This is a genomic window from Pedobacter nototheniae, from assembly GCF_004335085.1.
Lineage (GTDB): Bacteria > Bacteroidota > Bacteroidia > Sphingobacteriales > Sphingobacteriaceae > Pedobacter > Pedobacter nototheniae.
In genome coordinates, this window is record NZ_RQRS01000032.1 from 1 (window position 1) to 57,671 (window position 57,671).

General features: G+C 35.2%; 45 protein-coding genes (1 of these 45 running past the window's edge). 25 read left to right on the top strand and 20 right to left on the bottom strand.

The window, feature by feature from the left end:
• Positions 1-297: 297 nt before the first annotated feature.
• Positions 298-2,067 (top strand): S8 family peptidase, encoded by a 1,770-nt coding sequence (locus tag EHC72_RS20820; RefSeq protein WP_131539653.1) that lies wholly within the window; start codon positions 298-300, stop codon positions 2,065-2,067.
• Between the two features lie 46 nt (positions 2,068-2,113).
• Here EHC72_RS20820 and EHC72_RS20825 read toward each other — a convergent pair whose 3' ends face one another.
• Together EHC72_RS20825 and EHC72_RS20830 are read right to left on the bottom strand one after the other, a co-directional pair.
• A complete protein-coding gene (locus EHC72_RS20825) occupies positions 2,114-2,893 on the bottom strand; it encodes a polysaccharide deacetylase family protein (RefSeq protein ID WP_131539654.1) in 780 nt (259 codons plus the stop codon).
• On the bottom strand, positions 2,890-3,822 hold the full coding sequence (locus EHC72_RS20830; RefSeq protein ID WP_131539655.1) for a glycosyltransferase family 2 protein: 933 nt from the start codon (positions 3,820-3,822) through the stop codon (positions 2,890-2,892). Before EHC72_RS20830 ends, EHC72_RS20825 begins: the two co-directional genes overlap by 4 nt.
• 210 nt (positions 3,823-4,032) lie before the next feature.
• On the opposite strand from EHC72_RS20830, the gene EHC72_RS20835 reads away from it, so the two are divergent.
• A complete protein-coding gene (locus EHC72_RS20835; RefSeq protein WP_131539656.1) occupies positions 4,033-4,464 on the top strand; it encodes an energy transducer TonB in 432 nt (143 codons plus the stop codon).
• A 33-nt stretch (positions 4,465-4,497) separates the two neighbouring features.
• Here EHC72_RS20835 and EHC72_RS20840 read toward each other — a convergent pair whose 3' ends face one another.
• Genes EHC72_RS20840 through EHC72_RS20855 form a run of 4 tightly spaced genes read right to left on the bottom strand, consistent with a single transcriptional unit; the run spans position 4,498 to position 10,949 of the window.
• Positions 4,498-6,096 carry a SusD/RagB family nutrient-binding outer membrane lipoprotein gene (locus tag EHC72_RS20840; protein ID WP_131539657.1) on the bottom strand — a complete coding sequence of 533 codons (1,599 nt, stop codon included), beginning with the start codon at positions 6,094-6,096 and terminating at the stop codon, positions 4,498-4,500.
• 9 nt (positions 6,097-6,105) lie between these two features.
• Positions 6,106-9,207, bottom strand: a complete 3,102-nt coding sequence (locus EHC72_RS20845; protein WP_165585905.1) for a SusC/RagA family TonB-linked outer membrane protein — start codon at positions 9,205-9,207, stop codon at positions 6,106-6,108.
• 34 nt (positions 9,208-9,241) lie between these two features.
• Positions 9,242-10,255, bottom strand: a complete 1,014-nt coding sequence (locus EHC72_RS20850) for a FecR family protein (RefSeq protein ID WP_131539659.1) — start codon at positions 10,253-10,255, stop codon at positions 9,242-9,244.
• 52 nt (positions 10,256-10,307) lie between these two features.
• Positions 10,308-10,949, bottom strand: a complete 642-nt coding sequence (locus EHC72_RS20855; RefSeq protein ID WP_131539660.1) for an RNA polymerase sigma-70 factor — start codon at positions 10,947-10,949, stop codon at positions 10,308-10,310.
• A gap of 269 nt (positions 10,950-11,218) precedes the next feature.
• Between EHC72_RS20855 and EHC72_RS20860 the strand changes: the two genes are divergently transcribed.
• The 5 genes from EHC72_RS20860 (at position 11,219) to EHC72_RS20880 (ending at position 19,237) form a co-directional block, all read left to right on the top strand.
• Positions 11,219-12,103 (top strand): ROK family protein, encoded by an 885-nt coding sequence (locus EHC72_RS20860; protein ID WP_131539661.1) that lies wholly within the window; start codon positions 11,219-11,221, stop codon positions 12,101-12,103.
• Positions 12,104-12,246: 143 nt separating this feature from the next.
• Positions 12,247-15,351 (top strand): SusC/RagA family TonB-linked outer membrane protein, encoded by a 3,105-nt coding sequence (locus EHC72_RS20865; RefSeq protein WP_131539662.1) that lies wholly within the window; start codon positions 12,247-12,249, stop codon positions 15,349-15,351.
• A gap of 32 nt (positions 15,352-15,383) precedes the next feature.
• Entirely contained in the window at positions 15,384-17,021 is a 1,638-nt protein-coding gene (locus EHC72_RS20870) for a RagB/SusD family nutrient uptake outer membrane protein (RefSeq protein ID WP_131539663.1), read from the top strand.
• 113 nt (positions 17,022-17,134) lie between these two features.
• Positions 17,135-17,557 (top strand): hypothetical protein, encoded by a 423-nt coding sequence (locus tag EHC72_RS20875; RefSeq protein ID WP_131539664.1) that lies wholly within the window; start codon positions 17,135-17,137, stop codon positions 17,555-17,557.
• Positions 17,558-17,662: 105 nt separating this feature from the next.
• Positions 17,663-19,237, top strand: a complete 1,575-nt coding sequence (locus tag EHC72_RS20880) for a LamG-like jellyroll fold domain-containing protein (protein ID WP_131539665.1) — start codon at positions 17,663-17,665, stop codon at positions 19,235-19,237.
• An 89-nt stretch (positions 19,238-19,326) separates the two neighbouring features.
• Here the strand turns inward: EHC72_RS20880 and EHC72_RS20885 are convergent, their stop codons facing one another.
• From EHC72_RS20885 to EHC72_RS20895, 3 genes are read right to left on the bottom strand one after another with little or no spacing between them, the layout of a single operon-like run.
• Positions 19,327-20,886: an FAD-dependent monooxygenase gene (locus EHC72_RS20885; RefSeq protein ID WP_131539666.1), complete on the bottom strand. Its 1,560-nt coding sequence runs from the start codon at positions 20,884-20,886 to the stop codon at positions 19,327-19,329.
• 41 nt (positions 20,887-20,927) lie between these two features.
• The gene (locus EHC72_RS20890; protein WP_131539667.1) at positions 20,928-21,743 is read right to left on the bottom strand and encodes an AraC family transcriptional regulator; all 816 of its coding nucleotides are present in this window, start codon (positions 21,741-21,743) and stop codon (positions 20,928-20,930) included.
• A gap of 52 nt (positions 21,744-21,795) precedes the next feature.
• On the bottom strand, positions 21,796-22,464 hold the full coding sequence (locus tag EHC72_RS20895) for a Crp/Fnr family transcriptional regulator (RefSeq protein WP_131539668.1): 669 nt from the start codon (positions 22,462-22,464) through the stop codon (positions 21,796-21,798).
• Positions 22,465-22,751: 287 nt separating this feature from the next.
• Between EHC72_RS20895 and EHC72_RS20900 the strand changes: the two genes are divergently transcribed.
• Positions 22,752-23,579 (top strand): PAS domain S-box protein, encoded by an 828-nt coding sequence (locus EHC72_RS20900; RefSeq protein WP_131539669.1) that lies wholly within the window; start codon positions 22,752-22,754, stop codon positions 23,577-23,579.
• A gap of 118 nt (positions 23,580-23,697) precedes the next feature.
• On the opposite strand, the gene EHC72_RS20905 is transcribed toward EHC72_RS20900, so the two are convergent.
• On the bottom strand, positions 23,698-25,992 hold the full coding sequence (locus tag EHC72_RS20905; protein ID WP_131539670.1) for a TonB-dependent receptor: 2,295 nt from the start codon (positions 25,990-25,992) through the stop codon (positions 23,698-23,700).
• A gap of 362 nt (positions 25,993-26,354) precedes the next feature.
• Here EHC72_RS20905 and EHC72_RS20910 point away from each other — a divergent pair, with 362 nt between their 5' ends.
• The 5 genes from EHC72_RS20910 to EHC72_RS20930 all read left to right on the top strand — a co-directional run bounded on the left by EHC72_RS20910 (position 26,355) and on the right by EHC72_RS20930 (position 34,679).
• On the top strand, positions 26,355-27,440 hold the full coding sequence (locus EHC72_RS20910; protein WP_131539671.1) for an alkaline phosphatase family protein: 1,086 nt from the start codon (positions 26,355-26,357) through the stop codon (positions 27,438-27,440).
• A gap of 159 nt (positions 27,441-27,599) precedes the next feature.
• A complete protein-coding gene (locus EHC72_RS20915; protein ID WP_131539672.1) occupies positions 27,600-30,737 on the top strand; it encodes a SusC/RagA family TonB-linked outer membrane protein in 3,138 nt (1,045 codons plus the stop codon).
• An 11-nt stretch (positions 30,738-30,748) separates the two neighbouring features.
• The gene (locus EHC72_RS20920) at positions 30,749-32,257 is read left to right on the top strand and encodes a SusD/RagB family nutrient-binding outer membrane lipoprotein (RefSeq protein WP_131539673.1); all 1,509 of its coding nucleotides are present in this window, start codon (positions 30,749-30,751) and stop codon (positions 32,255-32,257) included.
• Position 32,258: 1 nt separating this feature from the next.
• Positions 32,259-33,215 carry a metallophosphoesterase family protein gene (locus EHC72_RS20925; RefSeq protein WP_131539674.1) on the top strand — a complete coding sequence of 319 codons (957 nt, stop codon included), beginning with the start codon at positions 32,259-32,261 and terminating at the stop codon, positions 33,213-33,215.
• A gap of 90 nt (positions 33,216-33,305) precedes the next feature.
• Entirely contained in the window at positions 33,306-34,679 is a 1,374-nt protein-coding gene (locus EHC72_RS20930; protein WP_211660342.1) for a DUF5690 family protein, read from the top strand.
• A gap of 28 nt (positions 34,680-34,707) precedes the next feature.
• On the opposite strand, the gene EHC72_RS20935 is transcribed toward EHC72_RS20930, so the two are convergent.
• From EHC72_RS20935 to EHC72_RS20955, 5 genes are all read right to left on the bottom strand, one after another.
• Positions 34,708-35,409 (bottom strand): DUF3667 domain-containing protein, encoded by a 702-nt coding sequence (locus EHC72_RS20935; RefSeq protein ID WP_131539675.1) that lies wholly within the window; start codon positions 35,407-35,409, stop codon positions 34,708-34,710.
• Positions 35,410-35,694: 285 nt separating this feature from the next.
• Positions 35,695-36,378: a hypothetical protein gene (locus tag EHC72_RS20940; RefSeq protein WP_246029473.1), complete on the bottom strand. Its 684-nt coding sequence runs from the start codon at positions 36,376-36,378 to the stop codon at positions 35,695-35,697.
• Positions 36,379-36,410: 32 nt separating this feature from the next.
• Positions 36,411-37,031, bottom strand: coding sequence for a dihydrofolate reductase family protein (locus tag EHC72_RS20945; RefSeq protein ID WP_131539677.1), 621 nt, complete (start codon positions 37,029-37,031; stop codon positions 36,411-36,413).
• 227 nt (positions 37,032-37,258) lie between these two features.
• A complete protein-coding gene (locus EHC72_RS20950; protein WP_131539678.1) occupies positions 37,259-37,699 on the bottom strand; it encodes a hypothetical protein in 441 nt (146 codons plus the stop codon).
• A 459-nt stretch (positions 37,700-38,158) separates the two neighbouring features.
• Positions 38,159-38,812 carry a tetratricopeptide repeat protein gene (locus EHC72_RS20955; protein WP_131539679.1) on the bottom strand — a complete coding sequence of 218 codons (654 nt, stop codon included), beginning with the start codon at positions 38,810-38,812 and terminating at the stop codon, positions 38,159-38,161.
• Positions 38,813-39,373: 561 nt separating this feature from the next.
• Between EHC72_RS20955 and EHC72_RS22820 the strand changes: the two genes are divergently transcribed.
• Positions 39,374-39,769 carry a hypothetical protein gene (locus EHC72_RS22820; RefSeq protein ID WP_165585906.1) on the top strand — a complete coding sequence of 132 codons (396 nt, stop codon included), beginning with the start codon at positions 39,374-39,376 and terminating at the stop codon, positions 39,767-39,769.
• Positions 39,770-39,787: 18 nt separating this feature from the next.
• Here EHC72_RS22820 and EHC72_RS20960 read toward each other — a convergent pair whose 3' ends face one another.
• From EHC72_RS20960 to EHC72_RS20975, 4 genes are all read right to left on the bottom strand, one after another.
• Complete coding sequence (locus tag EHC72_RS20960) at positions 39,788-40,822, bottom strand: S41 family peptidase (RefSeq protein WP_131539680.1); 1,035 nt, start codon at positions 40,820-40,822, stop codon at positions 39,788-39,790.
• Between the two features lie 3 nt (positions 40,823-40,825).
• Positions 40,826-41,263, bottom strand: coding sequence for a MarR family winged helix-turn-helix transcriptional regulator (locus EHC72_RS20965; RefSeq protein WP_131539681.1), 438 nt, complete (start codon positions 41,261-41,263; stop codon positions 40,826-40,828).
• A gap of 891 nt (positions 41,264-42,154) precedes the next feature.
• Entirely contained in the window at positions 42,155-42,802 is a 648-nt protein-coding gene (locus tag EHC72_RS20970; protein WP_246029474.1) for a class I SAM-dependent methyltransferase, read from the bottom strand.
• Between the two features lie 152 nt (positions 42,803-42,954).
• Positions 42,955-43,953: a transposase gene (locus EHC72_RS20975; RefSeq protein WP_131539682.1), complete on the bottom strand. Its 999-nt coding sequence runs from the start codon at positions 43,951-43,953 to the stop codon at positions 42,955-42,957.
• An 806-nt stretch (positions 43,954-44,759) separates the two neighbouring features.
• Here EHC72_RS20975 and EHC72_RS20980 point away from each other — a divergent pair.
• The 8 genes from EHC72_RS20980 to EHC72_RS21015 all read left to right on the top strand — a co-directional run bounded on the left by EHC72_RS20980 (position 44,760) and on the right by EHC72_RS21015 (position 53,683).
• Entirely contained in the window at positions 44,760-45,026 is a 267-nt protein-coding gene (locus EHC72_RS20980; protein WP_131539683.1) for a hypothetical protein, read from the top strand.
• 43 nt (positions 45,027-45,069) lie between these two features.
• The gene (locus EHC72_RS20985) at positions 45,070-46,629 is read left to right on the top strand and encodes a PKD domain-containing protein (RefSeq protein WP_131539684.1); all 1,560 of its coding nucleotides are present in this window, start codon (positions 45,070-45,072) and stop codon (positions 46,627-46,629) included.
• Between the two features lie 24 nt (positions 46,630-46,653).
• Entirely contained in the window at positions 46,654-50,238 is a 3,585-nt protein-coding gene (locus EHC72_RS20990) for a DUF6443 domain-containing protein (RefSeq protein WP_131539685.1), read from the top strand.
• A gap of 26 nt (positions 50,239-50,264) precedes the next feature.
• Entirely contained in the window at positions 50,265-50,927 is a 663-nt protein-coding gene (locus EHC72_RS20995; RefSeq protein ID WP_131539686.1) for a hypothetical protein, read from the top strand.
• A gap of 153 nt (positions 50,928-51,080) precedes the next feature.
• Entirely contained in the window at positions 51,081-51,671 is a 591-nt protein-coding gene (locus tag EHC72_RS21000) for a hypothetical protein (protein ID WP_131539687.1), read from the top strand.
• Between the two features lie 187 nt (positions 51,672-51,858).
• Positions 51,859-52,464: an Imm26 family immunity protein gene (locus EHC72_RS21005; RefSeq protein WP_165585907.1), complete on the top strand. Its 606-nt coding sequence runs from the start codon at positions 51,859-51,861 to the stop codon at positions 52,462-52,464.
• A gap of 116 nt (positions 52,465-52,580) precedes the next feature.
• Positions 52,581-52,982 carry a hypothetical protein gene (locus EHC72_RS22960; RefSeq protein WP_211660343.1) on the top strand — a complete coding sequence of 134 codons (402 nt, stop codon included), beginning with the start codon at positions 52,581-52,583 and terminating at the stop codon, positions 52,980-52,982.
• Positions 52,983-53,110: 128 nt separating this feature from the next.
• Positions 53,111-53,683, top strand: a complete 573-nt coding sequence (locus EHC72_RS21015; RefSeq protein ID WP_131539690.1) for a hypothetical protein — start codon at positions 53,111-53,113, stop codon at positions 53,681-53,683.
• Between the two features lie 471 nt (positions 53,684-54,154).
• Here the strand turns inward: EHC72_RS21015 and EHC72_RS21020 are convergent, their stop codons facing one another.
• Positions 54,155-54,529 (bottom strand): helix-turn-helix domain-containing protein, encoded by a 375-nt coding sequence (locus tag EHC72_RS21020; protein ID WP_131539691.1) that lies wholly within the window; start codon positions 54,527-54,529, stop codon positions 54,155-54,157.
• Between the two features lie 125 nt (positions 54,530-54,654).
• On the opposite strand from EHC72_RS21020, the gene EHC72_RS21025 reads away from it, so the two are divergent.
• The 3 genes from EHC72_RS21025 to EHC72_RS21035 all read left to right on the top strand — a co-directional run.
• Entirely contained in the window at positions 54,655-55,530 is an 876-nt protein-coding gene (locus tag EHC72_RS21025) for a HEPN domain-containing protein (protein WP_131539692.1), read from the top strand.
• A 1-nt stretch (position 55,531) separates the two neighbouring features.
• Positions 55,532-56,827: a hypothetical protein gene (locus tag EHC72_RS21030; RefSeq protein ID WP_131539693.1), complete on the top strand. Its 1,296-nt coding sequence runs from the start codon at positions 55,532-55,534 to the stop codon at positions 56,825-56,827.
• 599 nt (positions 56,828-57,426) lie between these two features.
• Positions 57,427-57,671, top strand: the beginning of a protein-coding gene (locus EHC72_RS21035) for a recombinase family protein (RefSeq protein WP_131539694.1). Its footprint extends 1,384 nt past the window's final position; the window shows 245 of its 1,629 coding nt (coding positions 1-245); it begins with the start codon at positions 57,427-57,429; its stop codon lies beyond the right edge, outside the window.

The window sequence follows — 57,671 nt, forward strand, 5'->3', positions numbered from 1 at the left end:
AGTTTGCCCTATCTTTTCTCATCTCCCGCTGCTACCAATGCCCTTCAGCTTAAACCTGACCGGAATGTAAATCCTTTTTGGTTAAGATCCCTCAATTTTACCAAAGCTTATCCAAAAAGATTGCAATAAAGGGCAGGACTGCAGCCCCCATTAAATACTGCACATCCATTTCCTGAATATCTTTAAAATACTTTTCAAATAAATTCTCCAAAAGATTTCACTAAAGTTAAAAAATCATAAATCTATATCGCTGATTGTAATAAAACCGTATAATTGTAGTATTACGTAAATATCATTATGATGAATTTTAACATAAAGAAATTGATGTTTTTCATTCTTTTTCTTTGCTTACAAACGCTTTCTTTTTCGCAGAGTAAAAAAGTACAATTACCAGCAAATTGGCATAACCTTGATTTAATAGAAAATGGTTTTTACGGCATTAGTACTGAAAAAGCTTATCGGGAAATTTTGAAGGATAAGAAGCCTAAGCAAAAAATTGTTGTTGCTGTGATTGATGGTGGGGTTGATATTAGTCATGAGGATTTAAAAGATGTTTTATGGACAAATCCAAAAGAAATTGCAGATAATGGAATAGATGACGATGGTAATGGTTATGTTGATGATGTGCATGGATGGAATTTTATCGGTTCTAAGAGCGGAAATCTGCAATATGATAATTTAGAGTTAGTTCGTCTGTTAAGAATTTATACTCCGAAATACCAATCTACAACTAATTTGACACCTTTGGATAGTACACAAAAGGAGGAATTTAGGTTATATAAAAAAATGGTTGGTGATTTTGGTAGAAAGTATGAGGATGCGAGTAATACGTTTTCTGTACTTATTGCTATTAATAAGGTTTTGGATTCTGTAGCAAAGATTAACAATAAGAAAATTCCTTCTTTAGAAGATATTGATAAGTATAAAGCGGATGATGAAACCGAAGAACAGGTAAAAAAAATTATTAGAAAGGGTGCGCAAGAAGATGGAAGTTTCGAGAAGTTTTATAAAAATATTAAGGATGGCTACGAGCAGTATGATGCAATGCTTAAGTATAATCTCAATCCTAAATACGATAAAAGAGCTGAATTAGTAGGTGATGATTATTTAAATTCTAACCAGAGAAACTATGGGAATAGCGATGTAAAAGGCCCAGATGCAATGCATGGAACACATGTTTCTGGTATAATAGGTGCCAACAGGCTTAATAGTTTAGGGGTAATGGGAGTAGCTAATAATGTGAGCATTATGGCTATAAGAGTAGTGCCTACAGGCGATGAAAGAGATAAAGATGTTGCCAATGGGATAAGATATGCTGTAGATAATGGTGCCAAGGTTATTAATATGAGTTTTGGTAAGAGTTATAAATGGGATAAAAAAGTAGTAGACGAGGCTGTTAAATATGCCGAAACTAAAGGTGTTTTGTTAGTTCATGCGGCTGGTAATGATAATCAAAATAACGACATTGATGAAAATTATCCCAACAAGTACTTTGATAGTAAGGAAGCAGAAGATTATAAGGCAACACATAAAATAAAGGTGAAACCTGATTTTACGCCCCCAAAAAATATTTCAAGAAATGGGATAGGAATGCCTCAATCTGCGGATAGAAAGAATGCGGAGAGACCTTTGTCTTTAGATTCTCTTAAGTTTAATTTACCACATGCAAATAACTGGATTGAAGTTGGTGCAAGTGCTTATAAGGATGATGATAATTTAAAAGCAGACTTTTCAAATTATGGCAAGTATACTGTTGATGTTTTTGCGCCTGGTTTCTTAATAAAATCGACTGTTCCTGATTCAAAGTATGAAGAATTGGATGGTACTAGTATGGCTTCGCCTGTAGTGGCTGGTCTTGCAGCACTAATTTTGAGCTATTATCCTGAGTTTACCCCTGCTGAGGTTAGAGATATTATTATGAAATCTGTTTCAAAGGTTAATCACAAGATTAAGTATAAGAATGAAAAGGGAGATAATGTTAGAGTTCTTTTTTCAGATATTTGCGTAAGCGGCGGAATTGTAAACGCATATAATGCTTTAAAACTGGCCGAAACATATAAGAAATAGGGGATACTACCTGGGAAATAACTTTTATAGATTTACCTATTTAAATTTATAATTTATTGGATTTAATAAAATATTGAAAGGTTCCGAATGGATATTTTTTTGATTTCATCCAAGAGATTAGATTATCCATTCTTTCGATCATTTTTATACCCGTATTTTTTCTTACGTAACCTGGAAATCCAAAACGTTCAAAATCATTAAGATCAGTAAATTCCCATGGGTGGAAATAAATATTTAGGTATTTATCCTTTTTGTAAGTCCAGCTGGAGAGGAATTTATAAATAGCTAGAGGTAAATTATGGAATGATAACCAGAATAGTGGAAAACGAATTAACGGACTTACCGATGCTGGAATTTGAAGTACGTTTTCTTTTTTAAAATACGTTCTGGAAATATTAAAATTATTATATCTACTAGGTAAATAAGTTGGGTTAATAGAAGTATTGTAGGTATAGCCAGCCTTAAAAATCTCTTGTTCATCAACAGGCATCATTCTCGCCATGCGATAACCTGTAATTTCTTTGCCTGAAAGTTGTTCGAGTTTTAATTTTGATTGTAAAAGATGCTCGGGCTTAAAATCTGAATGATAATAGCCATGTGAAGCAAGTTCATGGCCACTTGAGGTAATTCTTTCAATTAAATCAGGGATATTTTCTGCAAAGGTTACGGTACAAAAAAAAGTGGCTTTTACATCATGCTTCTTTAACAAATTTAATATTGAAATAGTACCTGCTCTGGAAATCGCGATCTGATCTTCAAAGGAAATATCTTTTCCATATTCGAAGGGCATGTCAAATTCTTCAATGTCAAAACTTAAAAGAATCATTTATTTGGAATATTGGTTGAACGAATAATATAATTAGGACGGTTTTTAGTTTGCATAAACATTTTGCCAACATAAATTCCAATAATACCTAAAATGATGAGTTGTAGCCCACCGAAGAAAACTATTGTCATGATTACTGAGGCCCAGCCAGAAACTTCTACTTTATTAATGAAGGCATAAAGAACGTATGGCACATATAAAACAGATGCTAACGAAAGTATAAAGCCCAAATAAACGGCTGTATAAAGTGGTTTTATGCTAAAGGAAGTTACGCCATGCAATGCAAGTCTTACCATTTTTTTTACGGTGTATTTGCTTTTTCCGGCAAAACGTGCAGCAGGATTATACTTAATAGCATATTGTTTAAATCCTAGCCATTTAACAAGTCCTCTTAGAAATGGTTCATTCTCATGAAAATTTCTAAAAACATTAACAACCTTTTGATCTAAAAGTCGAAAATCAGCAGAACCTGGTTCAAGTTCAATATCTGAAAGACTATTTAATACTTTATAGAATAAGTTTGATGTACTTCTTTTGCGTTTCGATAGAGATTTATCTTCCTCACGAACGGTATAAACAACCTCATTACCTTCTTCCCATTTCTTTAACATTTCTGGAATCAAATCTGGTGGATGTTGCATATCGCAATCCATAGAAATTACGCAATCACCAAAAGCGTGATCCATTCCTGCTTTTACAGCGAGTTGATGTCCAAAGTTTTTAGAAAATTCAAGGAAAAATACATTGTTTGAAGCAGCAGCAAATTCTTTGATTTTATCGAGCGTATGATCTGCACTTCCATCATCAACCAAAATAATTTCGTGGTCGTAATTAATTGTTGAAAATACGTTTTTAATACTTTCTACTATAACAAAAATATTATCAGCCTCGTTGTAAGCGGGAATAACTATTGAAACTAATTTTTTCATTTATGTGCAATCAAATGGCAATTTAAATTACACATAAAAACTATAATTTGCTTTTTTAACAAAAAAAGTAGCTGCTTTTATTAATTTAAATTGACTAATGGGAGTCATTTTTATTTGATGCTGCAAGATATGAATTTTAAAGAATAGTTATTAAATAAGTTACATTTGAGCATGAAATGAATATCTTTAAATAAAGCAGTTTAATTCATTATGAAATCTTTAATTCTCTTATTATCTCTTATTTGTTTAAAGACACCTAAAATTGATTTTAAAGTTCAACAGGATTCTTGTACAAAACATTATGATGAAACAATACATAGCTTTGTTTATAGTTATGTTGATCAAATGCCTGAGTTTCCAGGCGGACCAAGTAAATTTTATTCCTATTTGTTTAAAAACCTTAAGTTTAGTCCTGATACTACAAAATCTTGGCAAAGTAGGGTTCCTACTACCTTTTTTATAGATACTTTAGGCAACATCATAAATATTAGTATTGATAATAAAGTGCCTAAAGATTATACAAGTCTTGATTTGGGTTTTATAGAAGTACTCAAAAAATGTCCAAAATGGAAGCCAGCAAAATGCAATGGAAAAAAGGTTGTTTTTAGATATAGAATTAATCCTATTATAGAACCGAATTAAATCGAATAGGATTATTATAGGTATTATGTTGAACTATTTATCCCACCAAACTCTCGAAGTTAATACATCGCCTCCGGTTAATCTACCAATGGCATCTTTATAGTTATTGGTATTGTTTAAAATTTCTGTCGATAAATAAATCATCCTCCGTGGGATGGTTGCGTTGGTAACATTGCCTGTATAATTTACGGGTACAAGTTCAGGATATCCACTTCGTTTCCAATTTAACCAGGCCTCGATAAAGTTAAAGTTTGTACCTGTTGTAATCCAATATTGTGTGTTAATGGCTTTAAAAGAATTCTGTATGTTGCTTTCATCCAATGGGTTTTGGGCAACATAATTTGATATAACTGTAGGGTCGATTTTTGCCTGTTGATCCAACAACGATAATGATTGCAGAGATGCAGTTAAGCCATTGCTATAGTGATTGTTAGCTGTTCCGGTTACATTCCATCCTCTAATTTTGGCTTCAGCAAGTAAAAACTCTGTTTCAGAATATGTCATAATAAAAATAGGACCTCCCAATTTTAAGTACACAGATGTTCTAGGTCTAGAATAATTGCCCAATGGTGCAAAATTGCTTCCACTTCCCGTACCTCCTGGATAATCTGGCGCATTATTAATATCTGTAGCTCCACCTTGTAAATCATAACCATTAGGCATTCCTATTTGAACAGCAGGATCATTATTTCCTTTTAAATTTTGATTTGAATTTTGGGCTAAACCACTCGGCGGAATCTCACCAATTACACCTAGTCGCGGATCATTTGTGTTTCTTAACTGATCAATCAAAGTTTTACTCCACCGTACTTCTAAATAGTCAGAATAAGTTCTTAAAGCTAAAGAAGTACCATTTTGACTATTAAATGAAGATGCATCTGTTATCAATATTGCGCTATCATTAATGCTTGAGAAGGTTTTTCCTGCGGCTTTTTCTACCCATATTTTAGCTTTATCAGGATTAATTTTCGTTAACCTCATCGCAACGCGAACCATAAGGGAATAGCCAAACTTTTTCCATTTTTCAATATTTCCTTTATAAAATAGATCAGCAGTTGGCTTAGGTTTTAAGGGGTCGAGGTTGTTTATTGCATTTTCAAGATCATGAAGCATGGAATCATAAATATCTTCTTGCCTATCATAAACTGGATATTTAATTCCTTGCATGGCTTTGGCAGCTTGAGAATAGGGCACATCTCCATAAGTATCGGTTATCCTTTGCAAAATTAATACAAACATAATATCACCAATATTAATTAAGTTGGTATTCTCTTGTGGGTTTTTGAGGTTGGCAAGCCGTTGCATTTCTCTTATTGTGGAAACTTCGGCATAACCTTCATCAAAAATTCTTCCCTGATAATCGGTAAAGCTGGCAATATTTATATATTTATCGCCATTGTTATAATAGTAATAGGTAGATGCAAGTAGTTGCATCATAGTACTTTGATAAACTAATTGATAATAGCCAATGTTAGCGTATTTTAATTGAGCAGAAGAAAGTAGTTCATTAGGGTCATAATTTTCTGCAGTTACTTTTGTGGGATCGGTATTAATATCATCTAACTGTTGTTTGGAACAGCCTGAATAAAATAGGCAGAGAAAAACGGTTGCATAAAGAATTGCTTTTTTCATGATGCCTGCTTATTTAAATTTTAAGTTTAAGTTTAAGCCAAACGTTCTGGTTGCGGGTAAGGAGGCCCCTTCAATGCCAGAATATGCAAGTATAGGCGAAAATTCAGATTCTGGATCTATATTTTTTGTATATTTTAATAGCGTAAATAAATTTCGACTTACAAAATCTATACTGATGCTTTTAAATGGAGTTTTTTTTAAAAAGCTTTCTTTGAAAACATATCCAAAGGTGGCTTGTCTTAATTTTATAAAACTTCCATTTAGCACTGATAAGGCAGAAATATTACTTGCCAGCTCTGGGTAGTAATTATAAGCGGGTACAAGTGTTGTGTTTTTTAATCCGTTTTCATATACGCCACTTGCAATAATTCCATTCTCTCTGCCAGGTAAAGTGGCTTGGTTTAAGCCGTTAACATATGAATAGTTTTCCGTGGCTGATAAAATTTTATTGCCAAATCTATAATCGATCAGAAAAGAAATATTGAATTGGCCAAATGTAAAACTATTGTTTATTCCGCCATAAATTGATGGAATAGTACTTCCCATGGGCACTAAATCACCACGTTTCGGGATTCCATCTGACCCAATAATTATATTTCCAGCGGCGTCTCTTTTATAGTCATAAGCCATAATTTGCGTAATGGGTTTGCCTACCACTAAGGCCGTATTTGCATTTAATGGTCTATAAGTTCCTGTTAAAGTATAATTATTACTACCATCAATAGATAGGAGTTTATTTTTTACCTGAGTGAAGTTAAAACTAACCTGCCACTTTTTATTTTTCCTTAAAATTGGGGTATACTCTATTGCAAGCTCGGTACCTACGTTTCTGGTTTTACCTAAATTAACATAAGCTGATGTAAAACCTGCTGTTACAGATTGTTTGGCATTTATAATTTCGTTATTGGTAACCCGATGGAAAAATGTAAAGTCGAAATCAAGTCTACCTTCAAAGAACTTTAAATTTAAGCCTGCTTCAAATTCATTCAAAGTGAAGGGTTTTAAGTTATAATTGGGCAAATCGCGAGAAAAATCACCTACAGGAATACCATTAATGCTGTTATCAGATACATAATATATTTGTGTTGTGTAGGGAACGGTTGGTTCTCCGCTGGTTTTTGCGTAATCTAATCTCAATTTGCCAAAACTTAAATTTCTAATATTAATTAGATCAGAAAATATAAAGCTTCCAGAAATTCCTGGTACAAATATGCCTCTGCTATTAGAAGGGAGCGTTGAATAAATATCATACCGCCCAGTTAATGATAAGTTTAAAAGCTGGTAAAAAGATAAATCGGCTGTATAATAGGCAGATTCAGTAACTATTTTTGAGATGGTATTGGTATTTGTTTTGGTAATTAAATTATCCGGCGTATATAGGTAAGGGATAATAAATTGCGATCCTTTTATTTTTTTTGCGTTTCCATTTCTTTCTCTATAATTTGCACCTAAAGAAATATCAAGAACCAAATCTTTAGAGATATTTCGGTTAATTGAAAGCAAAAAATCACTATTAAATTCTGATGTTCTTAGTTGATCAAAAGCATTTATTCCTCCTTGTCTATTAATCGAAAAGGCCGTTCCGGTTGGTAAAATACTAACTACCTCATCGTTACTTACATCATAGCCAAACCTACCTTGAATAGATGCCCAACTGTTAAAATTATATTTTGCCGAGGCCGAAGAAATATAACGGTTACGTTTGGCGTAATCCGTTTGTTTATTCATTAAAAAATAAGGATTGGTTTTATATTCATCAGCATTCCAACGTACTTCATTACCAGTTATTGGATCATAACCAGGGGCTAAAAGTGCTTGATCCAAACTTGTTGCCAATGCTGCAATTCCATAATTTGCATTAAGCGGACCATCGCTTAAATAGCTCTTATTTTTGTTGTTTTCGTAAATATAATTCGCATTGAAACTTATTGTAAGTTTTTTGGTTAAATCAAAAGAAGCATAAATATTGAAAGTTTTTCTATTTAGATGTCCATTTTTTAAAATAGAGCTATTATCAAGGTTCGAAGCAGAAAGGCGATAAATATTTCGATTACTCCCACCGACTAATGAAATCGTGTTGGTAAAGGCTGGAGCGGTTCTATAAAAGTTTTCAATATTATTTTTTGCTGGTAAATAAGGCTTGTAAGAACCATCAATTTGTGGTGTGAGTGCGCCATCCATTTTTTCTCCCCAACTTAAAATTCCAGTAGAAGATGCATTATATGTGTTGATTGGGCGCTTGTTTTGTGCGCCCTGACCATAAATATATTGAAAATCTGTGTTATTAACAGGGGTTTCAAAAGATAGATTTGTATTATACTCTATAGCTGGTCCAGCATTTTCTTTTCCGCTTTTTAAATTAATTAGAATGACACCATTTGCCGCCCTAGCTCCATACAGTGCAGATGCTGCCGAACCTTTAAGAATGGTTATGGTTTCAATATCGTCTGGATTTATGTTACTTATTCCATCCCCATAATCTGCGCCGCCATACTCATTTGCACTTCCACGCAGGGTATTATCAATTGGGACACCATTTACTACAAAAAGGGGAGAAGCGGCTGTCATACTTGCTACACCCCTAAGCAATATTCGTGCGGAGGATGATGGACCACCGCTAACACCACTAATATTTAAGCCGGCAACCCTTCCTTGCAGTGCCATAATCATGTTGGATTCTCTCGCTTTGCTTATGGAACTGCCTTTGATTGAAGTTACGGCATAACCTAATTTTCTATTATCTTTTTCTATTCCTAATGCTGTAATTACAACCTCATTTAATATCCTGGCACTATCTGGATGATTAGATTTTATTTCAATAGCTTTAATTACAATAAGATTATTAGGTAATAAAGCGTATTCGTAGCTTGTATTTTTTAATATTTGTTGCAATACCTGAGTAACTTCAACATCAGCTACATTAATGGTAATTTTCTTTTGAGGTATTTTAGATTCACTAAAAACGAAATGATAAATGGTTTGATTTTGAATGGATTCGATTACATTTTCAAAATCTACAGATTGAAGATTTAGCGTAACTTTTGTTTGCGAGTAACTATTTATTGAAATTAAGAAAGGTATAAAAAGAAATAATTTCTTTAACAGCTTCATAAAATAAAGTGTACATAACCTGGATTGAATTTGGTTAATTATAAAGGTAAACAATTTTACCTTGTACATTATAATTAAAATGCTCAATCATTTTAAGTGCCTTTAAAGCATCGGTAATGCTTTCTTCTTTAAATTTGCCAGTAAATTTGAATGATTTTAATGCCTCATCTTTAAAAACAACTTTTACGCCATACCATCTTTCAAAAAGTTTTGAAATTGAAACGAAGTCATTGTTTTTAAAAATTAATTCGTGATTTAACCACGATGTCTCAATTATTGAATTTAGATCATTAGCTGAGAAATAAGTTAATTTACTTAAGCTTGCCTTATTATCTTTATTCGTAAATACAAACTTTTCATTTGGCATTAAAATAAATGGGGTGTCTTTATGGTCATTAATGCTAATTTCAACACGACCTCTAATTAATGTTGTTTCAGTAAAATTGTCGTTCTTGTAAGCTTTAACATTAAATGCGGTGCCTAAAACTTTAACTTGTATTTTATCTGTATGAATTATAAAAGGGTGTTTTGCATCTTTTTTTACATCAAAAAAAGCTTCACCTGATAAATAAACTTCACGTTTACCGCCTTTAAAACTTGCAGGATACTTAAGTTGGGTTACCGAGTTTAATGTAACGAAAGTGCCATCAGCCAAAGTGATATTTTTCTTTTCCGCTAAAGTATTAATGGATTGTAATCTATCAGCACTAATGAAATCTTTATAAATAAAAAATCCACTGATTGCAACCACGAAAACTGCTGCAATTTGAAACCAGACTTTAAAGTTTTGCTTGGGTTTAATTGACCGAACATTAGAAATATTTTCAGCTCCTTGTGGTACGATGATTTTAGATTTAATACGATTGAAAACTAAATCAATCCGTTCATCGGGTGTTTCGTCTTTTTGAAAATAGGTATTTAACGATTTATATTCTTGTTGATAGTTTTGGTTGGAAGCAAGAAGTAATTCCAGCTCATTAGATTCTTCTGACGAAATTTCGCCAGCCAGTTGTTTGCCAAGCAATTCTGTAAATCTTTGATCTGTCATTTATATCTTTACCCTATTTTATATATATAGTACCTGTTTTATTTAAAATTGCCTACAAAATATTAAAAAAAGATATCATACCCAGTATAATAACTAAACTTATAAGCTTCTCGGTCACTTCACCTACAACATTATTCTGAGCACCGGGTTTTAAAATTACCCTAAGCTTGGCTATTGCTCTAAATAATTGAGTTTGTACCGTTCTCGGGCTTATTTCTAAAATATCCGCAACTTCTTTATACTTCATGCCATTTTCTTTAATCAATCTGAAAATAATTTTAGCTTGTGGCGGTAGAGTTTCTATTGCATGGTCTAATTTTTTATGTAGCTCTTTTTGTTCAAAAATAATTTCCGGATTAAAATGATTTACGGGATCATGCTCTCCAGTATCTCCTAAATCGATAAACGTAACACTTGAATTTTTTTTTAAGTGTTTCAGTGATTGATTTCTGATGGCAACAAAGAAGTAACTTTCAGGATTTAAAATGTGCGTACCAGCCTTTCGGTTTTCCCAGCATTTAACAAATACTTCAGCAACAATATCTTCTGCAATTTCTTTATTATTTACGTAATAAGTTGATAATTTAAGCAAGCCAGCATACAAATAACGATACAGTACCTCAAATGACTTTACATCATCATTGAGGCAAATCTTTGTCCATAATAAGAGAAGATCTGGCTTCGTTGCTTTCAATTTCGGTTAGATTGCTTGACCAAATGTAAGCTAATAATTAAAAATAATTACAAAAAATGTATTTGCTTGTAGGCAGTTTTCTACAAAAATGGATTCTTACTAATAAAGACATCATAAATTTTACTACCAGCTGAAATTATAGGTGTTAAAACCAATATAAACCCATTCTAAATATGAGCAAACGAGTGTGCAATGCTTTTCTGTTTTCTATAACTTTTTACGTAAAAGGATTTACTAACTCTTAACTCATAAACAAACTACCGTTAAAAATGATAACAAATGAATACGTACTTGGCGTAGATATAGGCGGATCGCACATTACCGCGGCCGTATTGAATATGGTGGATAGATCTATACTTCAAAACTCTTACACAAGAAAATGGATAGATTCTCACGGAAAGCCTGAGCTTATAATACAAAACTGGAGTAAGGCTATTGTGCTTGCTTATAAAAAGGTGGGTTTAAAAGTAGATAAGATTGGGATTGCCATGCCAGGACCTTTTGATTATGAAGAGGGAATATCTTACATAGCTGGTAACGATAAGTACGAAGCATTTTACGGTTTAAACGTTAAAAATATGCTTGCGGATGAGCTTAAAATTAAACCATCGAATATTCTGATGAAAAATGATGCTTCTTGTTTTTTAGCCGGAGAAGTGTTCGCGGGTGCTGCAAAAGGCTATAAAAATGTAATTGGTATAACATTGGGAACTGGCTTGGGTTCTGCAACACATAAAAACGGAGATGCAGAAGATTCAAATCTTTGGTGTTCGCCATTTTTGGGAGGTATTGTTGAAGATTACCTTTCTACCCGATGGTTTTTGAAACGCTATTATGAATTATCAGGACTTAACATTTTAGATGTAAAGGAAATGACAGAATTATACATTTATAACCCAACGGTAAGGAAAATATTTGCTGAGTTTGCTGGTAACCTAGCAACTTTTTTAAAAACATTTCAACAAAGTACTGAAGCAGATGCAATTGTAATTGGAGGAAATATAGCGAATGCTTCTGAGCGATTTTTGCCATCGGTAATTAAACAATTTAAAACGTCCAACATAGAAATTCCAATAGTTATCTCAACACTTAAGGAGCATGCGGCTATTGCTGGTGCGGCAAGTTGCTGGGAAAGTAGACTAGTAAAAAGTTAAGTTCTGGCTTTGAGAAAAAATATTTTACGTAAAACGATTTTCTTGTAGGCAATTCATTTTAAATAATGCTCTCTACTAATAAGGCAAAGATCAAATTGCTTAACAATTAACCAAATAATAACCAAAGTTTAATCCTAATGAGTATGAAAAAATCATTACAATTGACGTGTTTATTGCTTTATGCATCCACAAGTTTATATGCGGCTGAAACTGTCAATAACCTAAAACTATCATCATCCTTCACTGCCTTTTACCAAGACCCAATAAAAGGAACGGTAAAAGATGCAAAAGGAGGAACAGTACCGGGAGTAAGTATAACTATAAAAGGTACTACTACAGGAGCAACTCAAACTAATACATCGGGCCAATACTCTATCCAGGCTAAAACGGGTGATGTTTTAGTATTTTCTTTTGTAGGTTATCAAACAAAAGAAATTACAGTAGGTACGCAAAGCGTAATAAATGTTACACTGGATGACGATTCTAAAAATCTTGAAACAGTTGTAGTAACCGCTTTAGGTATTAAAAGATCAGAGAAATCCGTTACCTATTCAACGCAACAAGTAAAAGGAGATGAGTTAACAAGAGTAAAAAGTACAAACCTTGCAAATTCATTAAATGGTAAAGTTGCGGGTTTAACAATCTCTTCGAGTTCATCAGGTGTTGGGGGTTCTGCTAAAGTAATTTTAAGAGGTTCAAAATCTTTGGTTGGAAATAATCAGGCACTCTATGTTATTGATGGAGTACCTATGAATAATACAGCAACTAACCAGCCCACAAGTGCTTATGGCGGAAGTAACTCTTATGATGGTGGTGACCCAATTTCTAACTTAAATCCGGATGATATTGAAAATATATCTATCCTAAAAGGTGCTTCAGCAGCAGCACTTTATGGTAGTCAGGGTGCAAATGGTGTAATTATTGTAACAACAAAAAGTGGAAAAGAAGGTAAAACTGAAATTAACTTTTCATCAAGTGCTTCATTTGATGAGGCTGCCTTTAAACCAAAATTCCAAAATTCTTATGGAGTTTCAGATCAATACAAAAGCTGGGGCGCTGCAACATCGGCAGTAGGTGATAACTTAAAAAGCTTTTTTCAAACTGGAACAAATTATACTAATTCCATCAGTTTATCCGCTGGATCTAAAGTTGCACAAACTTATGTTTCTTACGCAAATACAACCGCTAGAGGTATACAGCCAAATAATAATCTAACAAGAAATAATTTAAACTTTAAAGAAGTAGGTCATTTCTTTAATAATAAGTTAACAGCTGATGCCAGTGTTAATTATGTAACTCAAAAAATTGAGAACTCTCCATTAGCAGGTTTCTATTTTAACCCACTTTCTGGTTTATATTTATTTCCAAGAGGGGTAGATATTAATCCATATAAAAATGGGTATCAATCTGTTAATCCTTTAACCTTATTGAACGAGCAAAACTGGATTACAACCAACCGTGCAAATGGTGTGTTGACATTTAGCGAGGATACGCAACAAAATCCATGGTGGATTATTAACAATAATCCTAATACTTTAGATAGAAACAGAGTATTATTAAATGGAAATTTAAAATATGAAGTAAATTCTTGGTTTAATATCCAGGCAAGAGGAAGCATTGACAGAATTAATGATATTTATGATCAGAAATTATATGCAGGTACTTCACAATATCTGGCTAAAACAAATGGAGGTTACAATTATTCAAATAGCGTAAATACTCAGAAGTACGCAGATTTACTTGCAAATTTTAATGGATCAATTAGCGATAAATTTAAAATTACAGGTGTAGTTGGAGCAAGTATAAGAGATACCAAAACCAAGGGATTAAAATATGCTTCATCTGGAGATATAGGTTTACTTTATCCTAACGTATTTACGCTTCAAAACACAATTACTGATCCATCTTCAACAGGTGATTTACCAGAGGAACATACTCAATTCCAATCATTGTTTGCGAGTGCAAACCTTGCCTATAATGACGCGTTGTACTTAGATATAACCGCTAGAAATGATTGGGCATCTCCATTGGCCTTCACAAAAAGTGGAGTATCTTATTTTTATCCATCTGTAGGTGCAAACGCTATATTAAGTCAGTTATTTAAATTGCCACAATCTATCAGTTTTGCAAAAATACGTGCATCATATGCCGAGGTTGGTAACGCTCCACTAGCTTATCAAAGCAGACAGCCATTGGCTACCATAGGTGCCGGTGGTTTAACTCCACTTGGTTCAATTTCTCCATACTCAGATTTAGCACCAGAAAGAACAAAATCAATAGAGATTGGTACTGAATGGAGGTTTTTTGGAAATAAATTAGGCTTGGATTTTACATATTATAAAACCAATACACACAACCAAACATTGTTAATTGCAGCACCTGAGGCCTCTTTCTACGGTACAGCTTATTTAAATGCTGGTAATATCCAAAATCAAGGTATTGAGTTTGTAGCAAACTATAACAATGTACTTAATGGCGATAACCTTAAATGGAATACCTCGGTAAATTTTGCATTAAACAGAAATAAGGTTATTGAATTATCTCCAACAGTTTCTAAAGCAGTTTTAACAGGTTCTTCTGGCGCTAACTACCAATCTATTGCTAGCGTAGGTGGCTCTTTTGGCGATATTTATGGCAAAAATCTGCAACGCGATAGCCAAGGCAGAATTATGATTGATGCAGATGGAAAGCCAATTGTTCAAGGTGGTGATTTTACGTTTTTGGGAAATCCGAATCCTAAATGGCAGTTAGGTTGGAATAACAATGTAACCTACAAACAATTTAACTTATCATTCTTAATTGATGGAAAATTTGGTGGAAAAGTAATGTCAGTAACTGAGCAAATGCTTGATTCTTATGGTGTTTCTAAAGCCAGCGGTGATGCACGTTTAGCTGGCGGTGTTAGCGTAAACGGTGTTGGTCCTACAGGAAATGCTGTTACAACAGTTGCAGCAGCTAAATGGTACCAAACAATTGGTGGCAGAGAGGGCGTATCTGGCGAGTATATGTATAGCGCTACAACAGTTCGATTAAGAGAAGTTGCCTTAGGTTATACCTTCGATATTAAAGATAGTTTTTTTAGATCGCTAAAGCTTTCACTAACGGGTAGAAATCTTATCTACTTCTACAAAAAAGCCCCTTACGATCCTGAATTAACCATGTCTACGGGTAATGGTCTTTCTGGTGTGGATATATTTATGCCACCTGCAACCCGTAGTTATGGAATCAGCTTAAACGCTAACTTTTAATCTAGTTTTTAATTACAATTAAAATAATAATCATGAAACATATTAATAAGTATAATTTCATATCAAAATATATCATTCCATGCACCCTTATTCTTTTTGCCACCTCATGTAAAAAGAATTTCGAAGAATATAATACTAGCAATTTAGCTGTAGATATTAACATGGAAACTACATTTAAACACATTCAAATGGGTGTTTATAATTTCTCTGGTGGTGGAGATCCAAATTCATACCAGTTACAGCAAAATTTAAATTCTGATTGCTATTCAGGTTACTTCATGAGTCAAATTAATTTTGCAAGTGGTAATAATAACCTAAACTATGCTTTGGTATCTGGCTGGAATACAGAACCCTTTAAAGTGGGTTATTTGGATATTATGCGTTATATCAATATCCTTAAACAACAATCTGTTGATACAAAATACCCAGGACTTTGGGCAATTGCACAAATCTTAAAAGTAGAAGCTATGCACCGTGTTACTGATATTTATGGCCCTATTCCTTATAGTAAAGTAGGCCCTTTAACAGATGGAGCAACGGGTGTACCTTACGACAGTCAGAAAGATGTATACAATAATTTCTTTACAGATTTGGACGCTGCTACAGCATCGCTTAAGGCTTTTATTGCCAGTGGTAAATCTTTGCCTTTCGATTTTTCTAAAATGGATTTGGTATACGGAAGTAATGCAGGTACAGAGTTTGAAAACTGGCTTAGATTTGCAAATTCATTGCGTTTAAGATTAGCCATGAGGATTGTAAAAGTGGATCCTGGAACAGCGAAATTGCAAGGACAAAAAGCTTTAGATCCAGCTAGTGGGGGTATAATTACCGATAATACACAAATAGTTAAAGTAAGTGTGCCAAATGGTAACTTCAGCAATCCGTTGGTTTTTATTACTCAAAACTGGGCAAATATTTGTATTGGAGCTTCTATTCAAACCTACATGAGCGGTTATAATGATCCTCGCATTGGAAAATATATGGATAAATCAACTGATGCAGCTTCAAATGGTCAATACAAAGGTATTCGCATAGGGTCAGATGTAGGTGCCTTTAAATATGAAAAATATTCTACGTTAAATTTTAAAGATGGAAGTCCATCATATACTTTAAAAACAGCACCTGTTTTAATGACTGCTGCTGAAGTATATTTTTTACGCTCGGAGGCTGCATTAAGAGATTGGAGCAATGCTGGTGGAACCGCACAGGCACTTTACGAGCAAGGGGTACAAACTTCGTTTGCGCAATGGGGCGTAAGTGCAGCTACTTATTTGGCTGATGCTACAAGTACACCTGCAGCATATGTAGACCCATTAAATGCCGTAAATAATGCAGCAGTGCCATCTACTATTACTATTAAATGGGATGAAAGTGCAGTAAACGAACAGAAATTAGAACGTATTATTACGCAAAAATGGATTGCTAACTTCCCTGAGGGACAAGAAGCCTGGAGCGAATTTCGCAGAACAGGTTATCCGAAATTATTGCCTGTAGTTAAAAATAATAGTGCGGGTTCGATTTCTACCACTGTTCAGATAAGAAGATTACCATTTTCTCAAAATGAATATAGTACCAATCGTACCGAAGTGCAAAAAGCTGTTTCAATGTTATCAGGACCAGATAATGGAGGAACAAGATTATGGTGGGATTTAGATAAAGCAAACTTTTAAACATTACAGAAACGGGATTAATCAGCGATTAATCCCGTTTCTTTTTATACAGCAAGAACCACAGGACTGAGTAAGAATTTTTTTAAATAAATAAACCTTTAATTACAAAAACTATGAAAAAACTAATCTTGTTTACCGCAATTGCTTTAATAGGGATTAAGGCCAATTCAAATCCATTGAAAGAGGATAAAGTATTTCCTTCCTCTTCAAAAAGTTCTCCATCAATCGCATTAAAGAAATTTAGAAGTGCCGCAACTTATTTGGATAACAGTTCAAATGCATGGGCAACTATTGTTTTGACAAATACTTCGGGTGGTAATTCTTACACATTTACAGTACCACCTCAAACAAAAATCAGATCAAATGTTATTGATGATGGCACTTACAATATTCATATATCAGGTTCAGGCCCGAATAGTTTGGGCGTATTCCGATGCGATAATCAGTTGTATGGCTATTCTGTGCCAACGCCATACAATTATACGGGTTACAGCACGGCATCCAGTGGACAACTAATAATTGTACTGGTACCATAAATAGTAATTATAACTTAATTCATATAAACAATATTAGAAGTTCAATACTAACGTGAATTTCTACGCTTTCTACCCTACAATAATTTCTAACCAAAATTTCAACTTATGAAAAAACTAATCATCTTCGGAGGAGTAATTCTATCCGCATTCGTTTTACTGTATGCCTGTAAAAAAACAGCAACGGAAACAACAACGCAAACTGCTAATTTAAAAGGCGCTATGATGGCTACAAGTACGGTAGCACTTCCATTAACTGGGCCATTTGTTACTGGCTATGTAGAAGTAAACGACCATGACATAGCAAATATTGGTACTTACACTTACGGAAATCCGGCGAAACAGTTATTTAGCCTTTCTGTTATCTTCGCTGCCAATATTAATTCAGTTAATAATTTACCTACCTTATCTTTTAACACACAAGTACAGGCCGTTTTAAACTCAACGAAAGTAGCTGATTTACATGCTCTAGGAATAAAAGTAGTTTTAGATGTGCTAGGTAACCATCAAAATGCTGGATGGGGCTGTTTTACAACTTATGATCAGGCAGATGCATTTGCAATACAATGTGCTGCAGCCGTAAAGCAGTATGGTTTGGATGGAATTGATATCGATACAGAGTACTCTAAATGTACAGCAAACGATAATTCTTTAGTGCTTGCCGTTGCTGCCTTAAGAGCGAGATTAGGTGCTGATAAATTAATTACAATTGCTGCTTTTAACGATGCAAATTCTTTTACGGCAACCTATGGCGGGAAAAAAGTCGGCGATATTTTAGATTATGTTTTTGAGCAAAGTTATTTCTCGTCTGATTATGCTGGCAGGCTACAACCCTATATTAGTGCAGGTGTACCGAAAAGCAAATTAGGCATAGGAACTGATTTAGCAAACAACGATCAAGCTGCTGTAGCTAAATATGTTAAAGATAATGGATTAGCAAGTGCAATGGTTTATAATGTAAGTAACGATTCGCAGGTAAAGCTTTCTAATCTTGCTACGGCACTATATCCTCAGGCGCCCGGATCAAATATGTCATTATTATTTGATGGAACTGACGAGTACCTTAATTCAAACAGCTTTAACTTGGCAGGTACAAGCCTAACTTATGAAGGATGGATTAAACCAGCGGCTTTTAAAACTGCATCGCCTTATGTTTCTACCATTATGGGTATAGAAGTTAGTGATTCTAATGTTGCACTGCTTCGCTTGGGTGATGCCTCATTAGATAATAATAAATTGCAATTCGTTTTAAATACAGGAGGATCAACGCCTAAAAAATTAAATTCTGTAACTTCTTTAACAGCTAACACATGGTATCATGTGGCAGCTACTTATGATGGCGCTACTATGAAAATTTATATTAATGGCGTTTTGGATGCAAGTATGAAGGCTACAGGCACAATTGCCGCTAATGGTACATTTCAGGTTTCAAGAAGTTGGGATAGTAACCGCGGATTTAGTGGGCAGCTTGATGAGTTGAGAGTTTGGAAAACTGCATTATCTCAAGCTACTATCCAAGCAAATAAATGTAGTGTTGCAGCAAACAGTACAAATTTGGAAGCTTACTGGAAATTTAATGAAGGTACGGGCACAACCATTGCAGATGCAACTGGGCATGCGCATACTGCTAATCTTCTAAATATGGAAAGTACGGATTGGTCTATAATTGTACCCTGTCCATAATTTTATTAAATATTCTTTTCAACAAAAATATCATCTCTTTGCTAATGCATTGAGGTGATATTTTTATTTGTGGACAATTGAATTTTAACTTAATAGGTACTTGGAACAAACCAGTTTTCTATTGCCTTTCTGAATTCATTATAATCGGGATGTTTGTCATAAGCCAAGGCAATAATTCCATCAGGACGTATTAATGCAGCACTTAAACCCAATTGGTTTTGTGCACTACCAGCAACGTATTTAATTCGATCATTATAATCAATTGCCAAAGTTTTAAGTAAATTATCACTTTCAAAATCCAAGAGTATTGCTTTTCCATCATACATTAGTTCACCAATCATTGTAGCATCTTTAAATTCAAAATTCGGAACGCTAAAGCCAGTTAAAGGATGCTCGCCTTTAATATCTGTTTTGGTCAAAATGCCCCATACTCGACCTGCAAAGTAAGTAGAGCCATCATCAGTATTCATTAAATCTTGCATAATTGTATACATGGCACGGGCAGATGGAGTGGGTTTCATTATTCCAACCTGTGCCCTCGACCAATCCAAAACTTGAGCACCAATAGGATGTCGTTCAGTAAAATAACTATCCAATAAGCTTTCAGGTGCTCCATGTTGAATAATTGCTCCAAGTTTCCATCCTAAATTCATAGCATCGCCTAAACCTAGGTTAAGTCCTTGTCCGCCCAATGGCGAATGAATATGTGCCGCATCGCCAGCTAAAAGAACTCTTTGGTTTCTATAGTTTGTAGCCTGTCGTGCTCTATCTGTCCAACTAGAAGCAATATGCAAAGCTTTAATTGTAACGTCGGTACTCGAAACTCTGCGCAATACCTCTTGTAAGTGTTCTGTTGTAATTGGTTTATGAGAACTGTGAAAAGCTCCGTTATCAAAATCCTGTATCATCAGGTAACCCGGTTGCGATTGCATGTACATACCCGTTGGCGTTACGTTTCTGCCAGGTTTAAGTTTCTCCGGATCAGCAATATCAATCTTTGCTGTATAGCCAGTAAATTCAGGCTCGGTACCAGCAAATTCAAAGCCGCCAAGCTTGCGTACAATACTTCGACTTCCATCGCATCCAATCAGCCATTTCCCATTAAAAGAAAAGTCGCCAGATTGAACAGTTACACCATTCTCTTTTTGTTGGAAATTAGTAATGGCACAACCATATTTAATTGTTACACCCAATTTATCAGCACGTTGACTGAGCACGGTTTCAAGTTCTTCCATTTCTGAGATTAAACTAGAACTCGTAGAGCTTGGCAAACGATATTTCCATTGTGATGTATCAATATTGATGTCGTAAAAAGGAATACCTGCAAAATGCCCAACTTGTTTTTTAGCTTGTGGAGTCTGTCCGGCATTGGAATGCGGACTTTTAATACGCTTATGGATTTCGAGTTCCTTTAACAAATCTCTGCGATAAAGCGCTTCAATAGTAGGAGAAGATAATCCACGAATGCCAAAGGGAAGTTGTTTTAGTGGCGATGTGGAACGGTTTGACTTTTCCAATATCAACACGGCGCAGTTTGCTAAAGCTAATTCACAGGCAAGAAACAAGCCTACAGGGCCTGCGCCAGAAATAATTACATCGTATATAGAGTTGTTTGTTGCTGATTTTTTATTTTCAATTGTAGTTTTCATATTTATAATATTGAACTACAAATTTGAGCACTATTGTGGCTTCAGGCTTGTACAAATGCGACAAAGTTATTGCCAAAAAGTAGTTTGCCTTTTTTTGCTTTGCGTGCAAACGCAGCAGGAGTGGTGTTACTATAGCGTTTAAATTCTCTGCTTAGGTGAGATTGATCTGTATAGCCAAATTCATGTGCAAGGCCAGCAAGGTTAACATCAGGAGTGTGCCATAAATAATTTCTAACTTGTTCGAAGCGCATTAAACCCGAAACATCTTTAATAGTATGACCAGAAGATTGCTTGAATTTTCTTTCCAATGTTCTCACTGTAGCATGCGTGGCTTCCGCTACCCGGCTTACTGGCAACGTGCCTTTAGCCTTGCTCATTGCTGTACCTGCTTTAACCAGCATGCTATTAACGGTAATTTGCGATTGTAAATCCAAAAAATATTGCGTTACCTCTTTTATCGCCTCAGTTATATTACCAGCCTTAATACTTTTATATAATTTGGGTTGGAGTTTAGCAATTGGATGTTCAAATATGTGAACACCATTCTTGTCAGATGGTAGGCCTAGTAAATCGAACACCATCCATGGGTAACATCTGATGCCAATAATCTCTAATGAATTTTCGGTATAAAAATGAGCGGGCGTATTAAGTAACCCCATCATAAATGGGGATGGTAATGCCTGCAAATCTCCACTGGGAAGTAGGCTATAAAGATGATCGAAATGAAAAATAATTTCTGCATAACCATCTGGTACTACCTCAAAATTTGGTTGTTGCTCAGCCTCTCTTTTGTTGTACCAAAAGCATCTAATGGTATCGCGGAGTTCTTTAGGAGGTTCAAATTCTTGGTGAAGCATATTCAAAGATAATATTTGAGCTGCACTTAATATTATCTCAGTAAACTAGAAATTAAGCAAAAACTAGTTCCGATACTTCTGCCAATACTTCTTTTAAGCTTAAGGCTACTTGCATTTCTTTCTTTTTGATCCTACTTAATGTTTCTAACCGAATGGATAAGTAGCTGGCAAGATAGCGTAAGGGGATGTGGCTGGAAACAAATCGTTTATCGGATAATAATTGTCTGTATCGATCAGATGCATTTGGTATTCTTGCCAAAATTGATCTTTGAGAGGCAGCAAAATATTGAAGCGCTAAAAGTTTTCGGCCAATTATATTTGCTTCCCTAAATTGCTCGTACATCCTATCTATTAATGAATAAGGTACACAAACTAGTAAACAATTTTCAAGAGCATGAATGTATTCTGCAGAGTAATGTGCGTTTTCATCAGGATGCTGTGCGGCACCCATAATTTCGTTTTCAAATGCAAACCAAGTAGTAATTTCTTTACCCAGATCTTTTATAAAACCTCTAGCAGTGCCATGAACAATGTAATATAAAAACTTATTATTATCTACCGGTGATAAAATATACTTACTCTTTTTTACTTCAACAACGAGGCAATTTTTCCTGTATTCTTCAATAAGTTTATCTGGTAAGGGATGGTGCTGTTTTAAATAATAAAGCAGAAACGAAATTGCAAATTGATCTTCAGTTGTTGAACCCATATAATTTTGCATATAAAATTTTTATGGCTATGTAAAACGATCAGGCTATTATCAATATGCTAAAGATTAACATATTTGAACTTTTGAAATCATTTTGATAACCAAGGCATAGTTTAGTTAGTTTGCTTGCACCATGGAAATTCAAAAATCAGCTATTTGATATTTACAAAACTGCCCAATTTGTACTCAAAATTGACAAAATTCTTCTTTGACAATTATTAACGAAAACATTTTTAGGAAGAAAATTGATAGCTAGAGATATAAATGTATTTTTAGCTGTCCCTATTCTTCATTATCACATGGTTAAAGAGCCACAAAACGATCTTTTTGATCTAGAACATTTTTTTGAATTATCTCCAGATTTGCTTTGCGTAGCAGGTTACGATGGATATTTTAAAAAGATTAACCCCGCAGTATCCAAAACACTAGGCTATACTAACGAGGAATTGTTTGCAGCACCCATAAATTCATTTGTTCATCCTGCGGATCGGGAACGTACAGCCCAAAAACGCGATGGATTAAGGAAAGGAGAAACGCTTATGCGTTTTGAAAACAGATACCTTACCAAAGATGGTACTGCAGTTTGGCTATCGTGGACATCCATACGAATTGAGCGTGATAAATTGGTTTTTGCCATTGCTAAGGATATAACATATAGAAAGCAGTTTGAAGAATTTGAACGTATATCTGCAATTTTGATGCGGTTAAATACAGAGCAAATTCAACGTTTTAAAATACAGACAGAAAATGGGGCTGAAGAAATAGCCGCAAACCATCAACCGTACAAAACTAAAACAGAACCATCTCACACAGATCAGGCCTGGCTTAATAAATTTGAAGCCATTGTAAGAAAAAATATAGGGAAAATTGATTTAAACCTAAGTTTCCTCAGTGCTGAGTTAGCACTAAGTGAACGCCAGTTATTTAGGCAGGTAAATAGGGTAATGGGCATTACACCTAATAATTTAATTAGAATAATTAGATTACAAATGGCTTGGGAAGCTATTGGATCAGGGAAGTACCGTACCATAACTGAAATCTCAAATATTGCAGGATACAGTTCAAGAGCATATTTTAAAAAACTTTTTGAACAAGTATATGGTATCAATGTGGCCGAACTTATTTAAAAGGTACGTAAGTAAATAAGTTTATTAATTTTATAAGTAAAATAAAAAAGGCTGCTCTAAATTGCAGCCTTAGTTTGAAGCGCTTTTTATAATAAATGCGGGAGAGAGATGATTTAACTTAAAATTTAAAAGAAAAGTTTGCTGCAAAGTTTCTGGTAAATTGTGGGTTTCCAACCAAATCCCAATATTCTACGTTGCTAATGTTATTTAGCTTAAAACCAAATTTCCATTTTTCTCTCTGGTAAGAAATAGCTGCATTAATAACGTGATAGGCAGGAATAGTATAAGTATTGCTGGCATTAAGGTAAGAATCGCCAACGTAATTGCCACCAAAACCCAAGGCAATGCCTTTAATATTTTGAAAGGGTAGTTGGTAATTTAGCCAATAGTTAACAATGCTTTTAGGTGCTTGTGTGGCTAATTTTCCTTCATAAACATCAGCCTTTACAAATTTATTTTCATTAAAACCATAACCTGCTACAATGTTTAAACCAGTAAATGGATTAGCGGTAAGTTCTATTTCTACTCCCTTGCTAACCTGCTTGCCATCTTGAAAGCTAAATTGAGCATTATCTATACGGAGGGCATTATCTATCTTAATATAATAGTAACTGATACTGCCACCAAGTTTACCACCAGGTAAATCAGCTTTTATACCACCCTCCATTTGATTGGCAAAAACTGGTTTTGGTTTAAAAAAACTACCATCTGGCTGCTCAACGGGACCTTGATTTTGGAAGCCATTCATAAAGTTGCCAAATAAAGATACCTGATCTTTTACCACTTGATAAACGATTCCTAGTTTGGGAGAAAGTGATGGTTGTACGAAACCGCCATCATAAGTTTGCTTAAAACGATCAAAACGTAAACTTACCATTGTTGATAAACGATCCGTCCATTTAATTACATCAGATGCATATAAACCAAAAGCATTTCCACCGTAAGCATCATTTGATGTGGGAATAGAATTATCAGCCAAAAGACCAGTAACCCTACTCAAACCAGTTTTTTGAAATGGTTTATTAATGTCTATTTGATCTAGAGGAATCTCTTTATCTGTAAGTGTTTCGTTATTAAATTCATAACTGACTCCAATTAATAGGTTGTGCTGAATTTTGCCAGTATTAAAGGTGCCATTAAAATTTTGCTGAATATTGCCATAGGTTCTTTCTCGTGGACCAAAATGAATAATTTTGGTAGATGCCGTGCTTGCATTAATCCACTCAACATAAGGTTGGTAGCTATGGTTTAGAAATTCATTTACATGTGATACACCTGTAGTTGATACCCAATTTTTACTGATTTGATATTTAGCCTGTCCGAAGTATTTTGTTGCCTCAGCATCACTCAGCAAATCATTTTGAAAAAAAGATTTCTTAAATCCCAACGGAATATCCTTCGTAGATTTAAAAGGAACTTCATCCCCAAAAAGTAAAGTGTAAGCTAAACGGTTTGCGGTACTATTAAAGTATTCGAAATCAAAAAGGAACGAAAGTCGATCACTTGCCTGATAAGAAATGCTAGGCGTAAACATATACCTTTTATTTTTACCATACTCGTTTGAACTGTTTTGCTGATGTTTTACCGCGTTGAATCTTAATAATACAGTTTTCTCCTTATTTAGAGGTGTATTTAAATCTATTGAAGCTCTGCTCAAGTCAAAGCTTCCCATGCTATAATCTATCTCCCCTCCAAAACCTGTGTAGGGTTTTTTCGTTACCAAATTTATGGCGCCACCAAAAGTAGATACTTGTGAACCAAATAGCGTACCCGATGGACCTTTTATCAGTTCTATCCGTTCTAGGTTTGCTATTTCAGTGCCTGATCTATATACTGAGGTAGACATCCCATTTCTGGCATAATCAAAATTGGTAAATCCTCTAAATAATACCGCAAAACTTCCGGTTACGTACTCTGTTGGTGCAACACCTGGCGCAGCCCTAAAAACCTCCTTTATGTCGGTCATTATTTGCTCTTTTATTAATGCCTTGCCCACTACATTATAAACCTGAGGATTTTCCAGGTTTTTTAATGGCATTCTAGCCACATAGTCTGTTTCTTTGCTTGCTAGCCTGCTATTGCTGTTAACTACTACCTCTTGCAATTGTCTGTTGTCTTCAGTTAGGGTAAAATTAACAACATTGGTTTCGCCTGCTATAACAGTTATTATACTTTTTTGAGTAGCAAGTCCGGTAAAGCTTGCCGTTAAGGTGTAAGTGCCAGCGGCAACCTTATTTATGGTGTAACGACCATCTTCGTCTACCACTCCATTTTTATTTGTCCCGCTCAGAACAATATTTACAAATTTAGCAGGTTTACCATCCGATGTGGTTACCGTGCCCTTAATCGTTCCTGTTTGCGCAAAGGCAGGCAGGAATGCGATCGATAATAATAAAGTAAGTAGTTTTAACATAGTATAGATTTTATTTAGACTTAATATAAATAAGCGCAAATATATAAACATTTAACTATCATCATATAAACAATTTATTACTTGTATCATGTTAAATTAGAGTTGGTTTGGCAAATTATAACCCCATAGGTGAGAGCAGCAGGAAAATATGGCGACCAAGATATTTATGGTGTCTATAATTCACTATTGTTTAAGTGTTCTGATTTTTAAACAATGAATCTTAACAAAACTTTAATACAAAACGATCATATTTTTTATATACAAAGTTTAGTTTTGCTAAACAATATGAAATCCAAGGAATGTAAATCTATTCAATTTTAAACCTGGTTTAGTGATGCTAAACCAATCAAACTATTAAAAAGATGAAAGTAAAATTATTTCTAATTTTTTTTATCTGCGCCAAAATGTTAAGTGCGCAAGAAACTAAAACAAAAAACATTGTATTCATTTCCATCGATGGTTATCGCTGGCAGGAAATTTTTAAAGGAGCTGATTCTTCTCTGTTAAAAAATAAAAGGTATCGTAAGCAAGATTCGGTTACAGCCTTTAAAAAATTTTGGGGAGCAGATGAAAAGGAACGTCGTGAGAAATTAATGCCATTTTTTTGGAACACTATTGCTAAAAACGGACAATTATACGGTAACCGTGATTTAGGAAATATGGTTAATTTAAGGAACAAATATTGGTTTTCTTATCCGGGTAGAAGCGAGACAATAACGGGTTATTATGACGAGAAAATTAACTCAAACGATTATCCTAATAATCCTAATGAAAATGTATTAGAGTTTATCAATAAGCAAAAAGGATTTACAGGAAAGGTAGTAACATTTGCTGGCTGGGCACCTGTATCAAAAATCGTTAACCGTGATCGAAACCATATGCCTTTAATCAACCCATTTGAAAAGGTTGAGGGTGGTAAGTTAACTGAAGCGCAGGTATTAGCCAACGAATTACAGAACTATATTCCCAATTATTTTGGAACTTCAGTACGTTGGGATATGGGAACCTTTGCAATAGCTAAAACATATATTGCAGCAAACCATCCAAGGTTATGTTATATAGATTTTGTAGATCCTGATGATTTGGGGCATGCAGGGCAATATGATTATTATTTGGATGCCGCTAGCTATTTGGATGCTATGATTGCGAGTTTATGGAAATCTATGCAAGCCGACCCATTTTATAAGGATAATACCACTTTTATTATTTGCCCAGATCATGGCCGAGGGATAGACGCAAAATGGACTGGACACGGTTCTTCTGCTGAACATTCTAATGAAACTTGGCTTGCAGTGATTGGTCCGGATAGCAAAAACCTGGGAGAAGTAAAAACTGCAACTCAAATTTATCAGGATCAAATAGCACAAACGCTAGCTAAACTTTTAGGTTTTACCTTTAAAGCAAATCATCCGGTAGGTAAAGAGATTGAATCTGTTTTAAATAAATAATATTAATGTTAATAATTGATTAACCAGCATTTTAAAGATGCTGGTTTTTTTGCGTTTAAGGGTTCTCGGTGTGTAGGTGGTTTACAAATGCTTAACAGAAGTTTAGTAATGTGTTAATAAACAAAGTTTAGTTTTGCTAAACAAAATCATTAACTAATTATGAAGCGATTAAAAGTTTTGGGTAGAGTACTCATAGCGGTATTCCTCCTTTTTTTTTCAAATAATACATATGCCCAAAGCCGATTAACAGGAAGGGTTACAGATGCTGGAGGCGCTGTTCCTGGTGCAACAGTAACTAATAAGGCAAACGGCAAAAGTACTTCAACAGATCTTAATGGCGGTTTCTTTATAACCGGAAACAACGGCGATATGCTCGAGTTCAAATCCATTGGTTATCAACCTAAGCAGTTTAAAGTTGTAAATAACTTGCCAATAAACGTTACGCTCGAAACAGATAGCAAAACCCTTAGTGATGTTGTAGTAACCGCACTAGGTATTAAAAAAGAAAAAAAGGCAGTTGGTTATGCAATTCAAGAAGTTAAAGGAAATGATCTTGTAAAAGCTAGAGAGCCAAACGGTATCAATTCATTAACGGGTAAGGTAGCAGGATTAACAATTACACCAAGTGCCAATTTATTTGGCGATCCTGGGATTTACTTAAGGGGCCAATCTGGTGTGTTAATCGTTGTTGATGGCGTTCCCGTTAGCTCAGATTCCTGGAACTTAAGTCCTGATGATATAGAAACTTATTCTGTACTAAAAGGAGCAAATGCCGCCGCATTGTACGGAAGTAGAGGACAGCGTGGTGCCATATTAATTACTACAAAAAAAGGAGGTTCTATTGATAAGGGTTTTACAGTTGAGTTTAACTCGAGTACACAATTGCAAACGGGCTATAATGCCATTCCTGATTATCAAACTTCTTACGGTGCCGGAGATAATTTTAAATACGCATTTAAGGATGGTAAAGGCGGTGGTATTAACGATAATGATTATTTCGTTTGGGGGCCACGCTTCGAAGGGCAATTGATTACCCAATATAACAGCCCGATTGATCCCGTTACAAAAGCTTTAGTGCCTATTCCATGGCTTGCAAGAGGTAAGGATAACCTGAAAAATTTTCTTAGAGATGGTCTTTTAAGCACCAATAATGTTGCCATATCTACTAAAAGTGAAGTTGGTGATATGCGTTTATCAATTTCTCAAATGTTTCAAAAAGGTACTGTTCCGAATACTAAGCTAGGAAGTACAAATTTTAACTTCTCTGGCGGACTTAATGCCGGAAAAAAAGTAAGGTTTGAAACCAATATTAATTACAATAGACAAATTACACCAAACTATCCTGATGCCAATTACGGTCCAAATAGTTATGTATACCTAATGAATATTTGGGGAGGAGCAGATTACGATGTTTTGGATTTGAAAAATTATTGGAAACCGGGGCAAGAGGGTATTCAGCAATATAATAGAGAATATACCATTTATAATAACCCTTATTTTACAGCATATGAAAACCTGCACGGATACCAAAAAGATGATCTTTACGGGCATGTTTTAATGAGGTACAACATTACTCAAAAGCTAAACTTCAACTTACGTACCAACGTAAGCACTTGGAATCGTACCCGAACCAAACAAATTCCGGTGTCAGGAAACTTTTATAACGATGGCGTAAACCAAGTAGGAGGCTATCAAGAAGTTTACGATAAGTTTTGGGAAAATAATACCGAAGGATCGTTCAGCTACACAGATCAGTTTAAAGATTTTGGATTTAAATCTTCAGTTTTCGCAAACCTGAGGTCGGTAAAAGTTAGCTCATTAAGTGCAAGCACAAATGGAGGTTTAATTGTTCCTGGCGTTTATGATCTTTCCAATACTGTGTTACCATCGGTACCAGTAAATGATTACGGACAAAGGCAGGTGGCTAGTGCATATGGATTAATAGATTTGGATTATAAAAACTATATCTTTTTAAATTTAACAGGCAGGTACGATAAGTCTACTACTTTGCCAACAAAGCACAATACTTATTTCTATCCATCAGCATCTTTAAGTGCAGTAATTTCACAAATGCTTATCCTGCCTAAAGCAATTTCGTTTTTAAAAATTAGAGGGTCTTATGCCAACGTAGCGTCTGATTTGGTTAATGAAAATGCCCAATACGACATTTACAAGCTTAATTCTACCTACACACCATATTCTACACGATGGAACAACAATACTGGTGTAAGTTATAGTGGTGTATTAACAAATCCAGATATTTTGGCGGCGAGAGTAAAAACCACTGAGGTTGGTTTAGAAGCTAGGTTTTTAAATAACAGAATAGGTTTTGATGCTGCGGCATTCTACAATATCGAAGGACCAGGCATTGTTAATTTAGAGGTAAGCCCAACTTCTGGTGTAACCTCTACACAAAAGAATGCTTTTACATATGTGAGAAAAGGTTTGGAATTAACTGTAGATGGCAGCCCAATAAAATCAACTAATTTCATGTGGAATATTGTGGCAAACTGGTCAACATCTCACCGTTGGTTAAATAAAATTGATGGCGTACTGCAACGCGATGGCTTAATTAAAGTTGGCGATAGAGCAGATGGTTATTTTATTACCGACTTTCAAAGAGATGCCAACGGAAAAATGATTGTTGGTACCAATGGTCTTCCAGCCTTAAACCCTTATAAAAGTTTAGCGGGCTATAGCGATAATGATTTTGTTGCAGGTATTAACAACTCTTTTAAATATAAAAATATTGGATTGAGCTTTCAAGTTGATGGAAGATTTGGTGGAAAAATTGCCAACGCTGTTGATGATTCGCAATGGAACTCAGGTACTGCGCCAGCATCTGATAGCCCTTACCGTTTACTGGATTGGGAAAACAGAGCTAATGCCGCCTGGAAAGGGAGCGTAATGACGGATGGTTTAAAGATTGTTAGCGGCGCTTTAAATACCGATCAAGATGGAAACATCATTTCTGATACTAGGGTGTTTGCACCAAATGACGTTCGGGTTTTATACCAAACGTGGGCCAGAAATTTCAATCGATCCAACTACGAGCTTATGCGCAGCAGAACTTTTGTAAAGTTAAGAGAGGTTGTGCTTACCTATACCTTCCCTAAATCATTTTTAGAACGCTCTAAAATAATTAATGCAGCAAGTGTTTCCGTTGTGGGTAGAAACTTACTTTATTTTACTGGTAAAGGCACTCGTAACATGGATCTTGACCAATTTATTGCTGGAGCAGGATTACAAACTCCATCAGTTAAAAGCTTTGGCTTAAACTTAAACATCACTTTCTAAAATATAGTGTTATGAAAACTAAAATACATTCCATCCTTGTGTTGTGCCTGGTTATTACTATCTCGGCATGTAAAAAAACTGAGGAACTACAAAAAGATCCAGCAGCAATATTGAATGCCGCTCCAAAACTAATTTTTACGGGGCTTTTACTTAACAGTTCACAAGCACCATGGTCTACAGATCAACGCCATAACCAGTTTATGGTAATGAATGAAGCTTATTATGGCAATCAATCTTACAACTGGACTACCGCAGATTACAGCGCATATACGCAATTGAGAAATGTGCAGCAGATGGAAATAGAATCTAAAAAAGTTGGCGATCCTGCTAAGGCTTATCTAGCACTTGCAAAATTCTTTAGGGCTTATTTTTTTGTTTCTACAACAGAAATGTTTGGCGATATACCAATGAGTGATGCATTAAAAGGAGCAAGCAACGGTAACTTTTCTCCAAAATACGATACACAAAAGGATGTTTATGCGCAATCTTTAAAATTATTAGAGGATGCAAACACAGATCTTACCCCGCTTGTTGCAGCGCAAGTAAAGGTAGATGGAGATTTCTTTTACAATGGCGATTTAGCTAAATGGCAAAAATTGGTTAATTCTTTTCGTTTAAGAGTGCTGGTATCCCTAAGTAAGCGTGCCGATGATACACCTGAACTTAATATAAAGGAACAATTTTTAGCCATTGTTTCCAATCCTGCAAAATACCCGCTGATTTTGACCAATGCAGATAATTTTCAATTGGTTTATAATACTTCTAATGTTTCAAATAACTACCCGCTTTGGCCATCAAATGGTGTAGTATTAAAGAACGACCTTAGAAATAACTTGGGTGCAACCTATATGAATATTCTGACAGCAACAAATGATCCCAGAGTATTTGTTGTGGCTTTACCAACAGATTCTGCCAGGTTGAGTGGAGATGCAAATTACGCAACTAAGTTTACTTCTTTTAAGGGAGGTAAAACCGGAGAGCTGCAAACTACATTAAAGGATCAGGCTATTGCGGGTAAATTAAGTATGATCAATTTTGATTATTGGCTTTCTTCGCCTTCAGGTGTGCCATGTGTACAGCTGGGCGCTGCAGAAACTAACTTAAATATTGCAGAAGGAATTAATCGCGGTTGGGCACCAGCTAATGCCGCAAACTATTATGAGCAAGGCATTAGTGAATCAATCAAGTTTTACGGAATTACAAATGCCGCAACAATCTCCGCCTTTTTAACTAAAAATGCTTATGCAGGAAATAATAGTACAGGTTTGAATCAAATTCTGGAGCAGAAATATGTATCGTTTTTTCAAAATTCTGGCCGTCAGGCTTACTATAGCTATAGAAGAACCGGCGTTCCAAAATTTGATATAGGTGCAGCAAATGCCAATAATAACCTTATTCCAACCCGTTGGGCTTACCCAACAAGTGAGTATACCGTTAATACCATAAACCTGAAAGAGGCATTGCAAAGACAGTTTTCTGGTGCAGATACTCAAAACGGTGTAACCTGGGCAATTAAATAATATGGAAGATTTAAAAAGAAGAGGTTTCCTTAAACAAGGTCTAATCCTTGCAGGAGCAGCAAGTTTATCAACAACACCATTAAAATCCATAGCCAATGAAGATCATAGGTATGCATCGGAAAAAATATTAAGTTTTGGTTTGATTACAGATCTCCACCATGATTTAATTAAAGATGGACAGGCTAGGGTAGAGGCTTTTGTAACTGAAATGAACAAAACTAAACCAGATTTTATTATGCAGATGGGCGATTTCTGTACGCCAAAACCTGGTAATAAGACATTAATGCAAGTTTGGGAAAAGTTTAACGGTCCAAAATATCATGTAATTGGTAATCATGATGTGGACGGTGGATTTAATCACCAACAAGTGGTAGAATTTTGGAATGCCGTTGGGTTATATTATTCATTTGATCTTAAAGGGTATCATTTTATAGTGCTAAATGGTAATGAGCGACCAGAAAATGATACTTCAAAAGGTTACCCACGGTCAATTTCAGAAACCCAATACAACTGGTTGGCTGATGATCTTCAAAAAACGAAACTGCCAATCCTAATTTTTTGCCACCAGGGTATAGATAATGATCTCGATGGGATAAAAGAAGGTGCAATGTTGAGACTACTATTTGAGCGGAACAATAAAAAAGTTCGATCAGGAAAAATTTTAGCTGTTTTTAGTGGTCATAACCATGAAGATTATCATAACAATTATAACGGTGTAAATTATATTCAGATTAACAGTGCTGCATATCAATTCGGCAGAAAGGGCAAAAGTTATGAGTTTGCGCACACCAAAGAGCCACTGTGGGCGGTAATTAATCTTCACGCAAATGGCGAGATCACCATTAAAGGAAAAAGCTCAACCTATTTAGATGGAAGTACAGAGTACGCCGGGTCAGATTATAAGGGCTATCCAACAGTACCGATCATTTCCGATAGAGTAATTAAACCAAAAATTTAAAATAAAATTAACATTCAGGCCATACAATATGCATCAGTTTACACCTGTAGCATTATTGATTAATCGCACCGAAAATAAATCTATAAAGGCATGGAGCTATTAAAATTAGGAAAGCAAAAAATAGCTAAATGGCCACCATTGGCGGTTACATTACTAGCATCACTTGCGGCGTTTAGCTGTTATACCAGTATGTATGCTTTTAGAAAAGCCTTTGCCGCCGGAACATTTGAACATCAACATTTTTTGGGTATTGATTATAAAGTTTGGCTCGTAATAGCACAAATGATGGGCTATACCTTAAGTAAGTTTTACGGAATTAAGTTTATTGCTGAGGTATCAGGAAAAAACAGAGCAAAAAATCTCCTTAAACTTATTTTACTTGCATGGTTAGCATTATTGGGTTTTGCTCTGGTACCAGCCCCATATAATATTATTTTTCTTTTTATAAATGGTTTCCCTCTGGGAATGATCTGGGGGCTGGTATTTAGCTACCTGGAAGGGAGAAAAACAACAGAGTTTATGGGAGCAATATTATCCATCAGTTTGATTTTTGCCTCCGGTTTTGTGAAAACTATAGGTAGAACCTTAATGGAAATTTTGCCCATTGGAGAATATTGGATGCCATTTATAACTGGTTTGGTGTTTCTTTTACCTTTTTTATTAAGTGTTTATGGCTTAGAATTAATTCCTGCACCAAGTGAGGAAGATCAAAGATTAAGAACCAAAAGAATTCCGATGAATGCAAGTCAAAGAAAAGCCTTTGTAACCAGTTTCCTTCCCGGAATTATTTTTACTTTAATCGTTTACATGCTCTTAACCATTTTAAGAGATATGAGAGATAACTTTGAGGTTGAAATTTGGGCAAACCTAAACATTCACGATAATCATATCTATACCAAAACAGATACAGTAGTTTCATTGGCTGTATTGGTTATTATGAGCTTATTAATACTGATTAGAAACAACCTAAAAGCTTTCATCGTAATCCATATAATTATTATTAGTGGCTTTTTACTCGCCGCATTGGCTACCATCGGGTTTGATCTACATTTAATTGGTCCCATTGCCTGGATGAGCATCGTTGGCTTAGGTTTATATATGGCATATATCCCTTACAATGCCATTTTTTATGAACGAATGATTGCTAATTTTCACTTCGCCGGTAATATTGGTTTTATCGTTTACCTATCAGATTCTATGGGTTATTTAGGAAGTGCATCAGTATTAATTTATAGAGAATTTGGTACTGCAGATATCAGCTGGGGGCTTTTCTTTAAACATACCGTATATATTGTATCCCTTGTGGGTGGCATTTTTTCAATTGCCTCATTAATCTATTTTAAAAGAAAAACATTTATTTATAATAGATATAACACAACTTTGCCTAAAAAAGCAGATGACGAACTTTTACAAGAAATTAATCCATCTGTTGATGCCAATAAAATAATATTAAAATATGAATAAAGATAAATACAACCTTATCGTAGTGTTATTATTTAATCCCTAATTGATAAAAAATATAGGCCAGTAACAATAAAATTAGTCTAAACGATACCGCTCCAAGCACACAGCAAATTATTGCCTTAACATAATTTATTAACTTTTTTTCGCCGAAAAATTGCCCTATAGACCAGAATATATAAAGGTAGGAGGCAAAAACACCTAGTGGGGCAATAGTTTTAGTTTTAAACAAGATAGAAACTAAAGCAAATAAACTGATAATTAAAAGCCCTTGACCAACCGAATAGCACAATAAAATTGTAATTTCATAAACGTTGTATTTATGCTTTTTAAAAAATAATGTAATCCATAAAGCAATAAAAAAACCAATAATAAGTGAGGTATAACCGATATGATTATTTGTCCAATCACTAATTGCTTGCTTTTCTAAAAATTGATCTAAGTTTCCAACTTTTTGATTTAATGAAAAGAAAATATATTCGATATGGAAAAAGTGGAAAAGAAGTGTAAATATGGTGCCCGAAAATATTAAGAAAATTAAAGGCTTTGTAATTTTACTTCTATCCTCAAAAATAAAACGTCTAACTAATTTCCCTGGTCTTAGAAATAATTCTTTTACGGTAAATAAAAAACCACTTTCAAGGTGTAAAAGGTGTTGTATTTCGTGAATTATATACGATGAATTAATTCGTTTTAATTTTTGATTTTCGTCTTTAGGATCAATCCCATTCATGTAATTATCAGCTTATATTGTTTTATAATCTCTGCCAAACCTCATTATATACAGCTCTTTTTAATAAGTAAGTATATTATAGATTTTACCGCTATAGTTAAAATGGTTTAAGCACTCATTACGAAAGTAGATCTTCAAATTGAGGAGTAGCATGATTGTTAATTTAATGCGCCAAGATATTAATTTTCATTGAAAAAGGAATATGCAATACACATCAATTAATATAGATAAAGGGTAATACCTGTAGTTTAAATTATTTAGGAGGCATTTTTTTTAGTATGCTTTTTATTTATAAAGGTCTGCTTTGTAATATGTATATAGAACGCCACCACCATCTCCCGATTTAGTTTCTTCGTAAGTTTTTAAAGCTATTGTTTTGTCGCTCACCCAAGTTAAATCCTCAATAGACCAATTCTTTGTATAAAACTTAAAAGCAGGTTTTATTCCCTTCAACCCAGTTCCTGTGCTTACCTTAAAAACAAATATTTCTGCTCTATTTTCATAATAGTTACTATAATCGGGTCCATCATAAGATGAACAAACTAGCAGTTTATTGCATGTTGGCGAAAGTAACATCGCTAATATTCCAGCGTCGTAATTTGATGGAATTAGCATTTTTCTGTTAGTCGTTTTTTCTGAAAGGTACGTTTCGCAAATTTTATCACAATGGCGACTTACATACAGGTTTGATCCACTAATAAAGTTTCCTGAATCTAAAACGCATCCGGTTTTATACTTCTGTTTGTAGGTTTGAAACTCATGCTTAGAAATTTTAGTAAAATGCAGTTTCAAATCACTATACAAAGAGTCACTGTAGAATATTAAAGAATCGCTTATTATTTTTCTTGCTGTTTTATCATTCTTCTCCCACTTTAAGTTGTTAGAAACAGCCTGAACAGGATCTACTTTTGGAATACCAGCTGTCGAAATGTTTTGATTACAAGCAATCAGCAATAATATTAACGTCAATATATAAAATGTCCGTATCACGGTTGTTATTTCTATTTCTTTGTCAGGTTATATCTTAAATGTGTTGTCAAGTCAGATGGTATCACCTCTACAATTTTAACATCATACTTATCTTTATCAATACCATCAAATAATCGAATACCACTACCTAGAAATACGGGAGCAATGTGAATGAAAAATTCATCAACAAGGCCTGCATTTAAAAATTGTTGAATAGTGTTTGCACCACCTTGTATTCTTATGTCCTTTCCCTTTGCCGATTGTTTTGCTTTTTCTAATGCACTTTCTATTCCGTCATTAACAAAATAAAAAGTTGTTGTTCCCTCTTGCACCCAAGGCGCACGCTTTTCGTGTGTTAATACGTAAACATCTGCTTTATATAGGTCATTTGGCCAACTTTCTTCACCTTCCTCAAACATACGTTTTCCCATAATAAATGCGCCCGTTCGTTCAATGGTCTCTCTAATAAATTTTCCATCAGGACCATCTTCTTTACCTCCATCGAATCCTAAATATTCCCAAAAAGCTTTTTGATTAAACATCCAAGAGTGAATTTGCCCCGAAACACCACCCATTGGGTTTTTGGGACTTCTATTATCTCCTGCAAAAAAACCATCAAGAGATATTCCGCTGTCAAAAATTATTCTGCTCATATTTTCCTTTTTATTTGTTGTTAAGTCTTTTTCCTTCAGCTGTATTAGATGTTAGCTTTTTCAGTCCATCTCGCATTATTGATTAAGCTAGATTTTCAAATCCAGAAATGCTTATGCGTTTACTTATTTATGGGTTCAGAGAGCCCTTTTTATCGTTAGTTCGAGATGCCTGCGGAACATCTCGAACAGCTGAATTTTCAAACCCACCCTGTTACTTGTTGGTGTTTTCATTTTTTCAATATGTATGGTGATTTAATGTGGTAGTCTAACGGTCTATCTGATTGCCATTTTAACGGATAAATGTCGTCTTGGCTAACTTTTAGTTTTGTCAAAAGTTCAGGCTCTTCAATATTATACCAATCATCACCAATACTTAAATAAATACTGTCTTTGCTGACAAAGTCGAACGTAGTTGTGTCAACGTAAAAACTTGCTCTGTATTCTTGTCCATTTTTAAATGTAATAGTTCCACCAGTTTTATATTTTCTTCCGTCAAGTGCGATTTTATAGTTTCTCCAATACGTCCCACTACAAGGTCCGACAATAACCCACACATCATCCTTTCCACAGAATGAAATTGGTAAATCTTCTAAGTCTTTCTTCGTAAACGGCATTTGTCTAATTAGTTTCTTTAGTAAAAATTTCAAAGCAGGTGTCTGATAACTCATAGTATCTTTTTGGTGCTTAGCAAGCTGTTTGAGATGTTAGCCTTTTCAGCGCATCTCTTACTATTGATAATGCTGGGTTTCAAATCCAGAAATCCTTATGCGTTTACTTATTTATGGGTTCAGAGAACCCTTTTTATCGTTAGTTCGAGATGCCCTGTGGAACATCTCGAACAGCTGAATTTACTTGCATAAATTACTCACAGTACTAAATTAAGTAAATAACTTCAAATTCTCGAGTTCGCATTCTTGCGGAGGCTTAGCTTAAACCTGTTGTTATCTGACGTCCAGCTGTTCGAGATGTTAGCTTTTCAGCGCATCTCGTACTATTGATAAAGCAGGATTTTCAAATCATGAAGGCCATTTATAGTTTTACCTATTTACGGGTTCAGAGAACCCTTTTTATTGCTAATTCGAGATGCCTGCGGAACATCTCGAACAGCTGGACAGCTGGTCTAACGTTTATTTTTGTTTTAATAATGCTCTAACTCCTGGATTTATAGCATTCCGGTCAATTTTATCAGTTAGTTTCAAATATTTTAAAGCACTATCTTTTTGAGTAAAATGACAATATGCTGATGTGAGTTGCGATAGAATGCGAGGATTGTTTTTATCTAAAGAATAAGCCTTTTTCAAAGCTTGGACAGCTTTATCAAGCGTTTCAGATTTTTGGTTTGAAACAAATAATTGACCATAACTGGAGGCAAGTGATTCGTACACTTTAGGATTGTTAGGTTTAAGTTTTAGAGATTTCTCAAAGTGAGAAATAGAAGCTTGAAATTCATTTTGTCGTCCTAAAAGATTTCCGAAACCCCAATATACATCGGCATTCAAACTATCCAAAAGCCAAGCTTGATTGAAACGTTTCATTGATGTTTCTAAGTCGTTTTTATAAAAATAGTCCCAACCTAATTGAGTGTAGGAAGATGAAGCCGTTTTTCTGTCTTTAAATTTTGAGTCAGCAACTGCGAAAAATTCTTTGTCGGTTTTTAACTGCTGTTCACACTTTGCTATATTACCATACATCGGTAGTAAATTGATGCCTTCTTTGCAATCTTGTGCTGATGAACATCCGATAAAACTTAAGCAAATAAAAGTTAGTAATAATTTGTTCATATTGGTAGGTCGTTTTTTGTTAAATGTTAGGTAATTCCTAAATATATTATGCAACTACCAATTCACAACATTTTAATTGTAGTTCATTGGAGCATTTTATTCAAGTTAATAGTTATGTATTTTGGGTAGTCCTTATTCGTATTTAAATTTTTATAAGCTTTTAAATACGAATAAATTGAGCTGAAGCATGACTGTTAATTTAATATTGCAAGATATTAATTTTCTTGAAAAAAGAATATCCGAAAAAATTATTCAAGCTGTTTGAGATGTTAGCTTTTTCAGCGCATCTCGTACTATTGATAAAGCAGGATTTTCAAACCTCTCCAAAAATCAGTTTCTCTGGTTCGCCAGCTTCGTATAATAAGTATGCTTTCATACCTATAAAGTTAATAGTTTGTTTTTAGTTATCTGCAGTACCGTCGGTTAACCTTAACTAGCTCTTCGAAATGTTAGCTTTTTCAGCGCATCTCGTACCATTGATGAAGCAGGATTTTCCAGCTGTTCGAGATGTTAGCCTTTTCAGCGCATCTCGTACTATTGATAAAGCAGGATTTTCAAATCATGAAGGCCATTTATAGTTTTACCTATTTACGGGTTCAGAGAACCCTTTTTATTTTAATTCGAGATGCCTACGGAACATCTCGAACAGCTGCGAGCTGCAGTATTGTTGCTCCTGCTTTTAGTATTGTTGCTCCTGCTTTTAGTATTGTTGCTCCTGCGTTTGGTATTGTTGCTCCTGCGTTTGGTATTGTTGCTCCTGCGTTTGGTATTGTTGCCAAGCTGTTCGAGATGTTAGCTTTTTCAGCGCATCTCGTACTATTGATAAAGCAGGATTTTCAAATCATGAAGGCCATTTATAGCTTTACCTATTTACTGGTTCAGAGAACCCTTTTTATTTTTAATTTGAGATGCCTGCAGAACATCTCGAACAGCTGGGTTTTGCCAAGCCCTAGTTAGCAATAAGAAAAAATTTGGCTACAATTGTTTTTCTAATTTCAAAATCTTTTCTTTAATCTCATTTTCCGTTAATTCTGTTTTTGTATTTGATTTTAACAGATTTTCAAGTGCTATAATTTGCGCTTTTATTAATGCCTTTTCAGAATTTACTTTTTCATCAACATTAATACCTGTATGCTCCCAATTCGTTTTTGTGACCGCATTTTTTTCAACTGATATTGGGATGAATAACTGATATTTTTTGCCAATAAAAAATACTTTTACAGGATTTGCTGCTCCATAGGTTTTATCTCCAATTACCTTTGCAATTTTATTTTGCTGTAAATTATATGCTAATGCCTCAGCGGCAGAAATGGTATTATTGTTCACAATGAGGTATACTGGCTTATCTAAATACTTTTTGCCATTTACTTTTTTAAATGTGTACTTCTCTTCGGTTTTATTATTATATCTGGTGTAAATCTCACTTAATTTAATTCTTTCATTAAAAAAATAACTTAAAAATAGCCTTACCATTTTGCCATCACCCCCTCGATTGTTTCTTAAATCTATAATCAAAGCATTTGTATTTGAAACAAAATTCATCGTAGCATCTAAAATTTGTTGAGCAGATTTATTTCCTTCGGGAAATCCGGTATATTCAATATAACCGATATTTCCGTCTAATCTCATCACTTTATCAAAACCATAATTCCACTGTTTATTAATAGCATCGTATTTTTTTAGCAATTCCTTTTCATTGACTGCTTTTTCTTCTTCTTTACCTGGACGGTACAATACATTGAAATGTAAATCATTTCCGTTTTTTGTTAAATAGGAGGAGAGCGATTTTGCAAATTCTGCATCAGTAAGATTGTCAAAATTTTTAAGATCTATTTCTGATTTTAATTTTTTAGAAAGTTGATTTGCAACATCTTCAAAAATGTAATACTCATTAATTTTATCTGCTATTTCCAATATTTGTTTATTTCGTTCTGTAAAATCCTGGGCATTCGCTTTTGAGTTGAAGCAGATTACAACGTAGATTAATAATAGATTAAATACTTTTTTCATTTCTTAGATTTTACAATTAGTAATTATTTTATTTAATGTTTTTTCGAGTAAATTAATCTCTTCCAACGACAAACCATTTAGTGCCGTTTCTCTATTTAGTTTTGCAATTGGGTTTATTAATTCTAGCGTTTTTTTTCCTTTTTCTGTTATTTCAAGATTAAATTTCCTTCTATCTTCTTTATGGATAGTTCTATTTAAATAATCTTTTTTAACCATTAATTCTATCATTCTCGTGATTGATGCATTATCCTTAAATACAAGATTTGCCAATTCATTTTGAGAAATTTTGCCATCCTTGTTAAGGATTATTAAGACTAGACATTGATCTATTGTAATATCTTTTACAATTTTTGAGATATTCCTTTGAGATATTTTTCTATACTCCTTAATTGCTTGTTCAATTAAATAAAGTACTGTTGCTGTTGGATTTTTGTTATTCATATCAATTATGTTGATGTAAATATAATTGATATATCAATATAAATCATAAAAAAAATGATTTTTTGTTTTAAGAGCTTTTGCTTATTCACTGATGCTTATCTAGTCTTAGCGTATCGCTAAGGCTAAAAACCAAAATAATGATCAATAGGTCTGAAACAAAAAAAAAGCCCATCTTTCGATGAGCTTTTAATCAGTAGCCCATACTGGGCAAATTTCGAATTTTTTCCTGGCTGATTTGCAGGAATTGGCGAAAGTTGGAAACTATTTTAAAATCTGAAAATTGGTTAATGGACGATTTTCGAACTATAATCAAAGTGGACAAACCATTTTTTTGACCCGTTGCAACAATTTTTAATTATTTCCAAGGGTATTGACAATTAGTATGTTATAATGAAAGTGTTTTTGGTGAGAGGGGGGTAAGCTATATATTTTACTAAATCCCCTGTAATCCACATTGTAATAACCAAATTTGGAACTCTTGGTTGCAGTGATGAAGAGAAAATTTCCTAATTGTGTATTTCATCAAAAGTGGGGAAGATCCACTTTTACCGAAATTTCAACTTAACCTGGAAAAACCAATCTATTTGACCCCGTATTACCAAATATATAACACTAAAATAATTAATAATTTAATTCAAATCTAATTTCCGGCGAGATGGGGTCAATCGGTTGCGGTTTATCCACTTAGCCGTTGTTTTCAAATTGCATACAGTAAACCGACCGTTTTTTAGTGCTATAAACCACATTTGATCCAAACTTAATCGCATTATTACTGACCTACATCATATCACTTAAAGAAATCCTTTAACCACTCGGGTGTTTTGTATTCTAAGAGAAAACCAACATTTTTTAAAAAATAAATCAAAATGAAAATTAAATACGAAAGGAGGTTCAGTTGGCATTAGCCTTAAAGCTGCAAAACAGAAAGTTCTGTTTCGTTTCAAAAGGCGTGGTATGATCTTCGGTGATGCAACGAATTTTTGTAAATCCTTTCAGCATCTGCTGCCTGAGTTCTTCTTCGTTGTATTGTTTTATTTCCAGGCCACTACATTTTTGGGGACCGTTATGAGAAAAGGTACCGATAGTCATAAAGCCTGTTACCCAAGATTCAGCAATGCTTGTGTATTGTTTTACCTGATCCTCTGCCGTTAAAAAATGAAAAGTCGCACGGTCATGCCAAAGGTCATAGTGTTTATCAGGGGTAAAGGCTAAGATGTCAGAAGCAATCCAAGTTACCTGCTTTGCTCGTTCTCCTAAACGGAATTGAGCACGCAGAAGGGCCTGCTCGGAGATGTCCAGGACGGTGATGTTTTGGTAACCATCATCTAACAGGAAGTCCACCAGCTTACTATCGCCACCACCAATGTCAATAATGCTGGCTGTTTTGGGTAGGTTAAACTCACGGATGAAGTTAAGCGAAGTCTGCGGCACTTCCTGCGTCCAGCTCACTTCGTGAGGTTGTTTGTCCGTATAGACCTTTTCCCAATGGCTTTTATGTTCATTCATATGATAAAATAATATTGATGCAAAAGTAATCATTAAAATATCACTTGAAACCAAGTTTATCCAATAACAGTATACTTTATAGAAAGCAATTTTAAAGTTTTTAAGATCCGAAAGTTCGGGCAATATCCATCCCCAAAGCAGTCAAATCTGGCAGCGATTGGAGAACGTTATCGGCCGCATTTACATCAGGCTGCGAACTTATTTAAGTCAACGTACGCTGACTTGCGCGTCGCCACAGCAAATATTCGCGCAAGCATTTTATTCCGAAGAATGTTGAGCGTGGCCATCTTACTCTTGCCGCCCTGAACCCTTTTATGGTAATAGGTACTTAGTTCTTTATCATAACGTGATGCACTCAATGCTGAAATGTGAAGCAGCTTTTTGATCTGTTTATTGGCCAGGCTGCTGACCCTGGTTTTACCCCGGTAAGTCGTGCCAGATTCATTCTGGAACGGTGCTGTCCCTGCAAAACAGGCAAACTTCCTCCAGGTATGGAACCGGGTGAAATTATGGGTATAGACAATCATATATGCACCCAGAATTGGACCAACACCCTTGATCGTTGTGATCAGATCGAAGGTGGATTTAAGTTCCGGTGACCGGGAGATAACGAGCTTAATGGCTTCATCAACCTGCTTCTCTTGAGTTGTTATTTGGTCTATAAGTGTGCTGTAAACTGGTGAAAAGTCCAACACATCACTATTCATCAGAAAGCGCTTTTGTTCGCTCTTTGTTACCAAAAAGCCTGCTCGGATTCTTACCAACCGGTCACGGAGAGAAAGCAATAGATGAAGTTGCATAATCTCCCTAGCTGGAAGCGTTGTCGGTGTCAGTTTCTCCCTGAAGGTGTATGCATAGTCGGCAATCCTTCTAGCATCAATGCGGTCGCTCTTACCTCTTGCAATACCTAAAGATCTTTTGATCTGCAGCGCAGAAATCATGCAAAAGGGAATAGCAGCCTTTGAAAGGTAGGTCGCAAGAGGAATGGAATAAAGTCCTGTATGCTCGAAGCATACCCGAAGGTCGTTGTTTGTCGGATCAGGGTGATGTTTGCCGATCCAGTTTACCAGGGCATCATACCCCCTGGTCGTGTTGGTAAATACTTTGTACTCATTACGGCCATTGATATAGGCATCAAATGTGGCCTTAGAGACATCGATCCCAACGAACATTGTTTGTGTCATAATGTCAATAATTAAGTAAAAAAATAAGTTGCTCGACTATAACCATTAGCAGGCCTTATGCCTATAATTCTAAAGGGTCTCAGCAACAGGGGACTAATACGGAACAGGGGTCTGAGCCCAGCAAGATGTCAAGTTCACCTTATTCCATTCACCAAAGTTTGTAAAAAATCAAATAACTAAATATTTAGAAAAACTGCGATTCCGGGGCAATAATTAACGAGTAAAGTTAATGGCAAGATGTAGATTTGTCCACAAATCAATCTTGCGCCCTTGTGGTCGGGGCTGTCTCTCGGAACTCGGACAGCCTAAACCCATGGTAAAATAATTGAAAGCTGAAATAATATATTCTCTTTTAGGAGTAAGTTAAAACATAAATAACAGAAGAAGAGTTCGTTTGTATTCTCAAGGTTCTGCTCAAGGCTAAGCTATTTATCAAATAAAGTTTTTCTACAATGTTTTTAAGATGATATTTTAACAGTTATAGCCTTAATGATATATCTTTTCTGGAGCCTTCTACTAGTCTAAGACTTGTAAACTCTTATGTGTTGAAAATAAAGTTGTTAGTTAAGTTTATTTTCTCTCTAAATTTAAAAATAAAACATTATCGGCTTTTAAAATCTCAATAATAAAATCTATTTTTATTAAACAATATCTAAACCTATGCTATCTCTTAATCACCTCTGCTTTTTGGGTACTCCTGAAATTCTTGTTCTAGCACTATCAGTTGCTATGATTTACTTTGTTTACCAGATAACAAAAACTATAATTCTACATTTAAAGAATCGATAATTATCAACTTTATATTCATGAAAAATCTAAATGCTCTTTTTAAGCTCATCACTTTTGTGGGGATTTTGTTTAATTTAACCACACTGAGGGCTCAGATTGTTAATGTAAGCCAATCATCAGGTGCAGCAACAATCAATATTCCTATTTATACGTTAAAACGTGGTAAAATTACCGTACCAATTTCGCTCTTTTATTACGGAAACGGGGTGAGGGCAAAGGACATAGAAGGCTCAGGAGGAATGAACTGGCAGTTTTCTGCAGGTGGGGCATACAAAAGACTATGACACTTCGACAGCCAATGATTCTGCTGCAGTTGCACTAAAAAGTATGGGGCTGAAAAATATCAACATCCCGATTGAGACTTTTAATCAGATCGAACGGGGTGGAGTTGCCAGGACCGTTTCGGCTAGTTTAACCAGGTTCGCCATATTTAGCCCTGGTAGCGAACAGCCTGCAAAAACCTTAATATTCAGAAATGCCACTGGCATTACCGATTTTCAACCTTCATTCATTCAGTCGGGAAATTTGGTAAATGATGTAAGATATTATTCAACGGGAAACTTTACAGATTATAATATTCATGGGCAGCTCCTCTCTGGAAATAACGCCAAGGGACAAATCAAATCTGCTTTGTATGATGATTATTCAAGGCTGCCACTGGCGAGTATCAACAATGCGAGGCAGGATGAAATCCTGTATAGCAATTTTGAACAAGGAAATCTTGCAGGGCTTTGGTTTGAAGCGAATGGGCAAAGTTCCACTATTGCAAATTCAGGTAAACTGAGTGTAATTACAAACCCTTCAGCTGTACTTTATAGAAGTCTAAAGAAAAAAGTGGGCTCGACAACATATATTCTATCTACCTGGATAAATTCTACAGTATCTAACACGCTTAATGTATCGGTAATCAATACGGCTAACCAGATTGTTTCCAATGCTGTCAATATTATTGCAAGCTCAGGTAATTGGAAGTATTATCAAGTTAAAATACCTGTAGCATCAATGAGCCAAACTTTCACTATCAAGTTGTGGGCATCATCTGAGCTGCTGATAGATGATGTTATATTCCGACCTGAGGAAGCTGATGTGCAGATAGGTAATTACGACATAATTACCGAAAATAAACTTTTTACTGCTGCCGCGAACGGAATGGCCTCCCGCTATGACTATGATGCAGTGAACAGGATAAAACATGTATACGATCAGGATAAGAATATTGTGCAGAAGATGGGTTATGTATTGGGTACTAATCAGGATCAGTTTGCCCCAAGCTTTACTATGGCTGATAACCAACTTGTTAATACTCAGATTAATTTTTCTATAAACAGTTATCCTGTATTTACAGGAGACGGATTGACTTATACATGGAATTTTGGTGATGGAAGCCCTGCTGTTGTTACAACAACCCCTGATGGTGTACTACATACTTATACGCAGGTAGGTAATTATACAGCGAGTATAACCAAGTCTTCCCCTTATTATGGATCGGTTACGGTGAGCAAAAACCTGACGGTTTCCTTGCCTGCTGTCGGTGCAACAAAACTGTATTCTAATTCTGGTGATATGATGCTTACTTTCTATCAGAATGGACAGATTGTAAGGCAGTTTTCGCAGAGTGAATTCAATTCCGGCACCTCGACCATTGATCCTGGTGCATATACGATCAGGGTGGGTGTCTCCTCAACCGCCTTTAGTAGTTCGAATCCCAATGGTTATAAAAGTATCCAGTTTTCTGCCAGGGGCCCGAACAATACCAATGTGGTTTCGAGCTGTCTGTCTTCACAGCCTGGGGTAAGCATATATGAGTTTTATATGGATTTAACAGGTAAAGAAAGCCTCACGCTGTATACCGATCCGCAAACTTGCGTACCATCATCAGTTGACTAAGGTTCCCATCTAATCTCAAAAAAAATGAAAAGATATTTTTCCTACATACTGTTGCTGTTGACCAGTATGTTTATTTGTATATCCTTTAGTTATGCACAAAACAAGACTTTTGTACAACAGGAAGTAGTCAAAATAGCAGGTGTATTTACTGATGAACAGTTAAATGGCCTTGCACCATCACAAAAACAGGTTACCAGAACTTATGGCGATGGTTTCGGGCGTGCCCAGCAGGTAATCATTGTTGGGGGGAGTCCGAACGGAAAGGACCTGATCCAGCATAAAAGCTATGATAATATGGGCAGGGAAAGCAGAAGCTATCTCCCTTATGCCTCGGCAAACAATAATGCCACCTTTAGAGGGAATGCAGTTGTCGAACAGGCCGCTTTTTATAACACTTCCGGTCAGAAAACTGCTACCGATGCCAATCCTTTTTCACAGCAGTTGTTTGAAAACAGCCCATTGCAGCGAGTATTGCAACAGGGATCTGTGGGTGCGGGTTTCCAGCCAGGAGAACATTATAAAACAATAGTTTACGGAACCAATCTTTCTTCTGAAACAGTGCGTAGGTGGCAACCTGATGGTAGCGATGCCGGTGTATGGCCTGCGGGTACCTTAAGTGTCAGTACAGTAACTGATGAGAACGGCGCAAAAACTGTTGTGTACACCGATGCCGCAGGACAGACAGTACTAAAACGCCAATGGCTAGGGCAAGATGGAGTAAATTGGTTGAATACCAGCTATGTTTATGATGATCTTGGTCAGTTAGTTTTTGCTGTATCTCCAAAAGCCTATGCACTAATGGAATCTGCTGGCAACTTTGCGCTCTCTCAACCAGAGGTGGCCAAACTGATCTTCAGTTATGTGTACGATGAAAAGGGAAGGCAGGTGGAAAGAACAGTGCCGGGAAGTTCTGCAGTTTATATGGTTTATGATCGCATGGACAGGTTGGTACTTGCTCAGGATGGGAACCTTCGAAGTATGGGGAAATGGAACTACATCAAGTATGATAGCCGTCAGACTCCGGTAAGTCAGGGAATTTATAATGATGGGAGTAGCCGTGCTGCCCTACAGGCTTATGTATCAGGACTTAATTACAATAATATTTATTATGAGGTTCGTAATGGTGATGCAGCAACAGGTTATTATACCAATAATACCTTTCCGGCATCGAATATCGAGCCACTGGGTTACAGCTACTTTGATAATTATGACCTGGATGGCAATGGTTCACCTGATTACGCCTATCAGGGGCAGGGACTTAATGGGGAAGCTACAGCATCTGATTATCTCAGTGGTATGCCAACTATAATCCGCAAACGTACTGTAGGCGCAGGGCTTTCCAATATCTGGTTGAGTACGGTAATGTTCTATGACCGTAAAGGACAGGTAATACAAACTTTGAGTAACAACCAGTTGAATAGTAATCTGGCCTCGGTCAAAACTTTCGTACGAGATTTTACAGGTAAGACCACCTTGACTAAGAACGTCCATTCGGCTGCTACAACTGTTACCGTACAAACAGCGTACTCTTTTGACCATATGGATAGGTTGAAAACGGTAGATGAAAGCTATAATGGCGCAGCCACCATCCGGGTTGCAGCCTATGAATATAATGAGATCGGGCAACTGGTTGATAAAAAGCTCCATAGTACCAATGGTGGAGCTAGTTATCTACAATCAGTCGATTATCGTTACAATATTAGAGGACAACTCACCAGTATTAATAATAGTGGGCTTTCTGTTGATAGCAGGAATGATGATACCAATGATGTATTTGGAATGGAGCTGCTCTATGAACAGACCGATGGTAGCTTGGGGAATACCGGCTATTACAATGGGATGATCTCGGCAGTAAAATGGAAAACTAACGCACCTGGGGTAACTAATGGGAATGAAAAAAGTTACCGATTTAATTATGATGCTCTGCTTAGGCTCACTGCAGCAAATTATGCCGATCGTTCCGCTGGCAGTAGTTGGGGTAATATTGCGGCGTTCGATGAAAAAAATATCCGCTATGACGCGAATGGGAATATACTATCTTTACAACGCAATGCGATATTGAACGGCAGTATCACTGCTGTCGACGATCTGAATTATAGTTATGATGGCAACAGGCTTGCCAATGTAAGCGATGGAGCCGGAGGAAACTATAATGTGTTTGGTTTTAAAAACCTGACAGGATCGGGTAATCCTTATGTATATTCAGATAACGGAAACTTAACGGCTGATCCCAAAAAAGGCTTAACCCTTTCTTATAATATCCTAAACCGTACTGAACGCATCACGGTAAATACTGCCTCCGGTAGATACATTGATTATACTTACGACGCAGGGGGGATAGTAATCCGGAAGCAAGCTGTTGACAATGGAAGCCTGGTAAAGACCACCGACTACATCGAAGGCTTTGTTTATGAGAATGGAACGTTGGCCTATTTTGGCATGAGCGAAGGTCGGGTTAGGAATACTGCTGGCAGTTTGAAATCGGAATACATCATTCAGGATCAGCAGGGCAATGCCAGGGTAAGTTTTGAAGAACAGAACGGTATTGCTGTGGTAAGACAGGAAAACAGCTATTACCCTTTTGGCCTGAGTATGCCGGGCAACACTGTACCAACTGCAGCAAACAAGAATCTCTATAACGGTGGTGCAGAGTGGCAAGATGATTTCGGGGATATGCCTGATTTACAGCAAACTTTTTATAGAATGTATGATGCGGCACTGGGCAGGTTTATTACTGTTGACCCCATAGCGGAGGCTAGTGAGAGTTTTGGAACATATCATTATGCAATGGATAATCCGATTATGTTTAATGATCCATTAGGAGATAAAGCTGCTGCAGGAGGCGCAACTATCTTTGATATTATCTATTCCATTAATGCTGATGGAAATAAAAATGGTGGTCGTTGGTCAAGTTCAAATCCTGATTATGTTGAAATATTTTCAAATGACTTTCAGGGTTTTGGGGCAATAACCGATAGGTTAGACAAATTCGGTGGTTGGGATACGACACTTGCAGGCAACTTCGATACGGCTTGGAGCAACCTGAATGACAATATCTCTGCAAGCGGAACTGCCAGAGAAGTAGGCCTTCGAGGTGTAAGTATAGCAGAAACCCGAAGTAACACTAATTGGCTTTCTGATAGAATGAGAGAAGGGTACTCCAATCAGGGGGATGGACTGACAATTGGCCAGTTTGTAGACCCTAAGTCGATCAAGTTGAGGTCTGTCGGAGATGCTTATTATGCTGAATTGGTATATACAGAGAGTTTTCGGTTTCTTGATGTTTTCCCTTACAGATCTGAGGTTATTACAGCAAAGATGAACATTGGCATAGAAGTCAATAAAAAAAATCGCAACGGGGATGTGGTGCTTCAGGCTCAAGCAAAAGTATTAATTGCCGCCGCGCTTGATGTTGCTCGGATAAGTTCAAACAAAGAGATGAAGAATCATCGCCCTTTTGATTCCGCCCTGTTTATGGGAGATTTGAACTTTGCTTTGGGGGCGGTTTTTAATTATCCAGCAATTGCAAAGGAAAACTATCGTTATCAGTTTAGAACGCCTTTGGCTGTAAGTAAAGTTACTTTTCATTGGGCATTATTATATCCTTAATAGATTTAAAAATATACTTTTATCCGATGACGAATAGTTTTTATAAACACTTAAAAATTTTTATTTTAGCAATGTTATTGCTAAATACCTCTTGTTCAAAAAAAATAACAAACATTCCTATGGCGAAAAACGGAATCTCAAAGCTGGATTTAGTAACAACAAATATCCGCTCCAAGAACTTAAAAGGCGAACCAAGTTTAATGTTTAACGACAGGTTCTGTACTTTAATTGGGATAGACCTTTCTCCTCATTCATTGTTTGCTAATATCGGTTTCAATTTAAAAGATTATCCTTCATCACTTCGCCAGCAAATTTCTGAGTCTAAAGCAGTTTTACTCAGGCCATATAACACTTTTGACGCTGAACAAAATTTAGGAGATATTATTCTGCATGATTGGCTGAAGGATTTAAAAAAAATTAAGATTCTCACCATTGAAGGCGGATTAATCGACAAAAATAATATCCTTTTGGACCTGCCAATCAAAACATTAGTTTTTGACCATTTCGCTAAAGAAAATAGGGATATTTTTCTGACAGCGATTTTATCTATGAAGCTACAATATTTAGTTTATCAAGAAATGGACATTTCCGACGTTTCTTATCTACAAAAACGGCTTCCAAAAATGATCATTCTGCAAAAAACACAATATGAGGTAATGGTCAATCAAGGTTTAATATCTTTTGAATGAGAAATTTGCCCTTAAAGTAAGTTGCTGGCCATTGATGTCAGAAATTTTTATCTTTTCGCTCTGAAATAAAATTGATAATAGAAATGACATGAAAAAAAATCAAGCAACAGCATTTATGGTATCCTGTTTATGTTTTCTTGTTCTTTTAAAAATATGAAAAATAGACGTAACATAAATAATATGGAAATTCCTGTTTCCACAATAAATAGAGAGACACTTAATGTTGATTTTGGAAATCTAAAAGGTAAAGAGGGTCTTCTATATCATGATGAGTATATAATTATAACTTCTTTAGATGAAAAACCCCATATGCTGATTGTTGCTCCTAATTCTGATTTATCAAGCTTACCAATATCTCTAAAAAGTGATGTTTATGATTGCTCGGTACTATATATTCATCCATCGAATGAACTTATCGCCGATACTAATGAAATTCCTCAATGGTTTTATAACTTCAAACAATTAAAAACACTAAAATTGGAGGGACTTGAAATTGAAAGTCTAAGTTTCCTAGAGGATATGACAATTCAGAATTTATTGATCGACAACTGTAAGAAAATTGATATTGATTCAAATATTGACTACTTGTTAAAAGTGAGGTCGCTTGAATACTTTATTTATGATGATTCTTCTAGTTTTTTGAAGATCAATGAATTAAAACGAAAAATTCCCTCGTTAAATATTATCTCAAAATCCAAATTTGAAGAAAAAGCAAAGGCTGGACTAGTAAATATCTTGCAATAAATAATTTTGTATTAACAATTCATAGATCCATTTTTGAAGTCAAAGAATATGGTTGCAGAAAATTAATCCACATTAGACATTTAATTTTTGTATTCGTTTTATTTAGGTAATTAGTAACTTGATGGACATTCTTTTGATATATCCAAGTAAATGAAAGAAGCAAATGATTTTTTAAATGGGTTATAAAATGTCAAGAAAAAAGTTTAAGAATGGAGATATATTGCAGATACCATTACCAAATGGATTAGGATTTGCTTATGCAAAAGGAATTAATTTGCTTGAATTGAATAATGCGATTCATTATCCAACTATGATTAGGGTTTATAATTTCAGAACGACTTCTGTAGATATACCATTAACAGAACTTCTAAATAAAAAATTGGTCTTATGCCCTCTTTTAATTGCAGGTATATTGCCAACACTTTCTAAAGGTGTTTGGAAAATTATTGGAAATACTGGTTATAGTGAAGAAGAAAAAGAAATCCCTAATTATAAAATACCAGAACCTGATGAAGAAAATTTGAAAGATTGGTATTATGTTGTGAATGCAGATATCTCACAAAAAATAAAATCGACATACGACAATGTAAAACATCTGGAAACCATAGGCGCGAAGGGTGCTGAATTAGTAGGAACAAAAATTGCAATGGCTTTAATTCGAGATGAGGGTAAAAATATTGAAGACTATTTTAAATTAGAGGAATATTTCGAAAAAAAGTATTATCAAGAAGTTATAGAAATTCCGACTTACTATAAACAATCTCAATCAATTAAGGGCAAAGCAATTACTTAAATCAGATTCTTTTACAAGAACCTATATTAACGAGGACATTATTAAGCAAAAGATGACATTCGGAAGGTGTTTTGCAATAATGAAACTACAGTCTGTTTTTTTAGTACTTTAATTTTATGCATATTGTTATCTTGTACACTATTTTCTTAACATTTATCTTAGCCGTTTTATTATTTATTGGTATTAATTACCTTATTTATCGTTTAATAGTTGCTAGTGCTAAACGAAAATTCATAGACCCATTTTTGAAGTCAAAAAACATGACAGTAAACAACATCAAATTTCCTGGCCTTTTTAATCGGGGAGATTTTGGTGATAATAATCTAACTATTATGTCAGTTGCTGAGATGGGAAAAATTACTATAGCTACGTACATCTATGTCTTTGCTTCGTCAGATAATGGAGAAATACAGCGGTATACCGTGAAAATACTTTGTGTATTTCTATTTATTAAAAAAGTTTTATTGAGAACTGGAGTGGGTAAAAACGATGAGATTGAATTAATTCGAGGGAATTAAATAATGATGACCACTCTAAAGATAAAAGTATGAGGATCTTTTTTATGATTAATAGGTATCTATTCCTCATTTCGATATTTTTTTTATCTTGTTCACACAAAATCTCTACTAAAAGAAAAGATGACAATATGAATAGCAAGTACACAACAATAATGAAAGAGGGTACCATATTGAACATAGATTTTGGCAATACAAAAGCAGATTCTGTAATATTTTTTGATTCAACATGCGTAATAACTGGTCACAATAATGAAATGAAGATGATCGTAGCAGGGCCTGAGTTTACTCCAGATCACCTGCCTGATACTTTGAACAAAGATTTTTTTAATATAGCCTCTGTAAATTTTAGTGATGGTAATCCATTTAAGGCAAATACAATTAAATATAATTGGCCGCAGTGGTTAAGTGAGATGAAAAAAATGTTTTATTTAAGATTAGAAAATGTAATAATAAATGATTTTAATTCCTTAATTAAATCTGATCTAAAGCAATTAATCCTAATAGGAGTAGAATTTAAAAATAAAGATATTGCCTTAGAATCACTATACAAACTACCTAACCTTCAATACCTAGTTATAGATAAGTCTTTCAATACTAAAGATATTTCTTTACTTAAAAGCAAACTTCCAAAGCTAATTATACTCACTGAAGAGGCATTCAATAAAGGGATTAGTGATGGACTTATATTAATGCCACATTAGACATTTAATTTTTTTTATGCTATTCATAATGGTTTTATTTAGGTAACTGGAAGACAATAGGCCAGATTTCTTTGTTTATATTACTTATTATAACTGTTGTTTTTGGGACTTTCAATATATCTTATATCGCAATGTTATGGCAAGGTCTTCAAAAAACAAGTACGACAAAAGGATAAATATTCGAAAGAAAGGAGATTTTTAATACTCGGCAAACAAGAATAAAAGAAAATATTTTAAGTTTAGATAAAATTCAATTTAAATATATTTTTAAAGTTAATGATATTACATATGTAGACTCTTGTGTATTGGGATATTCTTTTCTTAATTCCAAAATCTTACATGATCTTCAAAGCAATAAACTACCGATAGAAGTTAAAATAAAATACAACCCTGATAAAATTGATCAGAGTATGCTATGGATCCTTTAAACACTTAATAACAAAATAATACAGGTATTTATCAGACAAAGTCCTATTTATTTTTCAATAATTCTATTTTCTCTCGTTCACTAGCTAATAATCTTTCATACAACTCTACAACTTTGTCGAGTGGATTGTAAGTACATTGAAAATTATAAGCATATGCAGTCGAATTATCGTGCATATTTTGGATATGAAATATAAGTACCTCTTCACTAAAATTCTTTATCGCCTCAACGCTTACCCCTAACACTTTAGCAATTTTCTCCAGCGTTGAATCTTCTACTTCTTCGCTTTGCTCAATCTTGGAAATGGTTTGCTGGCTAACACCGAGTTCAATGGCAAGGGCATCCTGCTTGATTCCGCGGATTTCACGAATGCGGCTGATTTTTCTTCCGATGTGGGTTTTGTTTGAGGTTGTTTCCATGTTAGCAAATATAAATAATCCCTAAGATAGTATGAAACAATTTATCATGGGTATGATACCCATGTAATTGGTAGGTTACGCTTTTTTTATGCCTGAACTTGATGGTTAGCATTAATCATTAAGGTATGAAAAAGAAATTATTATTAGAAGGGCAAAACCAGGATGAAAGGGTTTTGTCTTTTATCAGAGAACTTGTAGCGCGCTTCCAGCCCCTGTACATTATCAAGTTCTCAGAGTCTGTTAAAAGCAAATTTGCTTCAGGTTCTTTTATGGAAAAAATCGATGTCAGTAGCTTTCATTATCATTTACTTATGGTGGTTGAAGGAACAACCCGGATAGAACATGGTGTCCAGGATTTTGTCAATACCCATTTTTACCATGGGAAGATTACCATTCTGGTGCATAGCCGCGAAACAATGGAAGAGGCAATTTCAGCAAACAGCAGGTTTTTTATCCATGCGTTTAATACCGGAATTTTGCTTTACAATCATGAAGGTATATTAAACCTATTTCCACAATATATACTGGATGAAAAACAATCGCTCCAAAAAGCAAGGGTACATTTTAACCATCGCATCCCCATGGCCAAAGGTTTTTTGGTTGGAGCAGCAGAATGTTATAGCAACCGTAAATACAATGTAAGCGTATTTATGCTCCACCAGACTGTAGAACAATGCTGTATTGCATTGATCAGGATCTTTATGTCCTACCGGGCTGATATCCACCATCTGGGTAAGTTGCTGGATCTATGTTGTTGTTTTTCTGAGCAGCCCAAAGAAATATTTTTAAACAACGAAGAAAACAGCAGGCTCTTTAAAGTTCTGATGGATAGTTGCTTGCATGCTCGTTACCGGGATAATTTTAATGTTGATATTGATGATGCAGATGATTTGTACAGACTGGTAAAGACCTTTTTTGACCTAAGTAAAAAGCTTTGTGAGGAAAGGATAAATGAGCTAAGCCTGGCCTGTGGTGCGGATGAACTAATGATAGGAGGTTAGGATGAAGAGTAATAACAAAATAAAAGATAAACCGATCGAACAGTTTTTCAAACTTCCTTTTGAAAAGGGTACAAGAAAACTGTGGCTTTCCACCCTGGAATCCAGAACAGATTTCAGGGCAGGTAAGAACCCATATTTCCAGGCCCATCGAAAATTCGTTGCTTTTAAAAAAGGTATCCTGGTGATGCAATTCAAATTGGAGAATGAGCCGCCTGTAAAGATCTATTTTAAGGTAGAACGGGGCTACCTTTTAATCAGTTGCAATGTGGATACGGATGAAAGTTACCTCGGTCGTTATGCCTACAGGGCACTCCGGTCTATGATGTGGGAAGATCATTTTGATTTTCAGGATTATTACTGGCCGGACTGTTTTGATGAGAAAACAGGCAAATCAAAATACCTGAATATTATCTATGACCGTTACGGCATGGAGATTAGCCTCAAAGAAAACTTTAAAGGTTTATTTAGGCCTGATGATAAATTTCTGGAGATCGCTGAGCGGGAACTCCTGCCGAGACTAACTCATATACAGTCCTCAAGGTACAGCGGTCAGAATGAAGAAATCAGGATTGGTTATTGCTTCGCCTATACCCATGAAACTAAATTTCATTCCAACCATTACGCTTTTTTGATTCCCTACACCTTTATAGCCAATCAGGATAATAAGAGCGTTAAGTCCTATTATGAGTTTGTTTTTCAGGATACCGATATCAGTGATATCTTGCTTTACCCAAAACAAAAAGAATTAAATGAAATCTGTTTTCAGATGAAAACTATTGCTGCAATCGCTTTTTATAACCATAATGACCCAGCAGAGCAAAAGGAGGAAATAAGACATACTAATGAAAAGCATAAAAGGGAACTTATTTTACTTTGGAACAAAGCGCTGCCACTTTTAATGGGAGAATCTTCAATCCATTACCTGTATAGCTATGGACTGCGAAATATAACAGGAAAACCATTAAAGAAGAAAATGCAGGCTTGCCGGTTTTCCATGGATATCCCAAAGCTGAATTTTCAGCTGAGTGATAAGGGAGATTATTATGAGCTTAGCCTTCGCTTTAAGATCGGAAACAAAGTTTTTCTATTTAAAAACTTTATGAGTAGCCAGTTTCTGATAGCGGGCAGACCTGAGCCCAATACCTGGTACCTTTTAGAATCCGAGATGGATTCCAGGCTAGTAGGCTTTTTTTATGAAACTGATTTTAAAATCCAGATCCCTAAAATATATTACGAAGAATGTTTTATGGATTATGTTACTGAACTGGGAAAACACTATGAATTGATCCTGAAATAACATTTAATATTCTTCTTTTTAAATGTAAACCAACTTACTAAGGATATAAAGATTCATTGATTAAAACCTTCTCTAGCTTTTTATGTAGCAAATTTCTGAACAATCCCTTTACCGGAAAGACCATGCCCTTCGGGTTTGCTGAAAAAAAATCTTCCTTTTTTCGCTTGCGCTTAAAAGCGTATTTGTTTTTCGCAAAGTCTTGCCTTGTAAAGCGATTGCATTCAGGTGAGGTGGCTTAATAAAAAGCCAGGAGGCCTGTGCCGAACGGCTTAGATTCTAAATTTCAATAAATAAAATATGTTAAACAGAAGATGTCGCAGCCCGACAATTTAATAAAAGTAGACAATCACCATACCTAAGATGCTAAAAAACTAAATATAGGGATCCCGATGGTGATTGGCAACGGAGAGATGGTGATATAGACAAATTCGCTTAAGCGAATTTGTTATGAGGAAATTGAATATTAATAAGATGCTTCCAGAGGAGCTAGTCCTAATTCTTCAAAAGAAAGGAATTGAGGTATCAATAAATCAGGCAGAAGAAATTTTAGAGCTTCTATACCTGTTAGCGACTCTGGAAGTTGAACAAATATTAAAAAGATGATAACAGCAGATTTGTATATACGGGTAAGTACTGAAGAACAGGCAGATAAAGGATATTCCCAGCGCAATCAGGAAGAAGTACTACAGCGCTATTGTGATAATAAAGATATAAAAGTTAGAAGGATCATTTATGAGGACTATTCAGCAAAAACCTTCCTTCGGCCGCAGTGGCAAAAACTACTGGTAGAGCTTAAAAAGAAACGTGGACAGACAGACCTTGTTTTGTTTACAAAATGGGACCG

Coding starts and splice junctions, on each gene's coding strand:
- EHC72_RS20960 (WP_131539680.1), bottom strand. CDS start 40,822: ATGAAAAAAGTATTTAATCTATTATTAATCTACGTTGTAATCTGCTTC.
- EHC72_RS20930 (WP_211660342.1), top strand. CDS start 33,306: ATGGAGCTATTAAAATTAGGAAAGCAAAAAATAGCTAAATGGCCACCA.
- EHC72_RS21000 (WP_131539687.1), top strand. CDS start 51,081: ATGAAAAATAGACGTAACATAAATAATATGGAAATTCCTGTTTCCACA.
- EHC72_RS20825 (WP_131539654.1), bottom strand. CDS start 2,893: ATGATTCTTTTAAGTTTTGACATTGAAGAATTTGACATGCCCTTCGAA.
- EHC72_RS20985 (WP_131539684.1), top strand. CDS start 45,070: ATGGGGCTGAAAAATATCAACATCCCGATTGAGACTTTTAATCAGATC.
- EHC72_RS20830 (WP_131539655.1), bottom strand. CDS start 3,822: ATGAAAAAATTAGTTTCAATAGTTATTCCCGCTTACAACGAGGCTGAT.
- EHC72_RS20905 (WP_131539670.1), bottom strand. CDS start 25,992: ATGTTAAAACTACTTACTTTATTATTATCGATCGCATTCCTGCCTGCC.
- EHC72_RS20945 (WP_131539677.1), bottom strand. CDS start 37,031: ATGAGCAGAATAATTTTTGACAGCGGAATATCTCTTGATGGTTTTTTT.
- EHC72_RS20935 (WP_131539675.1), bottom strand. CDS start 35,409: ATGAATGGGATTGATCCTAAAGACGAAAATCAAAAATTAAAACGAATT.
- EHC72_RS20885 (WP_131539666.1), bottom strand. CDS start 20,886: ATGAAAACTACAATTGAAAATAAAAAATCAGCAACAAACAACTCTATA.
- EHC72_RS20995 (WP_131539686.1), top strand. CDS start 50,265: ATGACGAATAGTTTTTATAAACACTTAAAAATTTTTATTTTAGCAATG.
- EHC72_RS20910 (WP_131539671.1), top strand. CDS start 26,355: ATGAAAGTAAAATTATTTCTAATTTTTTTTATCTGCGCCAAAATGTTA.
- EHC72_RS20975 (WP_131539682.1), bottom strand. CDS start 43,953: ATGACACAAACAATGTTCGTTGGGATCGATGTCTCTAAGGCCACATTT.
- EHC72_RS20990 (WP_131539685.1), top strand. CDS start 46,654: ATGAAAAGATATTTTTCCTACATACTGTTGCTGTTGACCAGTATGTTT.
- EHC72_RS20895 (WP_131539668.1), bottom strand. CDS start 22,464: ATGCAAAATTATATGGGTTCAACAACTGAAGATCAATTTGCAATTTCG.
- EHC72_RS20880 (WP_131539665.1), top strand. CDS start 17,663: ATGAAAAAACTAATCATCTTCGGAGGAGTAATTCTATCCGCATTCGTT.
- EHC72_RS21020 (WP_131539691.1), bottom strand. CDS start 54,529: ATGGAAACAACCTCAAACAAAACCCACATCGGAAGAAAAATCAGCCGC.
- EHC72_RS20925 (WP_131539674.1), top strand. CDS start 32,259: ATGGAAGATTTAAAAAGAAGAGGTTTCCTTAAACAAGGTCTAATCCTT.
- EHC72_RS20890 (WP_131539667.1), bottom strand. CDS start 21,743: ATGCTTCACCAAGAATTTGAACCTCCTAAAGAACTCCGCGATACCATT.
- EHC72_RS20915 (WP_131539672.1), top strand. CDS start 27,600: ATGAAGCGATTAAAAGTTTTGGGTAGAGTACTCATAGCGGTATTCCTC.
- EHC72_RS20980 (WP_131539683.1), top strand. CDS start 44,760: ATGAAAAATCTAAATGCTCTTTTTAAGCTCATCACTTTTGTGGGGATT.
- EHC72_RS20970 (WP_246029474.1), bottom strand. CDS start 42,802: ATGATTACTTTTGCATCAATATTATTTTATCATATGAATGAACATAAA.
- EHC72_RS20865 (WP_131539662.1), top strand. CDS start 12,247: ATGAAAAAATCATTACAATTGACGTGTTTATTGCTTTATGCATCCACA.
- EHC72_RS20965 (WP_131539681.1), bottom strand. CDS start 41,263: ATGAATAACAAAAATCCAACAGCAACAGTACTTTATTTAATTGAACAA.
- EHC72_RS20845 (WP_165585905.1), bottom strand. CDS start 9,207: ATGAAGCTGTTAAAGAAATTATTTCTTTTTATACCTTTCTTAATTTCA.
- EHC72_RS20920 (WP_131539673.1), top strand. CDS start 30,749: ATGAAAACTAAAATACATTCCATCCTTGTGTTGTGCCTGGTTATTACT.
- EHC72_RS21025 (WP_131539692.1), top strand. CDS start 54,655: ATGAAAAAGAAATTATTATTAGAAGGGCAAAACCAGGATGAAAGGGTT.
- EHC72_RS21030 (WP_131539693.1), top strand. CDS start 55,532: ATGAAGAGTAATAACAAAATAAAAGATAAACCGATCGAACAGTTTTTC.
- EHC72_RS21005 (WP_165585907.1), top strand. CDS start 51,859: ATGTCAAGAAAAAAGTTTAAGAATGGAGATATATTGCAGATACCATTA.
- EHC72_RS21015 (WP_131539690.1), top strand. CDS start 53,111: ATGAATAGCAAGTACACAACAATAATGAAAGAGGGTACCATATTGAAC.
- EHC72_RS22960 (WP_211660343.1), top strand. CDS start 52,581: ATGCATATTGTTATCTTGTACACTATTTTCTTAACATTTATCTTAGCC.
- EHC72_RS20955 (WP_131539679.1), bottom strand. CDS start 38,812: ATGAACAAATTATTACTAACTTTTATTTGCTTAAGTTTTATCGGATGT.
- EHC72_RS20870 (WP_131539663.1), top strand. CDS start 15,384: ATGAAACATATTAATAAGTATAATTTCATATCAAAATATATCATTCCA.
- EHC72_RS20900 (WP_131539669.1), top strand. CDS start 22,752: ATGGTTAAAGAGCCACAAAACGATCTTTTTGATCTAGAACATTTTTTT.
- EHC72_RS20850 (WP_131539659.1), bottom strand. CDS start 10,255: ATGACAGATCAAAGATTTACAGAATTGCTTGGCAAACAACTGGCTGGC.
- EHC72_RS22820 (WP_165585906.1), top strand. CDS start 39,374: ATGAAGGCCATTTATAGTTTTACCTATTTACGGGTTCAGAGAACCCTT.
- EHC72_RS20950 (WP_131539678.1), bottom strand. CDS start 37,699: ATGAGTTATCAGACACCTGCTTTGAAATTTTTACTAAAGAAACTAATT.
- EHC72_RS20860 (WP_131539661.1), top strand. CDS start 11,219: ATGATAACAAATGAATACGTACTTGGCGTAGATATAGGCGGATCGCAC.
- EHC72_RS20875 (WP_131539664.1), top strand. CDS start 17,135: ATGAAAAAACTAATCTTGTTTACCGCAATTGCTTTAATAGGGATTAAG.
- EHC72_RS20835 (WP_131539656.1), top strand. CDS start 4,033: ATGAAATCTTTAATTCTCTTATTATCTCTTATTTGTTTAAAGACACCT.
- EHC72_RS20820 (WP_131539653.1), top strand. CDS start 298: ATGATGAATTTTAACATAAAGAAATTGATGTTTTTCATTCTTTTTCTT.
- EHC72_RS20840 (WP_131539657.1), bottom strand. CDS start 6,096: ATGAAAAAAGCAATTCTTTATGCAACCGTTTTTCTCTGCCTATTTTAT.